This is a genomic window from Pedobacter sp. (assembly GCF_035317785.1).
Classification (GTDB): domain Bacteria; phylum Bacteroidota; class Bacteroidia; order Sphingobacteriales; family Sphingobacteriaceae; genus Pedobacter.
This window is the reverse complement of record NZ_DATHGC010000293.1, coordinates 1-57671: the sequence shown is the minus strand read 5'-3', so window position 1 is coordinate 57671 and position 57671 is coordinate 1. Positions and strand designations below refer to the sequence as shown.

Genomic DNA, 57671 nt, shown 5'->3' with positions numbered 1-57671 from the left:
GTGAGTTTAGCCAAAAAGGCGGTCCGTTTCAGATGGTACAGCTTTGGGTAAATTTGCCGGCGAAGTTCAAGATGAGTCCGCCGAAATATCAGGATGTGAAGAATCAGGAGATGGCAAAGTATGTGCTGCCTGATGAGAGCGGGGTGATTGAGGTGATCGCTGGTGAATACAATGGCTTAAAGGGTTCTGCGAGTACTTTTTCTCCGCTTCATGTGTTCAATGCGAAGCTGAACAAGGGTGGCAAGGCGGTGTTCGATTTTCCTTTTAGCTATAATACCGGGTTTTTGGTCGTTGAGGGGAATGTAAAGATCAATGGTGCTGAGGTTGCAGAGACTGATCAGTTTGTGCATTTTAACAATGACGGGGCTTTGATTGAACTGGAGGCGCTGGAGAATAGTGTGGTGCTGGTGCTGAGCGGCGAGCCGATTGATGAGCCGATTGCGCAGTACGGGCCGTTTTTAATGAATACTTCTGAGGAGATCCAGCAGGCGATCAGTGATTATAACCAGGGTAAGTTTGGGTATTTAGAAGAGTGAAAAATAACCATTCTCAGAGAAGACTCGAGTGCTCAGGCGCTGCGCGCAGAGCCCTAATGTCTTCTCTGAGAAGGTAATTTTTCTGGAAACCTGGGAGCAGAGTAGTTTATGCAAAGTTTCAGATATAACGTTGAAAGCAGGATGCATATGCACCCTGCCTTTTTTCTTTTATTTACTCCTTTTAAAGCGTATCGGGTATTTTTGATTCAAATGCATATGCGCCAAGGAAAAATCACCTTCTCAGAGAAGACATAGGATTTGTGCGCTTCTTCAGCGCGCAAGGTCCAGTCTTCGAAGAGAATGGTTATTTTTCCAAAAAGGACTTTTGAATCAAACAAACCGCATACGCCACTACTCCTTCTTCACGGCCAATGAAGCCCATTAGCTCATTGGTGGTAGCTTTGATGGAGATGTCTTCTGTGGAGATATTGATGGCTTCTGCGATGTTTTGCTGCATGGCGGGGATGTGCGGATTGATCTTTGGTGCTTCCAGGCATAACATGGCATCGATATTACCTATTTCATAGCCCTTGTCTTTGAGCAGTTTAACGGTTTCTTTGAGCAGCACGACACTGCTGATGCCCTTCCATTGAGGGTCTGTATTTTTGAAATGAAAACCGATATCCCTTAAGTTTGCAGCACCCAGCAGTGCATCACATATCGCATGGAGCAATACATCGGCATCGGAATGGCCAAAGGCTCCTTTATGGTGCTCGAGCGTGACACCACCTACTACAAATGGGTGGTTGTCTTTCAATTGGTGTACATCGAATCCGAAGCCGACTTTAATTTTCATAGGGTTTCCAGTTTGTGCTTGTTTTTATTTATTGCAATAGAGGGTCAGTTGTGAGATTTATTTGACCTGCCTGTTATTTTGCATCCCCAAAGTTAAACAACAGCGTAAATCTTAAGGTATTGGCAAGGGCACTTTTTTGTGCATTGGCCATGAGGTATGAAAAATCTATATTGAAAACATTGTATTTCAGCCCGGCACCAACAGTAAAGTACCTCCTGTCTCCTTTGGAAGGGCTTTCATAAAAATATCCTGCTCTGAATGCAAATTGCTGATTGTACCAGTATTCGATTCCGGCGGCGACATTTACTTCCTTTAATTCTTCACTGAAGCCTCTGGGTGCGTCATTAAATGAGCTAAAAATTCCAGAGGGGACGGAACGGTCCGGATCTTTTCCGGCGATGATCTTGCCAGCGCTGTCATAAACGGGCTGCGTAGGGACCAGCAATTTGTTGAGGTCCAGGGCGAAGGTGAACTGGCTGTAATCATCTATCAAAAAAGTGGATGCACCGCCTATTTTAAAGTTTGCAGGCAAAAAGTTTTTTCCGCCCCCGCCGCTGATATAGCTGATCTTTGTGCCGATATTCGAAATATTTATGCCCCCGGAAACAATGGCATCCGTACCAAATAACACAGTGGGTTTTTTATAATAAGCAGAAATGTCAACCGCCAGCGCGGAACCGGCACGTGTATCCTGTCCTGCTGTGAACTGCCCGGAAGAAAGATTGGAACGGATATAGCGCAAGGCAGTTCCCAGGGAAAAAGACTCCCCAAAACGCTTGGCATAAGTGAGGTCAAAGGCAAATTCATTGGGACTGTAAATACCCAGGTCCTGCTGGTTGACATCTACATACTGGATCTCACCGAGGGAAAAGAACCTCAAAGATCCGCCGATGACACTCCGGTCATCAACCTTATAAAAACCACTTAAATAAGCGAGATTGATATCGGGGACGAGGCTTTTTAACCAGGGACTATAGGACACGGAAAATCCGTACTGTCTGTCTAAAAAGGCAAGTTTCGAAGGATTTATACTCATGGAATTCGCATCCGGCTGTACCGCAACGCCTGCTTCGCCCATGCTTCCTGCCCGGGCATCGGGGCTGATCAAAAGAAAAGGAACTGCGGTAATGATGTTATTGGACTGGCTGCCATTGGTTTGCGTACCCGGCTGAACCACCTGAGCATTGAGCTCAGCAGAGACTGCTGTTAAGGAAAGGATGCCTAAAACAATCTTTGTCAAGTACCTTGTGCTCATTTGCTGCTTTTGTGTGGGTGAATAGCTGGGATGCAAGTTAGTATTGTGTGCAGTAATTTCAAAGAAATCTGAAATTTACGCACAAAGATCGGTAATATATGTTCATTATTTTTTTAACTCCAAAGTTTAGACACCATCCATAGCGGCCTGAGCTATGTGTAAAGTGATATTGCAATAAAAAACTTTTTTTGGATCATACACGTTTTTTTGCGTAGTTTTAACAGTTAGAGTAACTATTTGCATGAACTAATGAAAAAAACATACATATATTCACTTGCTTCCCTATTGGTTGTGGCATCCCTGATCTCCTGCAAAACCAAGTCGGCAAAGTCAGATAAGACCGGGCTGGCCTACAACAAGAAAGAATATGGAGGGTTTCAGGTAAATAATAAATTCAAACGCGGACCGGGTCCCGGTTTGGTAGAAATTGAGGGTGGTGTTTTTGTAATGAGCGGCAGTGCCATTAATGTACCGGGACAAGAACTTAGCGATTATAACCACAAGCGGGAAACTACCGTTTCCTCTTTCTACATGGATGAGACCGAGGTTTCTAATACCAACTGGCTGGAATACCTGAACTGGATCAGGACCAATTATCCGACAGATTATGAATATTATTACAACGAATTGCCGGACACACTGGTCTGGCGCCGGCCTCTTTCTTATAACGAGCCTTATGTAGACAATTATTTAAGGCACCCGGCTTATCAGGACTATCCTGTTGTAGGTGTGACCTGGGAGCAGGCCGACAGGTATTGCTCCTGGAGAACTGACCGGGTAAATGAGCTTTTGCTGAGAGACAAGGGTTATATGACCGCTTTTAAAGACATCAACGGCACCAATAAAACAGGTGCTGCTGCTGCTGCAACAACGGCCAGACCTACAGAGCCGTTTAATACTGACATTTATCTGAACGGTCAGTATGACGATAAGGGAAAAAAGGCAATGAAGGACCTGAACCCCGCCAATACGGCTAATGCCACTGCTGCTACGGGAAAGGCCGGAGCAACCAGAAATGTAAGGCTGGAGGATGGCATTTTGAAACAGCCGTATCGCCTGCCTACGGAAGCGGAGTGGGAATATGCGGCTCTGGGCCTGATCGGCAATACGGAATATGAAAATATTCATGAAAATAAAATATATCCCTGGAACGGACTGGGCCTGAGTTCTGCAAAGAAAAGGACCAGAGGCCTGATCCTTGCTAACTTTAAGCGATCAAAGGGTGACTATATGGGTGTTGGAGGGTCGCTGAACGATAAAGGCGGACTGACTGTTCCTGTAAGGTCGTATATGCCAAATGACTTTGGCCTGTACAACATGGCCGGAAATGTGAACGAGTGGGTTGCTGATGTATACCGTTCTAAAACTTTCGAAGCTGCTGATGCTTTTAATCCGTACAGGGGAAACTTTTATCAGGATAAAAAAATGGCGGATGCCGCAACAGGAAGAATAGAAAAGGACAAGCACAACATGCCTGTAATGACACCGGCGGTAACTGCGAGAAAACAAACATGGGCAGAAAAACAGACTGCTGCCGCTCCTGTTGTAACTGTAGATTCTTTGGGTAAAACGACCAATACTTATGCTGATCAGCGGGGTTATCGTGACCCGGCAAATGGGCTGTATGGCGAAACTACGCTCATCAACGATAAATCAAGGGTTTATAAGGGTGGTTCATGGGATGATCAGGCAATTTGGCTTAATCCTGCTACCCGCCGGTTTATGCAGCAGGATGAGTCGACCGCCGACTTAGGGTTCAGATGTGCGATGACCATGCTGGGGGCATCTGAGATCAGGTCTACGGGCAAACCACAGTTCAGACCTAAGCAGCAAAAAGCATTCAAGTCGAGATAAATAGATTTCGGTTGGCAAAAAGGCGCTTGTTCAGCGCCTTTTTAATTGAATTCAATCAACACGTCGTTCTTTTCCACCTTGTCTCCTTTGGTGATGCTGATCTTTTTGATGATCCCGTCTGCCGGAGATTTAATCATATTCTCCATTTTCATGGCTTCAAGTATCAGCAGGCCGTCCCCTTTTGTTACCGTTGCGCCTTCTTTTGCCATTATATTCAAGACCAGTCCAGGCATCGGAGCCTTAACAGATCTTATTTTACCAGTCTGGGCAGTGTCCATTCCCAGCTGCTTTAATAACTGGTCGTAGCTGTCTTCTATCTTGATTCCGTAAATATTCCCGTTTACTTTTACGGTACATGTTTTATTCTGCCTGTTTTCTTCAACGATCTCTATATTGTATGATCTGTGGTTGTAAATAACATGAGTGTGTTTTTCAGCTATCGGCCGGGAATCTACCTCAACCTCAGTACCGTTTACCAGAATCCTGTTTTTGTTCAGTTCCACATCAAAATTATATTGTTCATTAACTTTTACTTTCATTCTTATTGAGTTAACACGTATTGGATTAAATTAGCACCCATTTTAAGTGCGCTCTGACGTTTTTCGGGGCTGTCATCAGGATAGGTGCCGGCATCCTCCCATCCATTGCCCAGATCGCATTCATAGGTATAATAACATACCATCCTGCCCTGCCAGATTAGGGCAAGACCCTGAGGGCGCTTTCCATCATGCTCATGGATCTTCGGAAGTCCGTTTGGAAATTTAAATTTTTGATTGTAAAGGCTGTGGCTGGCGGGAAGTTCTGTAAAAGTAAGTTCAGGAAATACTTTCTTCATCTCTTTGCGGATGAACTTGTCGAGCCCGTAATTGTCATCGATGTGAAGAAAGCCTCCGCCTGTCAAATACTTACGCAGATTAGCTGCTTCCGCATCGCTCAATACCACATTTCCGTGGCCTGTAAGATAGGCAAAGGGGTAGTTGAACAGTTCCGGACTGCCGACTTCTACAATGGCTTCCTGGGCGTTAAAATTTGTCTTTAGTGTAGTGTTGCAAAAATTAATGAGATTTGGAAGGGCGGTTCTGTTGGCATACCAGTCTCCGCCTCCGTTGTACTTTAATTTTGCAAGCCTGTAAGTTGGCGGATAAAAACCAAAAAACAGCAGGGTCAGGCCGGTGAACAGGGTTAGCTTTAATTTCATCTGTTTAAATAATTGGCTTCAAAACAAGCGGCAAGAGCCGCAGTTTCTGTACGAAGTCTTGTATCACCTAAAGTTAACGGTTTGTAGCCCTTACTCAATGCCAATTCGATTTCCCGTGGACTAAAGTCGCCTTCCGGACCAATAAGTATGGTATATTTTTGCTTTGGCAGGGCAACCTGGCTGATGTATTGTTTTGGCTCATTTTCCAGGCAATGGGCAATCATCCTGACTGAATCATTTTCAAGCTGCAGAAAGTCTTCAAAACTGGTTTGCCGGTTTAATATGGGGTGGTAAGCTTGCAGTGACTGCTTGACTGCAGCTGTAATGATCTTATTCAGTCTGTCTTCTTTTACAATCTTTCGTTCTGACCTGTCACAAATGATCGGGGTGATCTCTTCTATCCCAATTTCGGTAGCCTTTTCAAGAAACCATTCCAGACGGTCTATGTTTTTGGTTGGTGCTACGGCAATGTGAAGGTAATGCTGACGCTGGTGATATCCTCTTGTGGTTTTGATGATTTTGAGATGTACATTTTTCCTGGTTTCAGCTACGATCTCAGCATCGTATAGTCCGCCCTTTCCGTCGATCAGGCTAACCTGGGCTCCGATGCCCAGTCTCAATACTTTTATGCAATGCCTGCTTTCTTCTTCATTTAAGACATAATCATCTGAACTGATGTCTGGTGTATAAAAAACATGCATTATTAAATTTGCTTAGTGATTATCAACCATATCCCTTTTATCGATAACAAGTTCAAGCTTTATGGTCTCAATATTTTGTTCAGTCTTCTTGAGAATGGTAAAAAGGTAGCCGTAGCATTCTTCACTATCCCCCACTTCAGGGATCTTGCCAAAAGCATGTGAAACCAGACCTCCAACGGTATCAAAGTCTTCGTCTTCGGGAAGGTCATGAGGTAAATGCTCATTTACATCGTAAACAGTCGCGTAGGCGTTGATGATGAATTCGGTGTCTGATATTTTTTCTACGGTTGGCTTCTCTTCGTCGTATTCATCCTGTATCTCTCCGACGATCTCTTCAACGATGTCTTCCAGGGTTACCATACCGGCGGTACCTCCAAACTCATCTATGACAATGGCGATCTGTATCCGTTTTTGCTGCAGCTCACTAAGCAGGTCGTTGATCTTTTTGGTTTCCGGCACAAAATAAGGCTTTCTGATGATATCGCTCAGTGCCCAGTCCTTATTACCTGCCAGTAATGGCAAAATATCCTTTGCATGCACAATGCCAATGATCTTATCAATAATGTCGTCATACACCGGCATCCGGGAATATCCTTCGGCAATGATAATATCAACAACTTCTTTTTTAGGGCTTGACAGCTCTATCCCTGAGATCTTGGTCCTCGGCACCATGATATTTTTAACGACACGTTCATTAAAATCAAATACATTTTTGATCAGTTCATGCTCATTGGTATCCAGTGCGCCGCTTTCCTTACCCTGATCCAACAAGTAGTACAACTCTTCGGTACTATGGACAGACTCGTGACCTCCGATACTTGATATTCCGAAGATCTTAAGAATGACATTGGCAAAACCGTTTAAGACCCAGATAAAGGGGCGAAAAACGAGGTAAAAGCCCTGCAGCGGAAATGCCACAAATAATGTAGTCGCCACAGGTCTCTGAATGGCAATGGATTTTGGGGCCAGCTCACCAAACACAATGTGCATCACTGTAATAAACAAAAAGGCAATAAAGGTGGAAATGGAGGTAATGTATACCTCGGAAAGGTTGAAGTTGATCAGCAGGTCATGAACGATGCTGTGCATTACGGATTCACCGACCCAACCCAAACCAAGTGATGCCAGTGTAATACCCAGTTGCGTGGCGGCCAGGTAGCCGTCCAGGTGCTGAGTAATGAATTTTGCGATATTCGCAACCCTGCTCCCTGATTTTGCTTTTATTTCAATTTGGGATGCCCTAACTTTTACAATTGCAAATTCCGCCGCAACGAAAAAGCCGTTCAGCGCTACCAGGAAAAATGTTAAAAATATCTTAAAGCCTTCCATTAAGAGTTATTGTTTCTAAATTTTTCATCATAAAGCTGAATACTTTCCTGTATTACTTTATGTGCGTAACGTACACCAAGCAGATGCTCTATAGTTACTTTCTTTTCTTCAAGGGCTTTATAATCCTGAAAAAACTTCACGATTTCTTTCATGGTATGCGGGGGCAGGTCTGCAAGGTCATTGATATAGTTTACTGACATGTCATTTTTTGCCACTGCTATGATCTTATCGTCCTGTTCGCCATTGTCCACCATATGCATCACCCCGATTACCTTCGCCTCGATCAGTGATAACGGATAAACATCCACAGAGCATAGTACTAATATGTCCAGAGGGTCATTATCATCACAGTAGGTTTGAGGAATAAAGCCATAATTAGCAGGATACATCACTGATGAAAAAAGCACCCTGTCGAGTTTAATCAGATTGGAATCCTTATCAATTTCGTATTTAGCCTTTGATCCCTTAGGAATTTCTATAATTGCGTTTACTGTTTCAGGTAGGTTATCACCAGGAGATACACTGTGCCAGGGGTGATTATCGTATTTACTCATTTTTATTGTTCAATGTTTGTTTTTTCTTCATCACTGCTTTTAACCACTCTGTTCTTTATAAATGTAAAGACTAAAGGAATGGTTGTAATTGCAATAAATCCTATAATTATATATAATAAATAGTCAGTAATTTCCTTTTCAAACCTTTTGCCAAGAAAATATCCCAGCAAAGTTAATGAAGCTATCCATAATAACGCACCCGCAATGTTATATAATGCAAATTTTTTAAAGTCCAGTTTGACCACCCCCGCAAAAATCGGTGCAAAAGTTCTGACAATGGGAACAAAGCGGCCCATTATGAGCGCAAACGCGCCTTGTTTATGATAGTATTCTTCTGCTGCTTTTAAGTACCGTTTTTTAAAAAAAAAGGAGTCCTTTCTATGGTACAGTACCGGGCCGGTTTTACGGCCAAACCAGTAGCCGGTGAAATTACCTAAAATGGCTGATATGGAAAGTCCTAAGATCATTAAGTAAATATTGACGTCAAGTTTGCCGGTGGCCACGAACATGCCTGCCAGGAACAGCAGATAATCTCCCGGCAGAAAGAATCCAAAGAAAAGACCGGTTTCTGCAAAAATCACGAACATTACAACGTAAAACCCACCTTCTCTGAGTAATTTTTCGGGGTCAATAAATTGCTGTAACGAGGTCCAGAAATCTTGCATAGTTCAATTACTCGTAAAACTACAAATAATTATCAACAGAAACCTTTATATTAAATTTAAAATTACCGCAGGATAAACCCCCAGGAAAAGTGTTATTGCCAGTGAGAGAACCAGTACAACCCTGTATTGAACAGGTGTTTCCAGTTCAAGTTCAGTTCCTTCCTTGAAATACATGGCGACAATCACCTTGAAGTAATAATAGAACCCGACAAGGGCATTTAATATCGCAAATGCCACCAGGTAAATCTGGTATTCATTCATCACATTTAAGAACATCAGGTATTTCCCAATGAAACCGGCCGTTAAAGGAATACCTGCCAGGGAAAGCATGGCAACTGTCAATGCCAGCGCGATCAATGGATTCCGTTTTGCCAGGCCATTGAAACTGTCAAAATGATCGTTACCTGTCTTTTGTTTCACAAGGATCAGCACTGCAAAAGCAATAATGCTGGCAAAGGTATAGGCTGCAGCATAAACGAGTGCATTATTGGACGAACTCGAAGTCAAAGTCACTAAAGAAAACAAGAGGTAACCTGCATGAGAAATGCTTGAATAAGCAAGCATCCTTTTGAAGTTCTTCTGGAATAATGCAGTCACGTTGCCAATGAACAATGTCAGGCATACAATAGCGAGAAGCGGCGGCAGCCAGAAATCGTGAAGCGGGGCAAAAGTACCTGCAAACAAGCGAATGAATGCCGCAAAACCTGCTGTTTTGACTATAGTAGACATGAATGTTGTGATCAATGTAGGGGAACCTTCGTAAACGTCCGGCACCCAGAAATGGAATGGCGCTGCACCAATCTTAAAACTCAGACCAATTATTAAAAGAATCACCCCGGGATAAAACATTGGTGAGATCGCCTTATAGTTGCTAACGAGATACTGATTAATGACGGTAAGGTCAAATGACCCTGTAGCACCATAGATCAGTGTGACACCAAACAGCAGAAACCCAGTGGAGAAAGCACCCATCAAAAAGTATTTTAGCGATGCCTCATTAGAAGCAAAGTTACTCTTCCTGATTCCTGCGAGAATGTATAAACTCACTGACATAATCTCTACGCCTATAAACAGCATAGACATGTTCTGATAAGAGAGCATAATGATGATCCCCGCCAGCGCAAAAAGGATCAGTGTAAAATATTCTGCAGTATTTTCACTGTCGGCAGCAAAGTAATTTTGAGTAAGCAGAAATATAAACAGTGTGCCAAGTATGGTAATACCGGAAAATGCCAGTGCAAAATTATCCATCTGCATCATGCCGTAATAAATTTGATCGGTATTCCAGGAAGTGGCAACAAAGGCCAGTGCGGTAAGCAAACCAATCAGCGTAATGGGTAATAGTGCCTTTTTGGCTTTAAACAAACCTGCATAAAGCACGACTAAAGCTGTAACAGTAATTGTTATAATGATGTTCATTTGCTTAATTTACCAATGTTAATTTTTGTGTTACTTGTTCTATTAAATGTTGCACTGATGCCTCCGACAATTGAAGGATCGGTTTAGGATATACCCCCAGTAAGATGACCAGTACACAAACTGTATATAAAACTACTTTCTCAGATCCTTTTATATCTGTAAAGTTTATGGTAAGGTCGTTCGTTTTGCCCAGCATGATATTTTGGTACATCCTCAACATATATACAGCACCAAAAATGATCGTAAGACCGGCAAATACAGCGATCCATGCATTGTATTGATATATACCTACTAATAAAAGAAATTCTCCGATAAATCCGCTTGTTCCTGGTAGTGCTACTGTTCCCAAAACTATAATAAGTGCCACTATAGCGAGCTGAGGGGCTTGTTTGGCAATTCCTCCTAATTCGCTGATCTTGTTTGTTTTTAAACGGCTGGCTATGATGTCCAGTACAAAGAACAAGCCTACTACATTGATCCCGTGACTTAACATCTGGACCATTGCTCCCTGCATCCCCTGCTGGTTTAATGCAAAGATGCCGGCACTGATCAGTCCAACGTGGGCTATTGAAGAGTAGGCCACTAATTTTTTTGCATTCTTTTGGGTGAAAGCGATCAGTGATGCATAAACAATACCAATAACAGAGAGTATAATAGCTGTATGTCCCCATTCTTGTACTCCCAATGGGACAACTGGAAGTAACCACCTGATCACTCCATAAATACCCATTTTTAACATGATGCCTGATAAGAGCATCGTACCCACCGCAGGAGCCTCGGTATAGGTATTTGGCTGCCAGGTATGAAAAGGGAATATGGGCATTTTTATTGCAAAGGCGACAAAAAAGGCCCAAAATATCCAGGCTTGTTGGGTAGAATCGAGATTGAGGTTATAAAAAGCCTGTAAGTCAAAATTCTTCGCCGGGTTTTGAAGGTATAAATAAATTATGCCCAACAGCATGAACAAGGAGCCAGCAATAGTATATACAAAAAATTTCATGTTTACCTTGATGCGGTCTTTGCCGCCCCAAACTGCACAAATGAAATAAATAGGTATCAATGCGGCTTCCCATCCTATGTAAAACAAAAATGCATCCAGTGCTGTAAATACGAGCAGCAAACCGCTCTGCATAAATAGAATAAGTGCGAAAAATGCGTTTGGACTTTTATAATTGTGCTGATAGCCCGCCAGAATGATCAGGGGTACCAGAACATTGGTTAGCAATACTGCAACTATGCTTATTCCATCAATTCCAATATGAAAATTTATCCCGAGCTCCTGTATCCAGGGTTGATTTACCACAAATTGTATACTGGCATCCGGCGTAAAGTTACATACTGTGATCAGTGTAAATACCAGGGAAACAATGGAGGATCCCAGGGCAACGTGTTTTGCAGCATTGCCGGAAAGGGCCGCAGCCAGAGCACCAACCAACGGTAAAAATATAAGAAGTAGTAAAAGTTGTTCCATTATCTTTTCTTGAACGATCTTTATAGAGATAAATAAGTATACAATAACAATGAGATGATTCCTACCACCATCATAAAGATATAAAACCCAACATTTCCTGACTGTACCAATCGCAGCCCCTTACTGGCTTCCGAAGTCCCCCAGCCCAGTCCATTCACGATGCCATCCACGATCTTATTGTCAAAAATCTTGTAGAAGAACCCCGAGAGAATGTCTAATGGCTTTCTGATCAGTGCGTCATAGATCTCATCAAAATAAAATTTGTTATAGGATAAATTTGCAAATAAGGACCGTTTCGCCTCATCAGGTCCGGGAATGTGATTTTTCCCTATATATCTGGAGTAAGCTACTCCGATTGAGATCAGAACACCTATTACCGAAACAGCCATTAATGCATATTCGGTGGCATGATCGGGTGATTCAGCAGTATGATGTATCACTGGTACAAGCCAGTGTGACAACCAGTGACTTCCGCCTAAAACCTCTGGTATACCAATTATCCCTCCTATCGCAGACAGTATCGCCAGTACGACAAGAGGAAGGGTCATTGAGGTCGGCGACTCGTGAATTTTCTCTTCCGCATGATGCGTGCCGCGATATTTTCCATAGAAAGTAAGGAACAGCATCCTGAACATATAAAATGCGGTTAAAAACGCTCCGAATACGGCGATTCCCCACATTAACTTGTCATGTGTATAAACATGCGCAAGGATTTCATCCTTAGAAAAGAAGCCGGAGAACGGAGGCAGTCCTGCTATGGCAATTGTTCCAATCAGCATGGTTATAAAAGTGACTGGTAATTTCTTCCGCAGCCCACCCATGTGCCTCATGTCCTGCTCGTGATGCAGGGCGTGGATAACTGATCCTGCACACAAAAATAGCAATGCTTTGAAAAAGGCGTGAGTGATCACATGGAAGAAAGCGCCGTTGTAGGCGCCAACTCCAAGACCTAAGAACATATACCCAAGCTGGGATACTGTAGAGTAAGCCAAAACCTTTTTAATATCGGTTTGTGTCAGGGCTATTACTGCAGCTACTATTGCTGTCGCCAGACCAACAATGGCAATGACGTGCTGGATCATTGGAGCGAGGTCAAATAAAAGATTTGATCTTGCAATCATGTAAATACCTGCTGTTACCATCGTTGCAGCGTGTATCAAGGCGGATACTGGTGTCGGCCCGGCCATTGCGTCTGGAAGCCAGGTGAACAATGGAAGCTGTGCTGATTTACCGCAGGCGCCTATAAATAATAACAGGGCGATGAGCGCGATAGTAGAATTACCTGGGAGCATGTTGGCCGCCTGGGGAAATATTTTTGAGAATTCTACACTTCCAAAAGTTGTGAAGATAAAAAAGACGCCCAGCAAAAATCCCAGGTCACCGATGCGGTTCATCACAAAAGCTTTTTTTGCTGCTGATGCGTAACTGCTGTTGGTATACCAAAATCCAATGAGCAGGTAAGAACATAAGCCCACGCCTTCCCAGCCAATAAACATCACGATGTAATTAGCCCCTAAGACCAGCAGCAGCATGAAAAAGATAAACAGGTTCAGATAACTGAAGAATTTACCAAATCCTTCATCGTCATGCATATATCCAATAGAATAAATATGGATCAGGAAGCCGACACCTGTAATGATCAGCAGCATTATTGAGCTTAGCGGATCTACCAGGAAGGAGAGTGGTATATGCAAACTGCCGGCACTTATCCAGTCGAAAAGAAATATTTCATGAGATTTAACAGGGTCAGATCCCAGTGCTAAAAAGATTCCGATACTTATCGCAAAGGAAATGAATATCGCTCCACTCCCAATAAAACCTATAAGCCCTTTTGAAAAGGTGTTTCTGCCCAGCCCATTAAGTATAAAACCAATAAGGGGAATTAAAGGAACCAGCCAAACTAAATCTATTATCATCTTATAATTTATACTTAATTACCACTTAAGGCGGTTTAATACATTAATATCTATGGATTGTGTATTTCGGTACACCATTACGATGATACTCAACCCGACTGCAACTTCGGCGGCGGCCAGAGCCATGATGAAAAACACAAATACTTGTCCGGAGGGATCATTGCTGTGTACAGAAAAAGCCGTAAGCAACAGGTTTACTGCATTGAGCATCAGCTCTACCGACATAAAGATCACGATTGCGTTTCTGCGTGTCAGTACGCCAATCACTCCGATGGTGAAAATAATTGCACTTAGCCATATGTAATGGTTAAGCGGCACTCCCTGTAACTGATGAGTCATGTTCTCCATTATACTTTCTCTTTTTTAGTTAACAATACTGCACCAACCATTGCTGAAAGCAGCAATATTGACGACAATTCAAATGGCAGCATAAACGGTCCGAATAGCTCCTTTCCTAAATTCTTTAACAATCCGAGCTCCGGATTTCGAAGAAGCACCGGATCTGAAACAGCGGTTGCTTTTAAAGAACCAATAAGTGTTACGACCAAACAGCAGCCGGCTATTACTCCGACGATCTTCACCATATTTGATTTCAATGGTTCATTGTCTTTATTGAGATTCAGGAGCATGAGTACAAAAAGAAAAAGTACCATGATAGCTCCCATATAGACAATGAAGTTCACTACTGCCAAAAACTGTGCGTTTAACAGCACGTAATGAACCGTAAAAGTGAAGAATGTGAGAATCAGATAAAGCACACTGTGCACCGGGTTCTTTGAAAAGATCACCAGCAGTGAAAAGATCACGCTTAATGTTGCTACAAAATAGAATACTGATGTACCCATTAATTTTCTTGTTTAGTTTATTTTTCACCACGTCATCGCGGGGCACGAAGCAATCTCATCTTTAAGTCAGTTGCTTTGGGATTGCTTCGTTCCTCGCAATGACGTTTTATCATTATAATTTATTACTCAATGGCTGCTCTACCAATTTATCCTTGCCATAGATAAAATCCTTGCGGAGATAATCAGCTGGCACTATCGGACCGTCGAGGTAAATTGCCTCTTTTGGGCAAGCTTCTTCACATAATCCACAAAAAATGCAGCGCAGCATGTTGATCTCATATACCGAAGCGTACTTCTCTTCCCGGTAAAGGTCTTTCTCTTCTGGCTTGCGCTCGGCGGCTATCATGGTTATGGCTTCCGCAGGACAAGACAATGCGCAAAGACCACATGCGGTACAGCGCTCCTTCCCGTTTTCATCTCTTTTCAAAGAATGCATTCCCCTGAAGTTGGTCGAGAATTCCCGCTCCTGTTCAGGATATCTTATTGTCGCTTCCTTTTTAAAAAGATGACTTATGGTAACAGACAAACCTTTTACTATTGCAGGTAAATACATGCGCTCTGCAAAGGACAATGGCTTTTGTTCTAATACTTTCTTTTTACTGGTTAATGGTTCCATTAAACCTCCTTTATTGTTATCCGCAAATGCGGGTTAAAACTTTTCAATTATCGCAATCACAATACCCGTAATGATGATGTTGGCGATAGCCAGGGGAATTAACCCCTTCCAGCCCAGGTGCATCAGCTGATCATACCGGAAGCGTGGAATTGTCCACCGTACCCACATGAAGAAAAATATAAATGTGAATATTTTAATAAAGAACACCACGGTTCCAATGAGCGGGCCAATTATAGGTCCGGCATGCAGCAATACCCAATCCATGCCCGGGTAATTGTACCCGCCAAAATATAATGTCGCCATTACTGCTGAGGATACAAACATATTGATGTATTCTGCAAATAGATAGAACCCAAGTTTCATCGAAGAATATTCTGTATGATAACCACCAATAAGCTCAGTTTCACATTCAGGTAAATCGAAAGGTGCCCTATTGGTCTCAGCAAAAGCACAGACCATAAAGATCAGGAAACCTAATGGCTGATACAATATATTCCAATGCCATCCATGTTGCTGCTCTACAATTTCCTTAAGACTCATCGTGCCGGTTACCAGGAGCAAAGCAATGATGGACAGCCCCATCGCAATTTCATAACTGATATTTTGAGAAGCAGCACGTATAGCACTCAATAACGAATATTTATTGTTTGAGGCCCAGCCTCCGATCATCACCCCATACACGCCTAATGAAACCACTCCAAAAATGTAAAGGATTCCAACATTTATATCTGTGACCTGCAACGGAACAACTCTGTCGCCAATGGTAATTGCACTGCCCCAGGGTATAACAGCTGTCCCAATACAGGCAGTAAGCATCGCCAAACCAGGACCAACCATAAATAACCATTTGCTGGCATTGGAAGGAATGATCTCCTCCTTCATAAACATCTTCACGCCGTCAGCAAGCGGCTGCAGAATTCCAAAGGGACCAGCCCTGTCAGGACCAAGCCTGTCCTGCAAGAAAGCGGCGACCTTACGCTCCGCATAGGTCGAATACATAGCGATTAGTAAGCTAATGGCAAATATGATGGTAACCAGTATAAATTTTTCTATTACAAAAGCTATATCCATTAGAATTTAGTGGTTTTTTCTAGTTCAACTTTATTAGCCAATTGCAATTTAGCATTGTCCTGAATCACTGGCAGCGGTTTTAAAGTTTCGTAATGATTGGAAGCTATAACCGAAGCGTCGCTAATGTGTGTTGGGTGTTCGATGGTCCAGTCCGCTGTTTTCTTTTTGTCAAATCTGCAGGTATTACAAATGAATTCCTCCACCTCTCCATACACATCTTTACGGGCGGTAACCCTTAGTACATCTTCACCTTTATACCATAAAGTTACCTTTCCGCTGCATGTCGGGCAATCTCTGTGTGCATCAATAGGTTTAGTAAACCAAACCCGGTTTTTAAACCTGAATGTTTTATCAGTGAGGGCTCCAACCGGACATACGTCGATGACGTTTCCGGAAAAGTCGTTGTCTACCGCAGTTTGAATATAGGTAGATATTTCGGAATGGTCTCCGCGGTTTAAAATACCATGGACCCGTTTATTGGTGATCTGGTCGGCAGTGAAGACACAGCGATAACACAATATACACCTGTTCATGTGCAGCTGGATCTTGTCTCCAATGTCTATACGCTCAAAAGTTCTGCGTTCGAATTCATACCTGGTTTTTTGCAAACCATGCTCATAGCCAAGATTCTGAAGGTCGCACTCACCTGCCTGATCGCAAACCGGACAGTCTAAGGGGTGATTGATCAGCAACATTTCAACAACCCCGCTGCGTGCCTCGATGACCTCTGGAGAAGTGATATTCTGAACTTCCATCCCATCCATCACTGTGGTACGGCATGATGCTACCAGTTTCGGCATTGGACGCGGATCTTTTTCAGATCCTTTACTGACTTTAACAATGCAGGTGCGGCACTTTCCTCCGCTCCCTTCTAACTTAGAATAATAACACATTGCCGGAGGCACAATATCACCACCTATTTGTCTTGCAGCATTTAGAATACTTGTACCGGGTGCAACTTCTACTGTTATCCCGTCTATGGTTACCTTAACTTTATCACTCATGATCGTTAATTTCCTGTCGTAACTTCTGCTTTCGCAATTGGCTCAGCATAATTTGCCAAACCATAATTAGTATCTAGACTTTTAACCGGCTCTTTCACATGCCATTCAAACTCATCTCTAAAATGTCTTATGGCGCTTGCAACCGGCCAGGCCGCCGCATCACCTAATGGACAGATCGTATTTCCTTCAATCTTTTTTGATACATCGACCAAAAGATCAATGTCGCTCATCTTACCATGTCCATATTCTAATCTGTGCAATACTTTTTCCATCCAGCCGGTACCTTCTCTGCAGGGAGAACATTGACCGCAACTCTCATGATGATAGAACCTCGAGAAATTCCATGTATTTCTAACGATACACTGGTCTTCATCAAAAGCAATAAAACCACCCGAGCCAAGCATAGTTCCTGTAGCAAAGCCCCCTTCAGAAAGCGACTCATAGCTCATCAGTCTCGGTTCTCCATTAGCAAGTTTTAAGGTTAAATTGGCCGGCAAAATAGGCACTGATGATCCTCCGGCTACTGTAGCTTTCAATCTTTTCCCATTTGCCATCCCACCACAATACTCATCAGAATAGATAAATTCCTCAACTGGCAAGCCAAGCTCTATTTCATACACGCCCGGTTTCACTAAATTGCCTGAAGCAGAGATCAGTTTAGTTCCTGTACTGCGGCCAATTCCGATCTTGGCATACTCATCACCGCCGTCGTTGACGATAGGAACTACTGCTGCAATAGACTCCACGTTGTTCACAACGGTTGGGCAGCCATATAATCCAGCAATTGCAGGAAAAGGAGGCTTGATCCTCGGATTGCCACGCTTACCTTCCAATGATTCCAGTAATGCCGTTTCTTCACCGCAGATATATGCGCCGCCACCTGGCTGTACATATAACTCGAGGTTATAACCTGTTCCTAAAATATTCTGCCCTAAAAATCCGGCACTTTTTGCTTCAGCTATTGCTTTTTCCAGAATGCGGATTTGAGGCATCATTTCGCCCCTCACATAGATATAAGACGTATTAGCACCTAATGCAAAACTGGAAACGATCATCCCCTCTATTAATGCATGGGGAATATATGTCATTAGATAACGGTCTTTAAAAGTCCCTGGTTCGGATTCATCAGCATTACACACCAGATAACGTGCGACACCCTCAGGTTTCGCCAGAAAGCTCCATTTCATTCCGGTTGGAAATCCAGCTCCTCCGCGACCGCGTAGTCCGGATTTTTTGACTTCCTCGACGATTTCATCAGGCGTTAAAGTTTTTAAAGCTTTTTCAACGGCACGGTAACCGCCTTTCTGGCGGTAAACATCAAGTGTATTGATGCCCGGTACGTTTATATGTTCTAATAATAGTTTACGAGCCATTATCTTTTGCGTAAGTCTTCTATCAATTCGTCAACCTTCTGTTCATTCAGGTTTTCGTAAAATGTATATTCGGGGCCAATCTGCAATACAGGAGCATAGCCGCATGCAGCCAGACATTCTACTCCCCTCCAGCTGAATAAGCCATCCTCAGTAACCTCACCTTCTTTAACTCCAAGGCTATGTTCAATATGGTTCATCAGCTTTTCAGCGCCGACTAAACAACAAGGGCCTGTCCTGCATACTTCAAGCATGTATTTCCCTTGTGGCTTTAAAAAGTACATGGAATAAAAGGAAGCAACCTCATAAACTTCAATTGGTAAGATGTTAAGATAGTCTGCCACCTTGTCCATAGCGTTATTGCTCAACCATCCCAACTCTGCCTGAACCTCATGAAGTATGGGAAGCAAAGCTGATTTGTGCTTTCCCTCTGGATATCTTTTAACGATTTCATCACACTTAGCGATTAAGGCTGATGAAAAATCTACAGGTTGTTGTTGTTCTACTTTAAGCATCTAATTCTCCTGCAATAATATTCATGCTACTCATGTTGATAATGGCATCTGAAAGCAGCATGCCTTTACTCATGGGAGCAAACATTTGATAATTAATAAAACTAGGTCTTCTGAAATGTAACCGGTAAGGTGTTCTCCCCCCGTCATTGATCAGGTAAAAACCAAGTTCCCCGTTTCCGCCTTCTACGGAATGATAAACTTCCGCTTTAGGGGCATCTATTTCTCCCATCACAATTTTGAAATGATAGATCAATGCCTCCATATTATTATAAACCTCTTCTTTGGCCGGCAGGTAAAATTCAGGCACGTCTGCATGAAATATTCCCGCAGGTTCATGTTTTATCTTTTCCAAAGCCTGCTCAATCAGTCTGATGCTTTGCCACATTTCCTCATTGCGCACCAGATAGCGATCGTATATGTCTCCGCTTGTCCCAACGGGAACTTCGAAATCGAAGTCCTCATAAGAAGAATAAGGATCACTCACACGCACATCATAATCCACACCTGCTGAACGCAATAAAGGCCCCGTCCAGCCATAATCCAGGGCCTTCTCCGCAGAGACTTCGGCCACCTTAGCGGTGCGGTCAATAAATATGCGGTTACGGTTGAGTAAACTTTCAAATTCCCGTAATGCTACCGGGAACTCTTTTAAGAATTTATTGATCTTTGCAAAAGCTATTTCATTGAAATCCCTTTCAAAACCACCGATACGTCCGATATTTGTTGTCAGCCTGGCACCACAAATCTCCTCATAGATCTCATATATATGTTCCCTGAACTGAAAAAGATAAAGGAATGTCGTTGTTGCCCCGGTATCCTGTGCAATAATTGTATTGCAGATGATATGGTCGGATATCCGTGCCAGTTCCATAATAATCACCCTTAAATAATCCACACGCTTAGGCATTTGAATATTCAATAGTTTTTCTACGGTCATGTGCCATCCCATATTGTTGATCGGCGATGAACAGTAATTTAAACGATCAGTCAATGGAGTGATCTGATAGAAAGGGCGATGTTCGGCAATCTTTTCAAATGCTCTGTGAATGTATCCTATAGTGGAAACTCCGCTAACAATACGTTCACCATCCAACTGAATAACATTCTGGAAAACACCATGTGTAGCCGGGTGAGTTGGCCCCAGGTTCAGGGTTACCAATTCATTTTGCGGATCATTGTCCGTCTCTACTGGCTGATTGTGATTCATATGTTATTATCTACCAAAGTATTCGTCTTTTTTATCTACCCTATTTGGATCTTCCAGGGGATACTGCTTAAGCATTGGATGAACACCAAGCTCATCCATGTTCAATATTCTTCTCAGGTCCGGATGACCTTCAAACTTAACTCCAAAAAGATCGTAAGTTTCTCTTTCCATCCAGTTTGCACTGTTCCACAAGGTAGTCGCCGTAGGAATCTCAGGATGGTGTTCATCAATAAATACCTTGACCCTCACCCTAATGCGTTTAACCATACTGTGCAAATGATAAACTACAGCGATTCCATGTTTTTTACCAGGGTAATGCACCGCGGTTATATCCGTGAGAAAATTAAAATTTGCCAGGCTGTTTTGCTTTAAAAACTCCAAAACAGTGATGATTACATCCTTGGTTGTCTCAAAAGTGAGGAACCCATACGGTTCATTAACCCCGGAGATTCTATCTCCAAATCTTTCAGTCAGTAAGACCGTTAATTCTTGGTTTGTAATGTCTGCCATTATTGTATCCCGTATGAAGCTAACATATCTCTATATTGATCAGAATTCCTTCTTCTCGAAGATTCATTTCTTACCAGTTCCTGTATCTTACCAAATCCATCCAGAATAGCTTCCGGTCTTGGAGGACAGCCTGGGACATATACATCTACCGGAATAATCTCATCAATACCCTGCAATACAGAATAAGTATCAAAAATACCTCCGCTTGAAGCGCAGGCTCCAACAGCCATTACCCATCGGGGCTCTGCCATTTGTAAGTAAACCTGCTTTAAAACAGGACTCATTTTTTTAGCTATGGTGCCCATGACCATTAAAAGATCTGCCTGGCGTGGCGAAAAACTTAACCTCTCCGAACCAAAACGTCCAAAATCGTAGTGTGAGCCCATAGTGGCCATAAACTCAATTCCACAGCAGGATGTTGCAAACGGTAAAGGCCATAATGAATGGGAACGGGCAAGACCGATCACCTTATCTAAAGAGGTAGCAAAAAATCCGGACCCCTCTATACCCGGCGGCGCTTCTACAATATTGATGTCACTCATGATATAAAACAAAAAAGGCTCATTCCGGTAAAGAATGAACCACAAATCTACAATTTTTTAAAAGCAAAAGAATTAAAGCGCCATCATTTAGAACCGATCTAAATAGATTAATTCCAATCCAGTGCCTTCTTCTTAATGACATAAATAAAGCCAAGCAGCAACGTTCCCATAAAGATGAACATCTCAATCATTCCCGACATTCCGAGGCTTCTAAAATTTACAGCCCAGGGATACATAAAAATAACCTCGACATCAAACAGTACAAATAAAATCGCTACCAAAAAATACTTTATAGAAAAGGGCTGTCGTGCATTTCCGACTACTTTAACACCAGCCTCAAATGTAGCTAGTTTATCGTCAGTCTTTCTTTTAGGACCCAGAAAATGGGTTGCAATTAAAGTTACAACAACAAATCCTAAAGCAACAATAACCTGAATTATTATAGGCAAAAAATCTACCGGCACACTTTGAGTTTCCATTTGAATGTTATTATGCTGCAAAAATAAAAGAAAAAGGCAGGATAACAACCCTGCCTTTTTCTTTTATTAGAAATTCACTACTTTTTCTTTTTAGGAACAGCTTTGGCAGCAGCCTTTGGTGCAGGTGCTGTTAATGATTTAATTCCTTCGGTAGCAGTAGCATTTGCCGGATCAATAGCTAATGCTTTGTCCCAGTACAATTTCGCTTTTTCTTTATCTTCCTTATAAGCTGCAAACCCTGCAATTTGGTTATAGGCCTCTACCATATTTCTTTTTACAACAACAGTTTGTTTATCCACCTTTGTTTCTACAGAATCCAGGTATTGCTGATAAAATGGGAGTTTAGCACCTGTTGGGGCAACAGAACTCGTATCAAGAAAGTCATTTATCCTTGCTCTGTATACTAATGCTTCTACAGTACTCGGGGCTGCTTTCAATAATTTAGAAAGTGCGCTATCTCCATCCAATAAAACCTGTCTGGATGGATTAGTTTTAGCGGTATAACCTTTTGCATAGTACACATACGACGCTACACCTTGATAGAACAAATTATAAAGTGAGCCTTTTCCATTAGGGTTATATTGATTAACGATTTTGTAAGTATTAATTGCTTTTAAATAATCTTTTGCATCGTAATATTTCTTAGCTACATCAGCTAATATTTCAGCTTTGGACGAATCTTTTGCAATGGCCTTGGTAACATTAATAATTCCCAGGCTATCTTCATTGTTTTGCAATTGTGCCTGGCCCAGGTATAAATAATCTTCAGGTATAATACGTGCAGTGTCTTTTACTTTTGCAAAGAAGTCGTTCATAAACTGCAGACTTTGAGGATAGTTCTGATTTTCATAAGCAGAATATCCACGTAATCTGAGAACAATCAGATTTTTGGTATCGTTAGGATTCATCGCTGCCAGTTCTGTGGTCTCTTGTTCTAACGTTTTATAGTCTTTAGCATAGAATAAGATCTGTGCGTACCTGATCCGTGACTCATATGACTTATCAGTCAGATCAAGATATTTTTTGTAATTGGTAATAGCGTCTGCGTTTTTCGTAGCAGCACTTGCCGGCTCAAAATCAGCCCACTGTCTGTACAATTCTGCAAGCTCACGATAAGCAGGTCCATAATTAGCATCAGCAGCAATTACATTCTTCAATTCAGTTTCACCCTCTGTGAAAGCTCTTGACTCTTTATACATCCTTCCGATTTGAACTGTAGATCTGTATAAAGCAGGATTGATGCTTAGCGCGCGCATATAGTTTTGCAGAGCTTCTGAGTTCTTTCGCTGAAGTGCATAAAAGTCTCCTAACGCAACAAATGTTTCAGGATCTTTGTCTTTATCATCTAGCTCATCTGCCTTTTGCAGATTAGGAAGCGCTGCTGCAAAATCAGGTTTGGCTGTTGCTATATATGCTTTACCCGTATACAAATAAGGTGTATAATCCTTTTTTGACGCAACTTCTATTGCCTTAGCAAAGTTGGTTTTCGCAGACGCTGCATTATTAGACATCAAATCAGCCTGACCTAAACCCACGTAATTTAACGGGTTTTTCGCTTCTGCAGTCACTCCTTGGGTAAACGCAGCCCTTGCAGAATCCAAATAGTCTCTTTTTAAATAAACATTACCTAAATAAAAGTAATTTTCGCCTTTACCGGCTTGTGATTTTACCAATGCTTTAAGCGTCGAAGTCGCTTTTTGGTATTGTTCGGCATCTATCGCCTTCTTCGCATCATCTATGCTCTGAGCAAAAGAGGCAGAACCTATCACTACTAAACCTAAACCTAAGGTTATTGCTTTCTTTGTCATTTTCATGGTTCGTATATTAGTATTTAAATTGTTATGAAGCTTGATTAGCAGACTTCATGGTTCGTTATATTTTAATTATTTATAGTAAAAATTTTATGAATCTTATTTATTTATCCAAACTCCGTGCCTCAAATATAAAATTTAGTTCTTATTCTTCAAGTTAAATTCCCGTGGAACGATCTTATGCGGGCCCAATCCAGATCTAAGCACAATTAACTGACCACGAGGACTCATCAGCCAATTTGCAAATCCGGTACCCAAACCATCCCTGCCTTCACAATCTATAATGTAAACGTTTCTTAAAAATGGATAAATACCATTGATCAGATTAATTTGTTTAGGTGTATAAAATGCATCATCTCCCTTTTTTCCCTTTACATTCTTCACACCCATCATTTTCACCTTCCCAATATAAGCAGACATATTGGCATTATTGGCTATTAACCAGTTAACACCAACTACACCAATAAAGTTTTTATGCTCCCCTACATACTTTATAACGTCATTATCATCCTCTAAAGTATATACACCGCTTTTTGGAAGTTCCTTTATTTGTGCCAATTCCTTAAAATAGCGTAATGTACTTGAATAAGCATTGTCAAATACCAGGTTTTTCCCTCCGGTATCAGCTCCTTTTAATATGCTGATCACTTGATCCACTGTAATATTACTGTCAATGTTATCCTTCCCTGTGATCAAAGCAATACCATCAATTGCAAATCGCGATGTCTTTGGGATAATTCCCCTGTTTCTGTATATTTTCTCTTCATCTGGTTTTAACCTTCTTGACAAGATAATAACTCCCATGCTATCATTCAAAAAGTTGGGAACAATTTTGTTTTCATTGCCTTCCGAAATGTTAAACTTCGCATCTTTATAATCGCTGTTGAACACTTCAACCTGGTCGGCAATAATTGAAGAAAACGATTCATCAACAAGTATTTTTACCGTACCGGAAGTCCTGGTTTGAACAACCGCATCTTTTTTTGAAGAATCTGAGCAAGCCACAATTGACAATACCAAAAACGCTAATATAAGATTCTTCATTCTAATCATTATCTCGTTTAATCACACGGGTAAACCTGATCACACCATATACGATTAATATGCAACCAAGCAGTATTCTATATTTTCTTTCTATATCTACCGGCATATCTGCCCAAAAAATCAATATGAAACCCAGCACCAGGTAAAAAGCGAACATGACTAGCCCTAAAATAAACAGAAATCGCTGTTGAGGCGATTTCTGTTTAAATGTTTTTAAACTAAACATTTTTTGCTATTGAGATAAAGTAAAACTGATTGGAATGTTATACTTAACACGAACTTTTTTACCATTCTGAACACCAGGGATCCATCTAGGACTAGCCTTCAGCACCCTCATTGCTTCCTCATCCGTACCACCACCAAGTTTTCTTTCGACCTTGATGTCAGTTAAGCTGCCATCTTTCTCCACAACAAAAGATAAAAATACTTTACCTTGAATGTTGTTTTCCTGAGCCTGAGCAGGGTATCTTACAGCTTTTTGAACATAAGCATAAAATTTATCCATGCCACCAGGGAAACTTGGCTGGGTCTCCAGACTTACGAAATCATAAACCTTGGTATCCTCTACCACTGCAGCCTGTTTAGGGCCATCTCCAGCAGCTGTCGCGATAACGATATCAGCATCAGGATCTCCGGCTACAGTTTTCTGACCGGGATCAGCCTTTTTTAAATCTTCAATCTCCACAGGTTCCTCATCACGAACCAATTCATCCGGCTTCACAATAGGAGGAGGGAACTTAATCTGATCCTGCTTTGGCGGAGGTGGTTGTGGCGGGGGTGGAGGTGGAGTCTCCGGATTTACCGGAGGAGGAGGCTGCACAACAACCTCTACCTGTTTAACAATCTCATCTTCCGGAGGCGGTGGTGTCACCAACTCCGCAATTTTAGGGGACAAGAACACCAGTATGAATAACGATGACGCTATCAACAGTGCTTTAGTTGTGTTTGCATCACTACGCTGACGAAGCTCGTAAGCACCGTAGCTTTTGTTTTTGTTAGCAAATACAACATCAAGCCAATCCCTTTTAAATAAATCTATTTTTGAACCAAACATAGCTTAATATTTTACTTTTGTTTATATCTATTTTAATATCCCGCCTTCTCTCATGAATGCCTTCTCGTTATCGAGAATATTTACATCATCGATAGCCGGGGCTGTTTTAATGGCGGCAATATTAAGCTCATCCATTATATCAACAAAATTCTTATACGTAGCTCCATCTGTTGGCTTAACAACGATAACGATTTGCCTGTTTGTGTTTTTCTTTACAGCTTCTTTGTTCTTTAGTAAGGATCTCCTCACTTCGGCGAAGCTTTCAATAACAGGATGCGCATCCTTTGCCTCACCCATATACCAAGCCACTTTATCTTTCTCTCCAAGAAGAATGGTCATGGTTTGTGACGCACGAAGTTCATTTCTTACTTCGTTATCCTCTTGATCCGGCTTTGCAATGTCCATTGCAATCGGCTTTGACAGGGAGGTGGTTAGCATAAAGAAAGTGATCAACAAGAATGCAAGGTCAACCATAGCGGTTAAATCCACTTTGGTATTCGCTTTCTTGGTTCTTACTTTACCGCCGCCTTTTTTCCCTCCCCCGCTGGAGGTATCTAATTCTGCCATAATATGTTTTTATTTTCCGCCTTCGGCTGAAGTAATTAAACTAAATTTGTTAATTTTTTGCTTTTGAAGGATATCTATTATTTTCTTAACAGTAGGATATTCTTCTTGGGCGTCTCCTTTTATACTTATTCTCAGGGGGGCATTATGCAATTCAGCAACTGAATGACGATTTTGCATAATCCATTGTGCCAGTTGGTTGTTGGTTGAATCTGATGGTATCCCCGCACTTTGCTTAGCAAATTTCTCCCTGTCCTCAGAGTCCATAGCTATAAATTGCTTCAAACTTTCTATTGGAACACCGAAAGATCCTAAAACCTTAAAGCGTTTTATCTCCTCAGGAGTGAACTGAATATTATATTGCTGCCCCATTTTAGCAAGAGTTGCCTCTTTGACGTCCTGGCCTACAATCTCATAGAAAACCTTTCCTTTTCCGCCGATCGATAAAATGCCTATATCATTATCAGGTACTTTGATCTTATAAGTCGAACTAGGGATAATTATATCCAAAGGATCAGGCTGGCGCGCAGTTGCTGTTAATATAAAGAAAGTCAGCAGCAGGAATGACACGTCGCACATGGCTGTCATATCAATTGCAGTGCTCTTTCTTTGGACCTTTGCTCTTGGCATATCTTTAAAAATTACTTACTTTTTTACTAATGATGTTAATTCATCCGGTTTTCCATAAAAGCCGGTAAAAAAAATAATACTTTCTATTTATGCGTGCTGGCGTAAGTCTGGATGATGCTAAAACCTGCTTCGTCAATTGCGTAAGTTAACTTATCAATCCTGGAAGTAAGGATGTTATACATGATAATTGCAAAAGTAGATGTACCGATACCTGTAGCTGTATTGATAAGGGCCTCAGAGATACCAGTTGCCAAAGCCGCCTGATCCGGAGCACCAGAGTTAGCCAAACCACCGAAGGCTTTGATCATACCTGTTACTGTACCCAATAGTCCTGTAAGTGTTCCTACTGAAACCAAAGTAGCGATTACTGTTAAATTTTGCTCCAGCATTGGCATTTCTAATGTAGTTGCTTCTTCAATATCTTTTTGGATAGCCAGACATTTTTGATCAGTATCCATATTTTGTTCTGATTCCATCTCACGATATTTTCTCAATCCGGATTTAATTACATTCGCAACAGAACCTTGTTGTTTATCACACTCAGCAAGAGCAGACTCGATATTGTTTGAATTCAGAAGACCCTGGATCTTTTTCACAAAAGAATCAAGACTGCTTTTACCAGTCGCTTTACTGATTACAATTGAACGCTCAATAGAGAATACAATTACCATCAGGAACATACCCAATAGAACAGGTACGATAACCCCTCCTTTATAAGCCATTCCCATATAGTTACCCGGTAATGGAAGAGTTTCATGCAAATCAGGATCAGCTCCGCCGATGAAATTTCCCCTGTCTCCAAAAATAAATTTGTAAACACAAATTCCGATAATGATACAAATTGGAATAGTTAACGTCGCGAATAAATTTGAAGCTGAAGATGAACCTTCTTTTTTAACTGTTGTTGGTTTTGGTGCGTTTGCCATTTTTTTTAGTTTTTTAGTTTTAGTACTTTGTTTTTTAAATTTAGATTATTATTCCGTAATACACACAACGACGATTACAAATAATTGTTGCAATAACAAATTTATAACTTTGATTTTAATTCCAAATTAAATAATCATTAGCTTGTTAATTCGTTACGTTGCGCCTATTCTCCCTACTCGCATTCCTGTATAATTAAAAAAGATCGTCTCGTTGCGGAGACAATCTTTCACAATTAAAACTAAAAAAAAACTGAAATGCAAATTTTTAGGTAAAAAAATACTTTTAAATTGTGTTTTCAACAACTTTAGGGAGTGCGGCTATCATTTCATCGTTCGCAAAGGCTTCAAATTGTCTAAAGTTATTTACGAAGGCAATCGATAGTTCACTAGCTCTGGCATCATATTTTTGCTTATCCGACCACATGTTTTTTGGGTTTAAAATTTCTGCAGGAACGCCAGGACAGCTCACAGGAATCTTCAATCCAAAGACCGGATCAGTTACAAACTCCACTGCTTCAAACAGCCCGTTTAAAGCTGCCGATATCATTGATCTTGTATAATCAAGTTTGATCCTTTTACCAACCCCATAAGCACCCCCACTCCATCCGGTATTAACCAGCCAGACATTCACATCACTCTCTCTCATTTTTCTTCCCAAAAGCTCTGCATATTTTGTCGGATGCAAAGGCAGGAATGCCTTACCAAAACATGCTGAAAAAGTAAGCTGAGGCTCCGTTATCCCTGCTTCGGTTCCAGCAACCTTAGCTGTATAACCAGAAATGAAATGAAACATAGCCTGCCCGGCATCTAATTTTGATATGGGAGGCAAAATCCCAAAAGCATCAGCTGTCAGAAAAAAAATATTTTTAGGCGCCTTTGCAATCGATGGTACAAATGCATCATTAATAAACGTTATAGGATATGCTACCCTTGTATTTTCAGTTTTTTTGATGTCCGAAAAATCTACCCTTCTCGTTCCCGGAAAATAATTGGTGTTTTCAAGTAATGCCCCAAACTTTATAGCATTAAATATCTGTGGTTCTTTCTCCTGGGTCAGGTCAATACATTTTGCGTAACAACCTCCCTCGAAATTAAAAACAGTTTCAGGTCCCCAGCCATGCTCGTCATCACCGATCAGTCCTCGTTCCGGATCCGCCGAAAGCGTAGTCTTTCCTGTGCCCGAGAGTCCAAAAAAGATTGCTGTATCTCCATTTTTTCCAACATTTGCCGAACAGTGCATAGGCAAGGTATCCTGTTCATATGGCAGCAGTAAATTTAATACGGAAAATATCCCTTTCTTAATCTCACCAGTATATCCTGTGCCACCAATTAAAATAATTTTCCTTTTAAAATTTAAGATGGAAAAGTTTGCCTGCCTTGTTCCATCCGTTACCGGATCAGCTAAAAAGGAAGGGGATGCGATAATTGTCCAGTCAGGCGTATCACCTAAACCGCTTTCTTCCGGCCTTAAAAATAAATTGTTGGCAAAAAGATTCTGATATGCCGTTTCCGTAATGACCCTGACACTTGTTTTATAACTACCCTCAGCGCAGGCATACGTGTCGCGTACGTAATATTTTCCTTTACTGAGATGCTTAGTCAGTTTTTCAAACAAAGAGTCAAAATTGCCTTCGTCAAATTTGATATTGACGTCGCCCCACCATACAATGTCTCTGGTTGTGTCGTCACAAACTATAAACCTGTCTTTGGGAGAACGGCCAGTAAATTTTCCTGTATCTACAGCCAGTGCGCCACTATCGGCAAGAGAACCTTCCCCGTTCATCAGGGCTTCCTCAACCAATTGTGCCACATTAAGCTGATATAAAGCGTGTTCTGAATTAAGATTCAAATAGCTTAGATCAGGCTTCAGCATAAATGCTTTGCTCATAAGAATAATAAGTTAGTGCAGCAAAGTTATGCAGATAAAAAGCTAAAAAACACTCTTTCCCAAGAAAATTTTTACTTATTGTAACGAATACACTATAAACTAATTCGTTTATAATCAACTGATTATATTCAAAATTAGCCCCCTGATTTTTTTACTTTATAACCCTCTTTTTGCAGGATGGCCAATACCTTATCCCTGAAATCTCCCTGTATCAAAATCTCTCCATCCTTAGCAGCCCCGCCTACTCCGCATTTTGTCTTGAGTATTTTAGCTAACTTATCCAGATCAGCGTCATTACCCAAAAAACCCGTTATTAATGTTACAGCCTTTCCGCCTCTGTTTTTTTTATCCAGCATTACTCTTAGATCCTGCTTGTTATTAGGAATCGCCTCCTCCCGGGTTTCTTCCTTCTCTTCATAGTTAAAACCCGGGTCTGTTGAATACATAATTCCACCCAAATCGCTTAAAGTTTTCTTTTTAGATTTCATATCAAAGGCGTAATGATCTTTAATGATAACGGAGCAATACTCGCGGCTATTTCTTTCCCCATAAAAAAGGGTTCTCCGTCAATATGGATGGCATCATCATTTTCTCTGGTGATCTTTATCTGTTTTCCCCGGATTATTTCAACTAAGTCAGATCTGTTAGTTATTCCTCTGACCATTTCGTAACCAAGAAGAGGAAGCTTATACATAGGAAATTCCTTAACTATACAAACATCCAGTAAACCATCAGTTATTGAAGCGGCAGGAGAGATATGGGCATTATTACCGTATTGGGATGAATTTGCCAGGCTAATTACAAAGGCTTTTTTAACATAATCAACACCATCAATATTGAGGTGATAGACCTGAGCTTTATAGTCTAATACTTCTTTCAATCCTAACCTTAAATATCCGGTCAGACCTCTTGATTTATTGCCGGCAAATACCGAGCTGATATGTGCATCAAAACCCATGCCTGCCATGTTAAAGAAATGCTTATCATTGAATTTCCCGGTATCAATTAACAGGGTATGCTGATGGTTTATTACCTCAATCGCTTTAACGGTATTCATCGGGATTTTTAAAAACCTTGCCAGCCCATTTCCTGAACCAAAAGGAATAATTCCAAGTATTTTATGCTGCTGCATCACTTTAGTAGCAATTTCGTTGATCGTCCCGTCGCCTCCCACAGCAACAATGATGTCAAAATTTTTGCCCGAGGCTTCTTCCGCTATTTCTGACGCATGGCCGATATATTCCGTAAAGCTAAAATTCGGATTAAATTTTGAGCGGTCCAGGGTAGCATCAATCAATCCGGGGATCTTCATTTTGTCTTTCCCTCCCGAAATGGGATTGATGATAAATAATATATTAGACTTCGACAAGTGCTTTTGATTTATAACGACACAAAATAATTGATATTTTTTGACTATTTGAATATATATACTAATTTTGCACCGTTAAAAAGTGGACTGATTTGCGATGCTATCTAAAAATAGCGGGATTGCAACCACGTAAAAAAAAGTGCTAACCTATCTACACTTCCTTTTACAGCCTGTTTCACAGGATTGGCTCCTTCTAATTAACAATTTTAAACTTAAAATTTAATTATTTAGAATGTCATATTTATTTACATCCGAATCAGTTTCTGAAGGCCATCCAGACAAAATAGCTGATCAAATCTCCGATGCACTTATTGATAACTTTTTAGCATTCGATCCCGAGTCGAAGGTTGCATGCGAAACTTTAGTGACCACCGGCCAGGTCATATTGGCTGGTGAGGTAAAATCCCAAACCTATCTGGATGTTCAGCAGATTGCCCGTGATGTTATTAAAAAAATCGGATACACCAAAAGTGAGTACATGTTTGAGGCAAACTCATGCGGAATTCTTTCGGCCATTCATGAGCAGTCACAGGACATTAATCAGGGCGTAGACAGAAGCAGTAAAGAAGAGCAGGGCGCAGGTGACCAGGGAATGATGTTTGGTTACGCTACCAATGAGACTGAAGACTACATGCCTTTGGCTCTGGATCTGGCACACAAACTATTACAGGAACTGGCAGTGCTAAGAAGGGAAAATAAAGAAATCGTCTATTTGCGTCCTGATGCCAAATCACAGGTGACTTTAGAATATGATGACAACAACAAACCTGTCAGGATCGATGCCATAGTGATTTCTACTCAGCACGATGACTTTGATGAAGAGTCTACAATGCTTGCCAAGATTAAAAAAGATCTGGTTGATATCCTAATTCCAAGAATTATAGCAAAATATCCCCAATACGCGCACTTATTCAACGATAAAATAGAATACCACATCAATCCCACAGGAAAATTCGTGATCGGTGGTCCACATGGCGATACAGGACTTACAGGACGTAAGATTATTGTGGATACTTATGGAGGCAAGGGCGCCCATGGCGGCGGCGCTTTTTCCGGAAAGGATCCAAGTAAAGTTGACAGAAGCGCTGCTTATGCAACGCGTCACATTGCCAAAAACCTTGTCGCAGCCGGAGTAGCTGATGAAATATTGGTGCAGGTCAGTTATGCTATTGGCGTTGCCAAACCAATGGGTATCTATATCAATACTTATGGAACAGGAAAAGTAAGCAAAACAGACGGCGAGATTGCAAAAATTGTAGAAAGCATTTTTGATATGCGTCCTTACTTTATAGAACAACGTTTAAAGCTCAGGAACCCAATATATAGCGAAACAGCAGCTTATGGCCATATGGGCCGCAAATCCGAAACAGTTACCAAAACTTTCAAAAGCCCGGGAGGCGAAGAGAAAACCGTAACTGTTGAGCTGTTTACATGGGAAAAACTAGACTTCGTTGATAAAGTAAAAGCTGCTTTTTCTTTATAAGGCAGACCTTAGTTTGAAACTACAAAAAAGGCTTCTAATCTTAATTAGAAGCCTTTTTTGTAGCCATTGGAAAACCTTTCTTCGTCCTGGTTGTTGTATCAAAAAACAAATCTATTATGGAACGTCCAGTTGAAATGAATACCCTTAGTCAAATTTTGGAAAAGTTAAGACTTAAAGGTTTAGACAATGAAATAAAGATGACTGATCATGGCAAAATGCAGGGAGCAGGCGTCAACAAAATATACAATCCCGAAGATCTTACCATTATAAAAACATATCGTTTTGAGGGGGATTCCGATCCTGCCGACAACTCAGTACTGTATATCCTGGAAGATAAAGATGGTCAAATCGGATATATCCTGGATGCATATGGCATGTATAGTTCCCAGGAAGGGGCAGGATTTGATGATTTCTTAAAGAAAATACCTACAGCCGACAGGGATTTGCAAGAATTATTAAGTTAGTTTATTCCATCCTAGCAAATAAACATCTGATTAGCACAAAATACAAGAGGCTATATAAAAGAATAGCCTCTTGTTAAGAAGAAACCTGTATAAACATTATTGTCTTGCGTAGGCTTCAAAATTAGCTAAACAAGGATAAGGAGAGCCTATCATTAACGTAATCTTCAAATATCTGATTGGAGTTGCCGGGGCCACCTTAAAATTTTGTTCTGAAGTAATGCGTGGATTAAACGTTTTTTCTCCTTCAGCAATATCCGTAAACCCAATGCCATCAATACTTCCTTCAATCTTAAATTGAGAAAAGCCTTGATTTCCATCGGTATGGGCATTCAATCCTATCTTCGTTATCCTCGCTTCTTTCTTCATATCAATTATTAGCCAGTGTGGATAAGGATATACCGGGTCCAAATAATAATCAGATTGCCAGAAGGATGGAACAGCAGGTGAAGTTATACTTCTGGTGGTCACATTATCGACGAGGTTTTCTGCACCGTTTAGTTCTTCATCAGGAAGATTAATCTCGCTGGACGCAGCGGCTGTCCAACCCACCTTATTCAATTTCACCTCGGGTTTCAACACGGGTTGAATACCTACTAACCTTGTCGCAGCGGCCTTTCCACCAGTATTGCTCACCACTATCGTAAAATTTGTCAGCCCAAAAATAGGTACAGATGCCGCACCTTCGGCATCTGTATTATTATCAACAATTACCTCCTTATTTATTCCGTCAGCTGTATATTTGAATTTAATAGTAATGGCTTTTTTTGATGCATTTTGCCATACAAATTTAGCAGCCTCAAGTTCCGGAGCAATTTCGATGGTATTTGCAACTGTCTTGTAATTTATGTCTTCAACTATCACCGGTTTCTCCGGTTCAGGGGTAACATCAGGCTTTGATGAGCTTTTCTTACAGGATGTTGTTGCTATAGCAATAAATATCAGGACTAAATAGAAACCTTTTCTTTTCATTATTTTTAATTTTGCGTTAACCTATTTAATATATTCTATTTCAAAGTTTGATATCCAGGGGACACCATCTAAACTCCAATCACTTTTAACCGGAACTTTTAACCAATAGAACGTAAGAGCTGTCACATCAGGTCCTGTAGCAACAATTGACAGCGTTCCATCAGTTAAGGCTTGAGGTGTTCTGCTTGCCGGAATGTCATTTCCCAGTGCGTCCCAAATCCCGGAGCCTCTCATAAGAAAATTAGGGCCCGCCGGCACAGAGTTTATTAAAACACCGCCCCCGCCTTCATCTATAGACCAATAACCGATTAAATTTGAATAATTTGGATGCTTGGTGATATCTTTTAATGCAATATTGTTCTTTATCGATTCCGAAGTTAATGCCGCGTTGAAGTATAACATATCAGCAGCATAGAAGTCAAGATTACTGCTGCCGTCAACATTTTTGTGTCCTAACGTTAAAGGTTCGGTTGTACTCAGACTTTTTGTCGCTGTGATATTAAGTGTACCAACCTGGTTCCCATCAGTGTATAATGTAGCTGTTCTTATCAATCCCGAAAGTTTAACGGTCATTGTTATGGTATGCCATTTGCCATCCGTAATAGTACTTCCTAAAACCTGGGTTTTGCCTGATCCGCCATTATTTGTACCTCCAAAGATGACCCCGTAGGTAATCCCCTCCTGAAACATTGTCCATCCGGTCGTGGAAGATCCAATTACTCCATTGCTTTTAGAGAAAAAACCAGGATAGGAATTGCTTAAATTCATTTTAATTTGAAGCTGTACTGTAAAGTCTTTATCTGCTCCTGAGTCATACAGCGCATTATCATTTTTAATGTAAGCATTGGTAGACGTCCCTTTAAAATGCATGGTGTTAAATCCTTCTTTTGAAATCCCTTGTTCTTTTAGACTGGGATTAGAGCAAATGATAAATCCTGGTTTTGAGTTGTTGTCATCACCGCCTCTATTGGTTGTAACTATGATCAACCAGTCCTCTGATGCATAATCTTTACGGGCTTTTAACGCAGTCATCATTTCACCAATGTACCTGTCTATTGTTTCTATAGCCGTCTTATATTCGGGTATGTCAGGCGAAAACCCATACATGCTCCCCGCGGCCTTAACAGATCTAAAATCTACCATTATTACCTTTGCAATACTACCCTTTAGCGCATTAACGGCCGAGTCTTTAACTGAGGCATCGCTTTCGGCCAAAATACTGCGATCAGCATGAATTAAATATTTATCTAAAGCCGCATCAGAAGTGATAGTTACCGTCTTAAATTCCGGCCTTACATCCAGCATCCGTGAAAACATCGATGGATAATTGATAATCTGATCATGACCATCATTCGAATCATTAATTGGAATGTAAGTATTATCAACTATTTTATGCTTCGATGATGACACACCGGTTAGCATGCTTGCCAATGATCCTGCATCTGAAGGTATTCCGTCCTTGATTTCATTAAAACTGAATTTTCCAGTTTTAACCAAAGCAGCGATATTGGTTGGACTGATCGATTTAATGTCTGCACCAACTGCTCCGTTTACATTAATCACCAGCACTTTTCTAACCGCATTTCCATCCTTACCATCTCCGTATTCTTCAAAGACCTGCGCAGGGTTTTCATATTTTTTACAGGCATTAAACGCCGTCACTAGCATCACTGCGAAGAAGCAAAATATCCTGGTCTTATTTCTATAATTCATCGTCATCTAATTTTTAAAAATTAATTACTTAATAACATTCAATTCAGATAAGGCTGCCCACTCCTGGCCCGTCCAGCTATCTTTCAGGATGACTTTGTAATATTGAGCAGTTAAGGTTGCTGGAAAATTATAGTTGTACCTTGCAAATGCATTCGTTATTACTGTTGAACCTACCAGATTCCAGGTTACCTGATCATTACTTGTATATATTTCAGCATTTTTAGGCCTTTGCGCAGTGGAGTTCCTGGTTACAAAATACAAGCCCTTAGCCATCACCGGAGCTCCGGTATTAAGAATGATGGTAAATGGATAATTATCGCCTGACCATTTGGTATGCCAAAATGTATTATCAAGACCATCTAACATCGCAGCCGCAGGGCCGCTTGGTGCAGGTTCCCCCGATTCTTGTTCAGAACTTGCTGAAATGGTCGTCTTATAAAGAATAGGATCATTACCTCCCGATTTAGTCATTGGATTATATGCCCATATCTTTTTTGTCAATCCTGGAAATTTAGCGGAGATTTTAGACCTTGACTGAGAAGAAATGGCTATCCCCCAAGCTTCAAAAAACAATTTCAGATCAGTATTTGCATACTCAGAAAATCGCTCGTAAACAAAGTCATGCTTATCAATATCACTGATTGAATAACGTGCTGCGTGTCTTGCCTCAGTATACAGATAAGGCATAGCCTCATAACCATATATGCCAAATATCTGAAGAAACGGAATCATTCTTTTAAACGGATCATCCATTTTTTTATCCGTATCAAATGCACTTAAGGAAGTGTTGGCTGCAACGAAATCCAAAGCAGGCTGAACCCATTCATCGCCATGCTGAATTGCAAAACTAGCTCCATTCCTATGGGCTACTTTATAATTAAAAAGATTATTGGTCGTTTCACCGAGCGTACTCCAGCTCCATATAGACCCCTGCTGACAGTTATGTCCAAACTCATGATAAGTACCCCAATTTGCTCCATGAAGTAATTGCTCTAAACTAACCACACTATTGAACCATTCATCATCCATGGTTGCTACCGTCGGAAAACCATTATGCCCATATCCAACTGAAGGTTGAATATCTAACACCTCTCTCCATGGGCCTTGAGGACTTCGGTCTCTATTGTCTATCGAAAAGTCTGAAAGCCCCATCCAGCCGTTAAAATCCTCTTCAAACACCGTATTCCATGCGGTCATTAAAGCCGTGGGGTTTGTCAATGGCTTTGAAGAATCAAAATTCCTGATTAAGAAATCCCTTGGGATCAGGAATATTACCCTCATGCTGCGCAATTCCAGCCATGGAACTGTAGATGCTCTGACCTCTTTTATCCATTCAGAGTCAATACTCTTTCCCAATACAAAATCCGGTGATTTAACTGCGCCCGTGATTGTAAACTCTACAGGTTCCTTGATGCCAAAGGCCGCATTTATATAGATTGTCCCTCCATAAGGATTACGGATATAATTTGTTCCGGGATACAATTGTTTAACCGTATAAATCAGAGGATCCCGTTTTAAGTTCAACTGCCCCGTGAGGTCATCTGTATGACCACCCACCTGGATATTCAGACCGTCAGCTCCCTGAGGAACAATAATCTTAATTAACTCTCCTGCAGGTGCATAAAACCCTGTGCTAAACTGCGGACGAGGAGCTACTGATATTCGTAAAAGATAAGAGTTTGATGCTGAAAAATCTAGATCCAAAGTAAATTTAGCATCTTTTACCCTAGGCTCCGAAGCTTCAACCATTCCTGGAAAAATACGGGCTCTTGTATATAAAGATCTATCAATAACATTCATTGATGTATCGAGAGTCTGTTCACTCTCCGGCGTCCCGGGTTTATTATAACCATCTTCAAATTCATAACCATATTTTTTACATGAGGCTAAACTCAGTAAAAAGATACCTATCAATATATTAATTGAGAAAAAAGTGCTTTTCATATCAGATTAAGGTTTAATATCAGAATAAATAGGATTCCATGATTTTCCGTCAAGATTCCATGATTTTGGCACAGAAACTCCCAGCCATTGATAAATCTCAAATGGAATATCAACAGAGTTTGGCACGATTTTATAAAAGTCAGATGAGATAACCGGATCTAAGTGAGGAGTATACTCATTAAACTGCTGCCATTGAGAAGTCCCCTGCATCCTAAAATCATGCGCATAGCCAGATTTGTCTTTAATAATGTCATCTTTACCCTCATTTGCCGGCCAGTACCCGATTAGATTACTGAAATAAGGATGTGAAGAATCCACATAAGTTTTACGCGATTGTGTTTTAATTACAGCATCCGGAATAGCAATATTATAAAACTGTATATCAGTCAGTAAGATATCAATTCCACCTCCTGAACCTGTAATATAACCCAATGTTAATGGAGTTTCGGAGTCAAGATTACCGTAATTTGTGACATCAATGGTAGCCTTTAGCACTCCATCGGTATATACGGAGGCTTTACGCGTTGCGCCATCTTTATAGAATTTAGCAGTAAGACTATGCCAAAGCCCGTCCCGGATGGCTCCGCCATTTGCCTGTCTGTTACCTAAGCTTTTCTGGCCAACATTTAGTTGCCAGGCATCGCCCTCAAGAAAAAATACCCAGCCCACAGTTCCACCCGTAAAGGTTGCTCTTTTACCAAGAATGGGAGGATAATTGGTAGCACCGTTATTTACTTTTACCTTAACTTCAAAAGTAAAATCATTGAGCCCCATATTAAAAGCGTTTATATCAGAGATAACCGCACGACTGACTTTAGAATCACTTCCCGTAAAATTTGGGCCAATACCTGTGAAAGGAACCTCATCACTCGCTGGCTTAGGTACAAAAAGTGTACTAAAACGAGGGTTATAGAAAGCAATGAAGCTATTTCTGGCGGCGTCTCCATAGGCAGTGTTATCAACGCTGTTTCCATCAGGCGCGATTTCTCCTCCCTTGCTTGAAGCAATGACAACCAGCCAGTTTTCATCAGCAAAAGTTTTCCTGCTTCTCAACGAAGCCATGATGTCCCCGATGTAACTATCGATTTTAAGGATAGCATTTGTATAAGCCATTGTACCCGCTTCAAAGTCATTGGCTTTACCTGCAAGTTCAGCACTATGAAACTGAGCCAGGATAAACGTTGCGTCGTCTCTTTTTAACTCTTCATTAACTGCATTCTTAACAGCTTGATCATCATTCTCAAATTCCTGATGCAAAGTAGCATCACTTGCCAGATTTGAATTCAATGCGCCGGATGAGGCTATCGATACCGTTCTTAGCTGAGGATTGAACTGCTTAAGGCGCGAAACAATACCAGGGAAAGCAGTCAGCGTGTTACCTGAAAAATCATCTGAAATCACATTATGTTTAGCTCTGGTTACACCGGTTAACATATTTGTCCATGCCGTGGCATCGGTGATTCCGCTTTCGTCAAAGTCCGACAGCGCATCAAATGCATAAACAGAGTTACTGGTAATTTTGGCAATATTTGGAGGATTTATGGCCTTAAGTGCTTTTCCCCTTGCCCCGTCAATGATGATGTATAATACCTTCCGGGATTTGGCACTGATACCTGCGGTATCATTTTGCGATGACTCTTTTAACCTGTTGGGGAAGTCCTTATTACAGGCTGACAATATCATAACAAACAGTGCTACAGCTATTGCAACAACTAATTTATGAGTATCTGTATTTATTTTATTCATGTCTGATTCTGTTTATAAGATTTTACTATGGTTTAATCTCAACGCGTACAATATTTCCAACCTTCCTATTGTCGAATTTAGTGAAGTCACCTACCAGTAAAACTGCAGGATACCCTAGTGCTGATGTTGTTTGTACCATTTTTACTATCCTGCCCTGAAAAGCTCCGGTATTGTTGTAGCCCTGTGCCAGCGAGCCATTCTGATCTAAAATCATAAAACCCTGCCTGATGATACCAGCATAAGTGTTGAAATCTCCGGATACCAATACTTTACCATTATTCAATTGAGCTGCATAATTTGGAACTCCGCCGACCAGCTGTCCGAATTTGAAAACATCATCGACGCTTCCATCTTTATTCAGCATTGCAACCCCGCTGCAGCTCCGTCCATTAAATGTTTTAAAGTTTCCGGCAACAAGCACCCTTCCGGTAGTAGAATTATAATTAACTGAAGTTATGGGGCCATCAGCTCCGGAGCCAGTTGCATATGTCTTATCCACAGTACCATCGTCGTTTAGGCGAACAATATTATTCGCCTGAAGGCCATGGAATGTTGAGAAAGCACCAACGGCTACAACTTTTCCATCTTCCTGCATAAAAGCATCATTGATTGGCCCATTTCCTCCCGCATATCCGCCTTTGGTTGAAGGATCAAAGTTATATGTTGAATCGAGCTCTCCATTTTCTTTTAACCTGGCTAGCTGAGCCATTCTGGTGACATCAACAATTTTATTTTCCCTGGTGGAACGTGGATAGTAATAGCTTAAGTAAAAAAGAAAGTTCCCCAGGATGATTGTCTTATTGTCTTTAACAAAGCTCTTTACTATAGAGAATGGGGGGCGTCCCACAACACCGCCATTAAACGCAGCAACAGTATCAAAACCAAAATTTGGACGTTCAGGATCTGAGTTAATCACTTCTACCTGCGTTGAATCCAACGATCCGTCAACATTTAACCGGGTAATGCAATTTATGCCTGAAATCCTATTGTAACTGCCAAAACTGCCCGATACCATATACTTACCAGATGACAACTTATTTATGGATTGAATACTACCATCCGCTCCAAGTCTGCTGCTCAAACTGGTTTGGAACACACCATCATTTGATATGGATACGATACGGTTAACCGGTATAGCAGGGGCCTGGCTTTCAAAATTGGTAAATGCCCCAACCAATATATATCCTGAGGAAGTAGAAGTAATATCGGATATAGCTCCATTTGTTCCATTTACAGCCTTAAATGAAGGATCAATTGAAACTTTTCCCTGTATCGTAAATTTAGGCCCAAAAAAGGATTGGCCATTTAGCAAAAGTGTCGTTCCACCGGTACTCGCATTTTGGGGTACTTTTACGGTAATCGTAGAATCGGTGAAAGATAAAATATCCGTTTTTGTTTCATTGATCAAAAACTCAAATTTATTATCATAATTCTCCAGTCCTGAGATCTTAAATGTTACTTCATCACCGGGAGAACCTGCATTTGGAGTCGGCTCATCTCCCGTGAATTTAACCCCTAGTGGCTGCATACCTCCCTTATAAGGATCATCCTGAATAATCGGTTCTTTAGAACAGGATAAGCTGATCATAATAAACAAGAGTAGTCCTGATATGATCAGATTTATCCTTGTATCCTTTATATTGATTGAAATCATAATTTATATGTATAATACTTCTCTTAAACTATTTGGATAACTTATTCCGTCGCCTTTCCAATTCCGGCCGATATGGCTGAGGAGATAAACCGCCTGCTTTCAAAATCAAAAGAATGGGTGTTAAACCTCAGCGCGTGAATCACTCCGTTCGTAGGCTGAATATCTGAGGTGGCTACCGGAGCGTTGATTAAGCCAACCTGCGGATTTGAAAAATCCGGAATAAAAGACAATACTACCTGTCTGTACCCAACATATTTAATACCACCCGCATCATTATAAAAAACCCCCATATTCATCGATCTTCCGCCATAAGAGGCGTATCCCTGCCCGGGAAACGCTTTAAGAGATAAAGTGTCAATCTGAGGGATATCTTTTAGCAAATAAGATCCTTTAAAGATGTAAAGGGACAATGCTTCTTTCCAGACTTCAGGTTTAATTTGAGTTAATTTAGAAACTGTATCTTTACCATTTGTCCTTAAATCCTCATTTAACCACTTAATCGCTTTATAAATGTTGGAGTTGCCCGGAGCGAAAAAAGTAATATTTTCCTTTTCAAACACATCGTTCATGCCCGCAGCTTCGATCGCCATCACCAAACTGTCAAACAGGATCGGTTTTGATTTCAGGTATTGCAAAATCGTTCCATCGTATTTTGCCTGATGAACTCCGGTATCATAGAAGTAATCATTTTTTGAACAAGACATTAATATGCAGCCTAATACAGCTAATGTTATTGTTGTCGTTTTAAATATCCTTAACATAATTTTCTTATTATTTGTCTTAAAAATTATCTCCAATAACCGTTCAAATTCATATACGGATTGTTAACAAGCGCACCTTTATCGATCGGCCATGCCCAGGCACCTGCTTTAAAATTCTCTACTGAGATCGGGTGAAAACAGTATTCCCTATCCAAAACTTTCTTAGTCCGTACCAGATCAAAGTAATAGTGACCTTCCCCCATTAATTCCCTGCAGCGCTCGTACCAAATGGCATCTTTTAATTCTTTGCCACTTAATGCAGAAAAAGGATCTGCTTCAGCTCTTTTTCTAACGACATTTGCAGAGGCCATAGCTCCGGCATCATCGCCAAGCTCCGCCTGAGCTTCCGCACGTAATAATATGGCATCTGGCAAACGAAACACAATTAAATCATCGTCAGGCAGCACATCTTCTCCTTCCTCGGCAAAAATATTGACGAATTTTAGCAACTCCCAGCTTCCGTCAGTAGCGTAAATGGTTTTAGGGTCAAACCAGTATTCTCCTCTTTTATCCGTTTCACCCGTCGGATACAACTTATTGATGAACTTACTATCATAATAGATGTAGCTTTTCGTAATGGATTTTACAGGCTTGTGCGGATAATGTAATACCATATCAGTAAAGGTGTTATAGAGGTAATTCCCATTAGAATACTCCCCATAGTTCAAGCTTCTCAAAACTTCAAACAGACTCTCTTTGGTACGGCCTTTAAATATTTCCTTGGTTCTTGTTATTGGCAGCAACTCATACTTATTCGCAGTCATGATCTCATTCCCCAACTCGTCTACAGCCCTGTAGTATTTCGTTTTATCTCCTGCCTCAAATCCAGCCGCCCACATATTCATATGCATTAGCAAAGCAATTGCACTTCCTTTCATCGCACGGATGCCTACTATCGAAGGATCCTCATAAGTCCAGGGCAAATCATCTTTAACTGCAAGCATGTCCGCTATACAATTATTCAACACCTTCGCCATATCCATTCTTGGCAATGGGTCCTGATTATAAGCTTTGGTGTAATAAGGGATATCACCAAATTGACGGACCATAAAAAAGTAAGCCAGATTGCGCAAAAACACCGCTTCAGCCCGGTATTGCTTTCTTTGGTTTGGGGTCAGTGCTTCAACTTTATCCGCTTGAACGTATAAAATATTAGCTGACTGTACCATCTTGTACCAGTTGTCCCATTTCGTCATTCCAACATAGTTGAATATCTCCGAAAAGTAATCGTCAGTCTGAACCAAAACATTAAGCTGATTGTAAACTATAAGGGTGATATAATTACGTCCAAGACCTGAAGTTGCTATTGCCGGACTGCAGCGTAAATCTCCAGCCGTAGGAAAATAGGCTGACGACAATGTATTTTCTCTAAACTGATTATAGATACCAGTAGTAAAGGCCTCTACATCTTTTTGGTTCTGCCAGTAGTTATTCCCCGAAAGATTGTCAACAGGAACAACATTTAAGAATTTTTTGCAGCCGGACAGGAACGTTGATCCGGTAGTTAAGACTAGAAATGCAAATATAAAACGTTTCATAAAATCTATTTTAGTATTAGAATTGAACATTAAGACCAAGAATATACCTACGGGCACTAGGATAACCGCCAGAATCATCTCTTCCCAGATCAGTTACACTTTCCGGATTCGGGCCTGAATAATTGGAGAAGGTGTATATATTATATGCCGTTCCATAAACCCGCATTGAACTGATACCAAACCTTTTTATGAACTCCTTATTGAGGTTATATGATACGGTTGCCTGCTGCAATTTAAAATAAGACCCATCTTCCTGAAAAAGTGTCTGGTCATAGCGAAAGGGATTGGTGAAGCTAAACCTGGTATAATCATATGGGTTAGGGTATTTCGCGTTATCACCCAGGCTTTGCCAATATTTAAACTCCTCTAAAGGAACCAGTCCCTGCAGCCCCTTGTTGTTGGCGGCCTGATCTAAAGGATCAGAAAAGTTCTGGAACCTTGCAGATGTTGAGTTATTTAAAATATCCCTTATTAAAGTAAATGAACCGACCACATTTAAGGAGAATCCCTTGTATTGCATATAGGAGTTAATTCCCCCGGTAATCAATGGCTGCGAGTTTCCTGCCGCCACATAGTCGTTTACATCTAAAATATAATCTCCGTTTACATCGGTCCATCTTGGATCTCCCGCTCTGAAATAGCTTAAGCCATTTGCACTTGTGGCACTCCCCGCCCTATATCTTAACCCTGTTAAAGGGTCTACTGGTATTTCTGAATTTGTACCGTATACTCCCTTAGTATTTAAAAGCACGTTAGTAAGGCTATTCTTTCCTAAACGATAAAGAATATTTTGTCCTGTATTGGCGTCCACGACCATCAACTGACTAACCCCATCAGGAAGATGCGCCATGACGTCTTTATTTAGGGCCCCATTGACACCCAATGTCCATGAGAAACCATCGCTAGTTGGAGGAAGCATGCGCGCACTTATGTTTAATTCGTACCCATAGTTAACCACGCTCATTTCATTTGTCTTTACCTTCCCAAATGCATTAATATTAGAAATATTCTTTTCTCTAAGCATATTGTCTACCTGCTTATAATAAGTTTCAAATGTCACGTTGAACCTGTTTAAGAACCCAGCTTCAAAAGCCGCGTTATATTGTGTAGTTGTGGTAGGCGTCAGACCTGTGTTTGGAACAACGCCCAGATCCAAACCTACGGTTGGAAGTTGATTATAGTTCCCTCCGGCAACATATTTACCATAGACATCATACACCGAACCAGTTGGTACAATATTTTTACCATAGCTCAAACGAATACCGCCGTTATCCAACCAATTGCTTAGAGATTTAAGAAAATCTTCCTTACCAAAATTCCACCTCACAGCAACAGAGGGGCTTTTCGAGTAGCCGGCATCCGGACCATTAGTTGAGGAACCATCCCAGCGATAGGTTAGATCCAGCACATATTTTTGCATATAATTATAGGAGAAAGCCGTTGCGAGGGAGACCGATCTTAGATCAGTCAGATTATTTAAAGTACCACCCAAAGATTTAGCCCAGTCGTTTCCAAGCGGACCTGTGATATGGTCATTAGGCGTGCTATTTTGCCTCATCGCATCCGCCCTGAAATTTGTTGCGTTTAGCTCAGTAAATACCGAAGCGCTAAAATTGTGTTTCTCAGCTAATACTTTCACGTAAGAAACCCGGGTTCTGTTGTATAAGGTGTTTTTACGGTCAAAATAGTTATACACCTCATTAAAACCATCGCTTAACGATCCGGGAGTAAATTTATCAGTACCCTGCGTCATGTAATTATAACTCATTGTATTTGAAGCACGAAGCCCTGCCAATAGTTCATATTCCACATCAATATTTGCAGTGATGTTAATTACCTTATTGTCATTCCTGACATTCAATGAATTCAGCAAACCATTTGAAGCCGTATACAATGATGGGGAAGGCAACAATGACGACGAACTTGCTCCATCTGCCAAACCTTTTTGTGATAGGCTGTTTCCGCCACCCGCACTGCTGTTCGTTAAGGCATTACTCAATGAACCGATCAGTTTAAATTTCTCATTGGGCATATACTGGGCATTCATTCCCAAATTATACCGCGTAAAATCCGTATTCTCCACAATGCCTTTTTCATTATAATAACCCGTATTTACCTTATAATTGAAGGTTTGGTCTCCACCTGAAATGTTCACATTATGAGTCTGGTTTAAGGTAGTTCTGTAATAATATTTTTGCCAATTGGTAGAATTGTTGTAATAGGCATTTAAGCTATCAGCAAGAAATGGGCTTTTATTTATATTTTCCAACCCACCATAAAAACTGGTATCATAATTCAGGATCTGGTCAATACGCATCTGACGTTCTCCTTTGCCCCCAATTACCTGTCTCAACGACGGAGGGGTAGCGATAGAGAAGCTATTGGTATAGCTAATAATCGGCACCTTAGAATTTCCACGTTTTGTAGTGATCAAAATAACACCGTAAGCACCCCTTGCACCATATAAAGAGGTTGCCTGAGCATCCTTTAAAACCTCAATTTGCTGTATATCTTCCACAGGAATTAAAGATATCGGACTAATGCCCGGACCTGCAGATTCAAAGCCGTAAGAATAATCTGCATTGTCATCCACAGGAACCCCATCAACTACAAACAATGGAGAAGTAGGCGTTAAAAATGCTTTACCTCCGGAGCCTTGAACGTTTACGTTTGAAATACCACGTATATTCATTGATCCACGCATACCAGGTGTTCCATTATTATTCTGAATATTCAGACCTGCCACCTTTCCCTGAAGCAGCTCCATAACGTTAGCTACCGGTACATCCTGAATCTCTTTAGCTGTAATAATCACGCTGGATCCGGTTGAAACTTCTTTTGTTTTTTTCCCATAGCCAATGATGACCTGCTCTTTCAATGAATTTACTTCTTCTTCAAGAACAACATTTATTACCGGGTTGTCTGCCAATTTTCTGGTGATGGATTTGTACCCGATGTACCTGAATGTTAATTCCGCGCCGGCATTTAAACTGATGCTAAACTTTCCGTTTCCATCAGTCTGCCCTACTGCAACCAGTGGCTTGCCAGACATAATGACAACACCGGGGATTGGAGTTTTTGCTACCCTATCCGTAACAGTTCCTTTAACTACTATCTTGCTCTGTTGGGCACTGGTTTGCATATTGAAACCCAGCAACAAACACAAAGACAATATTATAACCGCATATCTCATATTAGATCTTATATAAATTAGAAATCCCATGTTATTAATCATTACTAAATTTGGGGCGCTCACCCGTAAACCAGACCGTTATTTCCCAGTTACCAGGTTCATAAATTGCAAAATCAAGATTTAAAAAGGCCTCCTCTCTTATATTGCCAAATCCCTGCCTTTCATACCGGAACTTAACACTGGCCTGGTCACCGAATACATTTGTATAATCCGTTCTGTAAGCAATTAAAGGAATGGGATAAGCCACATCATACTTTACATATTCAGTTGTTTTTACCATATTGAAACCATGCACCAGTTTATCCCATTTAGTGAGGTTAAATTTGGCCGGATCGACAGGCTTAAACAGCGAATCCACAAATTTGAATGTAAGTGAATTCCCTTCTCCCTCATTTTTTTTAAATAATGCCCTTACATCCAGGAAGAACATGTAATCACCTGTCCGGTCACCCCTGATATTCATCATACTGCTTGGCAGTATGCCCACATATTGTGAAAGGCCGGTAATCGGGTTAATTTCAGAAGGTTCATACGCGCGCTCTTTTAAAGGCATGAGCCTGAAATCTCTAAAATATCTCCGCCCGCCTGAATTGGACATTTCTACATCAAACACATATCCTGAATCCGGTTGTGTCTTTATGTTTTTCGAATTTGCCGCAGACCACATTAGAAACTGGCCTGAGTGCTCCCTTATTTCAAATAGCGGCCGGTTTTCGATTTTCCTCTTTGCTTCAATCTCAGCAATAGATTTTTCATCTCCGAGGTACGGTTTAGTCCAGACCTGGACAGGTGTAGTCCTGGTAAGTTCCGGAGCCGGCGAGCCATCTCTTGTCCTCATGTTGATGATTTTGAAAGTCAACGGCTGAGACGATGTACCCAGAAAAAAATTGTTAGAGAACAATGTACTTCTTCCTAATACCGGGCTATAAACAGTTTGAGTAAAGCGGGTATCTACCCCAATCGATTCCCGGTCTTCAGGCAGATATTTTTTGCAACTTGTAGATATAGTACTTATTAATAACACCAATCCAATAAAGAAAATACAATGTGATGCTAATGGAAATTTATTATTCATTTTTTTAGCCTTAGTTATTAGTTCTTGTTACAAAATCAGCGAATCCAAAGTCGTGTCCCGGAGAAAGCACATTTATGATTGCATTTTTAGTTTTTATATTCACAGAATTGGTAGGTGCACTTTGCCAGTACCTTACGAAGATTGAATTTTTAGGGTCCGTGAAAATTATTATTCCTGGTCCGCCTTCAATAAAACCTGAAGCATCAGCCTTATTATAATTGATATGCATACTATAATCGTGGTTTATGCTTTTTACGATCAAACCATCAACATATCTCTGAAAATCTGCTGTAACGATTTCTCCGCGGAGAATATATTTACTTGTCATTGTATCCAATTGTTCAATGTCTACATCTGCCAGGTACAAGGGCGCTTTATTCAATTTTTTACGAACTGCATTTAAACTCTCCACTGCGATCTGAAAACTTTTATTTGTCGCAGCAAACAGTGTAACCTTCTGATTTCTTAATGAGTCCTGTAAGTTTGGCAGCCTGTTAAGAACAAGGAGTAAAGAGTCGTAGATTCCTTTCTGGGATTCCAGATACTCCAAAGCATTACCATCAAATTGCTTTAAATTATTTTCATAGTTGTAATAATCTGAATCGCTCTTTTTACAAGAAACCACGGTGGCGCAGAGCACCACTACCAGGATTGCAAGGAAAAACCCGCGTTTGTTTTTATTTCTCATCGGCATATTTTTTATCGGCCCAGTGATTGATACTAATTTCTTATCCATTATTTCCAATAGCTATTTTGCACCAGTTTACTATTTGAATTCAATACCTCTTTTGAAATAGGCCAATAAATACCCTTTTGATGAATCAGGTCTAAAAAGGCTGCATTGTTGTTTTGAATTTTATTATAGCGGATCTGATCATACCAGCGCCATCCCTCACCCATTAACTCTCTCCTGCGTTCAGCAAATATCTCTTTGATCAGATCAGTTCCCGGTCCATCAGTAAGCCCACTGCCACCTCTGCTTTTCTTTATGATATTCAATAAATTGAATGCATTGATACGCTGGCCAAGAACAGCCAATGCTTCCGCTCTAAGCAGAGCAAGCTCTTCTAAGCGGGTAAAAATTATACTCGAACTATATACCGCAAAATTGCCGTTAGTAGATCCGCCCCTCAGCACCTTGATCTTGCTGAAGATTGGAATGGCGCTGCTATAATTTACAAAATAATTGGTTCGTGGTAACCCCGATATGGTATCCAGACCAAATCGCTGATCACTTAAATCTTTAAATGCACTGCTTATAGAATCTTTAGAGACATACAGGTCCGGAGTTTGTCTGGAAATCAAAGGAGCAGCCAATACCAGTTCCTCAATGTGTCCATTTGCAGTAGATTCTCCATACAGATCATTGAAACCGAAAGCAATAATCTGCTTATAGGACTGCGCATTAAAAATACCATCAGCAGAGGTTAATTCCAATGTGGTGGAATATCCTGCATTTGCCTTTGAGTAATTATCCATCACAAATTCAGTATACACCGAAGCGTCAATATAATGCGATTGCCATGCAGCAATATGCGCCAGCACCGCATAGGCCGATATTTTAGTAAACAGGGCACCTTGCCAGCGATCAATACCATACCCATAATATAACCCTGGAAGAATATCATCTCCTTCGGCACCATATATATATGGTAAATCTTTTGCGGCTGCAATCAATTCCGACTCAGCAAATGCCAATACCTTGGATTGCTCGGTCCTCGCTTTCATTTCAAAACTACCGTCATGAGATGCCGTTATTAACGGAACATCACCCCAGATCCTGACCATATAAAAATACGCGAATGCCCTTAAGGCCCTGGCCTGGGCAACATCAACTTTATAATTCGGCTCAGTATAACGGATGTCTGCTTTCAAAACCTCGGGTGCACGTTCAATAAGTAAACTTGCATTGTTAATTACGGCGTAGAAAGCTCTCCAGGAAGTGATTTTTTGAAGCAAAGGAAATGACGCATTTAAGTTGCCATTAACGATCACTTTAAGATCTGACCTGCTACTTGCGGTAAAATCCCCATTTCTTAAGTCTCCCCACAACCAATGTGCGTTGTTATCAGCGAGCGCAGCTCGCATTAATGCGTAAGTAGACATTAGCCCGGACCTGGTATCTTGTAAAGACTTCCAATGTCCTTCTTCCCCGGAAAGCCTGGCGGAATCTATCTCAAGTACTTTTTTACACGATACATTCAGTCCCAGTATAGCAACCAGTATCACGACCAGCACCTGGTTAAACCGAATATTTTTATTTACGAACGATATCATACATTTAATAATTTTATATATGTTAAAACTTAAAAATCAACCTTTATCCCTAAAGTATAGGTCCTTGGTATGGCCAGGCCATACCCACTATAGATACCATTGTATTCAATTAACTCAGGATCACTGCCGGAGAAAGAAGCTACTGTTAGCAGGTTGTTACCAGTTATATAGACATAAGCCTTTTTAATACCTGATGTAGCCTTAAAAAGGGAGATTTTGGTTAAATCAAAGCCTAGCGAAACAGATCTCAACTTCGCGTAAGAGGCATTTTCCAGAAACATATCCTGCTCTAAGCGGTAAGGAACAACGCTGCTCCATGGGTTATATACCGCATATTTTGATAAATCGCTGCTAACCTGCCATGAAAAAATTTCCCTAACCGAATTGATGTCATTGGCAGCTTCCCTATTGATAAAATCATACTGAAGAGATGCAGATTGGTTTAAAGCTTTTTGTCCTATTGCATACATGATATTAAAGCTTAGATCAAAATTGCCATAACGGAATTGATTTGACCAACCACCGGTGAATTTAGGCATTGAGTTCCCTTTAAGGATTTTATCATCAGCGTTAATTACAAAATCTCCGTTGCTGTCTTTCCATCTGGGATCACCAGCCTTTAAGGTCGTACCTTCAAAGGTCAAAGCCATATTTGTAGCAGGATTAACCGAAACTTCACTGTCAGAATTATAAATCCCCTGATTCTCGTAAATCCAAAAACGATCAATAGGTTCCCCTACTTTAAGTTTCCTGTCCCCAACAATAAGTTCTTTCAGTCCGTTAGGAAGAGCCGTTAATTTGTTTTTATTAAAATTGAAGTTTAATCCAGACTGCCAGTCAAAGTGACTACCCTTGATGATCTGGCCCTGAACTCCCAGGTCCATTCCTATATTTCTAACACCTAAACCACTGCTATATTCGCTAGAGAAGCCGGTTTCAGCAGGGACAGGTGTATTAATCAGCATTCTCTTATCATCCTTCTTATAAAACGTTGCTGATGCATTTAATCTATTTCTAAGAAGAGCCCCATTAAACCCAATATTTAACTGATCTGTATAGGGCCATTTAAGATCGTAACCAACCCATCCTGAATTATATGGTCTTGAAATAGTTGCAATTCCATTATATCCTGGAATAGTCGGTTCCAAAGCCCATCCAGAATTCACCCGATATTGCGGGCCGGCTGCAAATCTATCATCAGCGAAAGTTTTTCCAATTCTTGACCAGGAAACATCCATTACCAATTTATTGATCAAAGTATTGCTTTTTAGAAGCTGGCTCTTTAAATTCCAGCTTGCATTTACTGCCGGAGAAATAAACCAGCGACTTCCAGGCTGTGAATTTGAAGATCCATCATCCCTTACCAATGCAGAAAAAGTTAGCAGGTCTTTATAAGAATATCTTGCCGAAGCATAAAATGAGAATAAGCGGGTATGAATCTGATCAGTATAACGATAAACCAGGTAACCAACGGGCTTAAGATATTCTGCCTTATCAGGATTGCCTTCAACCACGTTTACTTTGATGAAATCATTTGGCCCGTTGTATGCATGGGCATAATTATATCTGTTGCGATCATCCTGAATAGATTGGCCCCCTTCAAAATAAAGGCTATGGTCCTCATTAATATCCCTGCTATAGTTTAAGACATTATTAATCGAAAATCTCTGATTATAACCAATATAACTGGAAGAAAAGTTATTGCCCTCCATCAACGTAGTCGGAAAAAATGCGTCCCTCACACCTTCGCTATAATCAAAGTTCAGAGTCGACACAAACTTAAAAGGCTTAAGGTCCAATTTTACGGCAAAATAGCCTTGCGCCTGGGTTGTCCTGTTGTCATCAATAGTCTTATCATATTCATTAAGGAATGACTGATAGGTACTTTTGTTTGGAGAAAGCGGGTTGTACAGATCAGGAATATATCTGGTTTCCGCAAAGCGATCACGAAGATTTCTATTTCTATCACGATCCATGCGGCCTACATTTACCATACTTGAAATTGTTGCCCAGGTTAAGGGCGCCATATTGATTTGGAATGAGGATGTATATCTATTAAGGCCGGTATCGTCTGAATTACCTGCATTTCGGGTCGCCGAGCCAAAAAAGCGGAAGTTAGCCCGTTCAGAACCCCCGGTCAACCCTAAATCCACAGAATAAATCGGAGTATTCTTAAAATACAAATCACTCCATTGTGCGGGGCCGTAATAGTCTAAACTGGTTGAATCCCGTAAATAGCCTACATAATTCAGATAATCATCCTGTTTGCCATATTTCTGATAAAAAGGCTTACGAAACTGGTTTTCATACTGAGCATTAACAGGTGAGATATTACTTGCCTGAACCATTCCAAAATAGCTATTCACATTTAACTCCCTCCGCCCAGATTTTGCGGCTTTTGTGGTAATCCAAATCGCACCATTGGCCGCATTGGGCCCCAGTCTAGCTAGTGCCGCCGGATCCTTAATGACTTCAATTGAGTTTATATTACTAATATCGATCCCGGCAAGCAGGTTCGTTGCCGGCCCAATCCGGTTAAAGCCATATTTCTGAATATTAAAAACAAAGGGGTTATCCTTAATCATTGGAACCCCATTTACATACACAATTGGTTGTTGACTGTAGATGTCGTTTTTATTGAAAACAGGAGCTGACAACCCTCTGATAATGATACTTTGTTCAGATCCTGGCTCCCCGCTGCTTTCCTGGACATAAAGGCCGGAAATGTTACCTTTTAATATCTGCTGGACAGAAAGATTTGGGTTAAGAGCTGATCTTTTTACATACAATGAATCAGCTATACCTTTTACCATGCTTCGTCTGTCAGCTATAAACATCGTATCCAATTTCTTATTGGAAGTGTCTTCAGTATCCTGTCTAAAAAGCATACTGTAATTCAAAGCAGCATAATATGTACCCGCCTGCACCTTTGTTGAACTAAAAGTAGACAGCAAGACGACATAAATAATAACTACAATAATTCGGATCATTTTCATTAGCATTAAATAATTATTGGTTTGTTGGATCTCTGTTAAAATTATTTGTGGCTGCATATGGGTACAAAAAGCACCCATGGCACCTGGCACATTAAAAATCACTCTGAAAACTAGTGGCGTAAAACCATTGGAATGAATAGGTCAATCAATTACAAAAGCACTTATTTAGCTGATATAGCTGAATTCATTCCGGAACATTAAGAATATCAGATCTTAATCATTCAAATGGAATTATCGATTTAAAAGAAAGTAGAAGTTTTGTTCATAAAGTCTGGTTTGTTGGTTTAGTATTCGTTTAGCTTATGCTAAAAATTTATTTAGAAATAATTGTGTTAGTTGTTCATTTTCAATATCTCAATCAGTGGCGTCGATATTAAGAACCAAATTAGACCATTATTCCAACGTTTGCGTCAATTACATCAACGCAAACGGTTGATATTCATTATTTAAGACTTATTGTTAATTTTATTAGAATATATGATCATTCTTCTCTAATTGATAGAATAAAGCATTTAATTCAATTGATATAACAAAAAACGGTCTGGCTCGATTATGTGAATTAAATAAATTTGTTTCCAGAATAGAAATGGACTACCGAGAAGTGCGAAAAAATGATAAACTCCACGCAACCGTTTGCATGAGGTTGAAATAAGGTTTTAGCATCTCCCTAATCGGCATTTATATACCCCCTTATTCCACTCCATTATTGGTTTATATCCGTAAGTAACGTTATAAACTCACCGAATGACTCACCTTTGAAATGAGATTAATGAATATTTCAGGGATTTTTTGAAAACAAAAAAGCCTGCTATCGTGTGATTTGCAGGCTTTCGTTAGGCTTTAAGACCTTTTGAGCGGACCGGACGGGACTCGAACCCGCGACCTCCGCCGTGACAGGGCGGCATTCTAACCAGCTGAACTACCGGTCCGTTTTCCCGTCTCTTTCGTTTCGGGATTGCAAATATAGTGCGTTTATTTAACTTTGCAATATATATTTTAAAATAATCATAAACCCTTAAATTACAGAGCCTTCTTTTAGCTTCTCCGCATTTTCAGCAAATTGCAATGCATCTATCAGCTCCTGAACACCGCCATCCATAACTCCGTTCAGGTTATAAAGCGTCAGCCCAATGCGATGGTCCGTCACTCTGCCCTGAGGATAATTATAAGTACGGATCTTAGCAGAGCGGTCCCCGGTTGAAACCATTGTCTTACGTCTTGCCGCAATATCTCCATTTTTTTTCTGCAATTCTATATCATACAGCTTGCTTCTCAGCATCTCCATGGCAATGACCCTGTTGCCAAGCTGCGACCGCTCCTGCTGGCAAACCACCACAATTCCAGACGGTCTGTGTGTCAGCTGCACTTTGGTCTCTACCTTATTTACATTCTGTCCACCGGCACCGCCAGAACGGGAAGTTTGCAGATCAATATCAGCAGGATTAACATACAAATCTATCTCCTCTGCTTCAGGCAGAACGGCCACGGATGCCGCCGAAGTATGAACACGTCCCTGGGTTTCAGTATCCGGCACACGCTGCACACGGTGAACCCCCGATTCATATTTCAGCTGCCCATAAACGTCCTCCCCGCTCACTTTCAAAATCACCTCTTTATAACCACCGGCGGTTCCTTCCGTTACATCCACAGTCTCCACCTTCCACCCTTTCTGCTCAAAATACCTGCTGTACATCCGGTACAAATCCCCCGCAAACAAAGCCGCTTCGTCACCACCCGTACCACCTCTGATCTCAAAAACGGCATTCTTAGCGTCCTCCGGATCAACCGGGATTAACATCAGCCTTACTTTTTCCTCCAGTTCCTGCTGCTGAACCAGCAGCAGGTCCAGTTCTTCCTTGGCCATCTCGCGCATTTCAGTATCCTTCTCTGTACTCAGGATTTCTTTGTTCGCTTCGATATTGCTCATTACATTTTTGTAGACCTTATACTCTTCCACGATCTTGCCCAGATCTTTGTATTCCTTATTTAAAGCCGCAAAACGCTTCATATCCTGCATCGTATCAGGATTACTCAATTGCTCCTCCACATCTTCCCAACGCAGTTTAATTGCTTCTAATTTCTCTAACATATCTTTTTTTTCAGAAAACATTCTTTGCCTCAACGGCAGATTTTTTATTCGGGCAACAAAATTACGGCTTTTTCAGTTAAGGTTCCTAAAAATTTACAGCGATCATGCACAGGCAAAAATCCTATTGCCCTTTTTCAAAATACTCTAATCTCAGATCAGTCCCGTCAAACACCGCATAAGAATTATATTTGAGCCACTCCCCTGTATTGACGTATCTGCTTCCCTTTCCGAGGTCTATTTCCAGCGGCAAGTGCCTGTGGCCAAAAATAAAATAATCGTAATGTACAGAACTCAGCTGCTCTTTTGCATAAACAGCCAGCCATTCTTTCTCAACTGACTCAAAAACACCTTCAGTTTTGGAGCCAGCCTTGCTGCTATGAGACCACCTGTTTGCTATACCCATACCAATCACAGGCGGAACCATTGAAAATAACCACTGACACAGCGGATTTCTAAAGATCTTTCTGAGTATCTTATATTTTCCATCGCCCGGACCCAGTCCGTCACCATGATGTAAAAAGAACTTCTTCCCATTCCGTTCAATGACCAGTTCATCGCTGACGATCTCCATGCCCATCTCCCTGCTGAAATAATCCTTTACCCACATGTCGTGATTGCCTTTAAAAAACCAGATCTTAATCCCGGAATCAGCCATCGCTGCAAGCTTTCCCTGGAACCGAATAAATCCCTTTGGGATCACTGTACGGTATTCAAACCAAAAATCAAACACGTCGCCCATCAAAAATAACTCAGCGCAGTCGGGTTCAATAGTGCTTAACCAACGTACGATACGGTCTTCGCGTTTGCGGCTTTCCGCAAAACCTGGCGAACCCAAATGAAAATCAGAGGCAAAATATATGTTCTTATTCATCAATAAAAACAAAGATAAACAAAATATCAGCTCAGTTTCCTTTCATAAGTTCTACGGGTTATGTAGAATATTTATAAATAGCTCCATTATTAAAACAAAAGTTCGTAAATTCGCACAAATTTTAAACGACATGATTTCTACTGATATAGCCATCATTGGCGCAGGCCCCGTAGGTTTATTTGCAATTTTTGAAGCAGGTTTATTAAAAATGCGTTGCCACCTGATTGACTACTTGCCACAAGTAGGCGGGCAATTATCTGAGATATACCCTAAAAAACCGATATACGACATCCCTGGCTATCCAACAGTTTTGGCTCAGGAACTTATTGATAACCTGATGGAACAGGGCAAACCTTTTCATCCTGGCTTCACTTTAGGCGAGCGTATCGAAGGGCTGGAGAAACGTGGCGAAGGTGATTTTGTATTGACTACCAACATGGGTACCATTATCGAGTCCAAAGTTGTAGTGATCGCCGGTGGTTTGGGTTGCTTTGAGCCGCGCAAACCAGCAGTAGCCGGACTTGAACAATTCGAAAACGGAAGAGGCGTCAATTATATGATCCTTGATCCTGAACAATACCGCGGGCAGAAAATGGTGATCGCAGGCGGCGGTGACTCTGCGCTCGACTGGACCATTTTCCTTGCAGACATTGTTGAGGAATTAACACTTGTACACCGCAGTGAAAGCTTCCGTGGTGCACCTGACTCGGTTAACAAAGTGATGGCCCTGGCAGAAAGCGGAAAGATCAATCTGATCTTAAACAGCAACCTGAACTCTGTTTCAGGGCACGGTAAACTTGAAAACGTAGAGATCATCCACAATAAAACTTTGGAGCCTACCAACGTAGCCGCAGATCACCTGATCCCTCTGTTTGGTCTAAGCCCTAAATTAGGCCCGATTGAACAATGGAACCTGAACATCAGCAAAAGTGCTATAGAAGTAAATACAGACGACTACTCTACCAACATCCCGGGAATTTATGCCATCGGTGACATCAACACCTATACCAACAAGCTGAAGCTGATTCTTTGTGGTTTCCATGAAGCAGCGCTGATGAGCCACAGCGCTTATCAATACATGAACCCCGGAATAAAATATACCATGAAATACACCACAGTTAACGGAGTATCCGAATTCTAAGCATGGAAGAAAACAACATTACAATACATGTTCAAAACTCAGACGGCAGCCGTACTGAGCTCGAAGCGCCGGTAGATATGGGCCTCAGCCTAATGGAATACCTGAAAGCATGTGAATATGACATTCTTGCCACCTGCGGTGGAATGGCTTTGTGCGCCACCTGCTGCGTCGACGTACTTGAAGGTGAAGAAAAACTCAACGAAATGACGGATGACGAATACGCCATGCTCGATACACTGCCCGACCTGCTGCCAAATTCAAGACTGGCTTGTCAATTACAGCTTAACCCGGCAATGAACGGCCTGGTTGTAAAACTGCACCACGCAGAATAAACCCGGATAACTTTAGTTATTATCCGCAGCCGCAGTCATGGTTTTTACCGGACTGCCTATGGTCTTGTATTCGCCTTCACCTTTCAGAATCGCCAACATTTTACTGGAATTGCTCAGCAACGATTTGGCTGCCGCCAATTCCTTATCGTACTGAAAAGCTTGTACTACCTTGCCGCGTTCATAATAATATCTGCTTACGATCTGTGTTTCCAGTATCTTTTTTATCTCTGCTTTATGAGTGATCAGGTCTGTTTTTTTAGCACCAAGCATCTTTTCCTTCAGATCA

General features: G+C 41.0%; 51 protein-coding genes, 1 tRNA gene and 1 pseudogene (1 of these 53 running past the window's edge). 6 read left to right on the top strand and 47 right to left on the bottom strand.

Annotated elements, in window-relative coordinates:
- Window positions 1–536: the 3' portion of a pirin family protein gene (locus tag VK541_RS18465; RefSeq protein WP_324371860.1), read on the top strand. The gene continues 340 nt to the left of window position 1, outside the view; the window shows 536 of its 876 coding nt (coding positions 341–876); the start codon falls outside the window, past its left edge; it ends in the stop codon at window positions 534–536.
- Window positions 537–840: 304 nt separating this feature from the next.
- Here the strand turns inward: VK541_RS18465 and ispF are convergent, their stop codons facing one another.
- Together ispF and porV are read right to left on the bottom strand one after the other, a co-directional pair.
- Complete coding sequence (gene ispF, locus VK541_RS18460) at window positions 841–1332, bottom strand: 2-C-methyl-D-erythritol 2,4-cyclodiphosphate synthase (RefSeq protein ID WP_324371859.1); 492 nt, start codon at window positions 1330–1332, stop codon at window positions 841–843.
- A 73-nt stretch (window positions 1333–1405) separates the two neighbouring features.
- Complete coding sequence (porV, locus tag VK541_RS18455; protein WP_324371858.1) at window positions 1406–2587, bottom strand: type IX secretion system outer membrane channel protein PorV; 1182 nt, start codon at window positions 2585–2587, stop codon at window positions 1406–1408.
- A gap of 249 nt (window positions 2588–2836) precedes the next feature.
- Between porV and VK541_RS18450 the strand changes: the two genes are divergently transcribed.
- On the top strand, window positions 2837–4441 hold the full coding sequence (locus VK541_RS18450; RefSeq protein WP_324371857.1) for an SUMF1/EgtB/PvdO family nonheme iron enzyme: 1605 nt from the start codon (window positions 2837–2839) through the stop codon (window positions 4439–4441).
- A gap of 41 nt (window positions 4442–4482) precedes the next feature.
- On the opposite strand, the gene VK541_RS18445 is transcribed toward VK541_RS18450, so the two are convergent.
- From VK541_RS18445 to VK541_RS18305, 29 genes are all read right to left on the bottom strand, one after another.
- Window positions 4483–4980: an acetyl-CoA carboxylase biotin carboxyl carrier protein subunit gene (locus VK541_RS18445; protein ID WP_324371856.1), complete on the bottom strand. Its 498-nt coding sequence runs from the start codon at window positions 4978–4980 to the stop codon at window positions 4483–4485.
- A gap of 2 nt (window positions 4981–4982) precedes the next feature.
- Window positions 4983–5639, bottom strand: coding sequence for a DUF4159 domain-containing protein (locus tag VK541_RS18440; RefSeq protein WP_324371854.1), 657 nt, complete (start codon window positions 5637–5639; stop codon window positions 4983–4985).
- Window positions 5636–6340: a 16S rRNA (uracil(1498)-N(3))-methyltransferase gene (locus tag VK541_RS18435; protein WP_324371853.1), complete on the bottom strand. Its 705-nt coding sequence runs from the start codon at window positions 6338–6340 to the stop codon at window positions 5636–5638. The genes VK541_RS18440 and VK541_RS18435 overlap by 4 nt, the downstream gene beginning before the upstream one ends.
- Window positions 6341–6352: 12 nt before the next feature.
- Complete coding sequence (locus tag VK541_RS18430; RefSeq protein WP_324371852.1) at window positions 6353–7669, bottom strand: hemolysin family protein; 1317 nt, start codon at window positions 7667–7669, stop codon at window positions 6353–6355.
- A complete protein-coding gene (locus tag VK541_RS18425) occupies window positions 7669–8223 on the bottom strand; it encodes an inorganic diphosphatase (protein ID WP_285060388.1) in 555 nt (184 codons plus the stop codon). The genes VK541_RS18430 and VK541_RS18425 overlap by 1 nt, the downstream gene beginning before the upstream one ends.
- A gap of 2 nt (window positions 8224–8225) precedes the next feature.
- Window positions 8226–8888, bottom strand: a complete 663-nt coding sequence (locus tag VK541_RS18420) for a DedA family protein (RefSeq protein WP_324371851.1) — start codon at window positions 8886–8888, stop codon at window positions 8226–8228.
- Between the two features lie 45 nt (window positions 8889–8933).
- A complete protein-coding gene (locus VK541_RS18415) occupies window positions 8934–10307 on the bottom strand; it encodes an NADH-quinone oxidoreductase subunit N (RefSeq protein ID WP_324371850.1) in 1374 nt (457 codons plus the stop codon).
- A gap of 4 nt (window positions 10308–10311) precedes the next feature.
- The gene (locus VK541_RS18410) at window positions 10312–11778 is read right to left on the bottom strand and encodes an NADH-quinone oxidoreductase subunit M (RefSeq protein ID WP_324371849.1); all 1467 of its coding nucleotides are present in this window, start codon (window positions 11776–11778) and stop codon (window positions 10312–10314) included.
- 20 nt (window positions 11779–11798) lie between these two features.
- Window positions 11799–13691, bottom strand: a complete 1893-nt coding sequence (gene nuoL, locus VK541_RS18405; protein WP_324371875.1) for an NADH-quinone oxidoreductase subunit L — start codon at window positions 13689–13691, stop codon at window positions 11799–11801.
- Between the two features lie 21 nt (window positions 13692–13712).
- On the bottom strand, window positions 13713–14042 hold the full coding sequence (gene nuoK / locus VK541_RS18400; RefSeq protein WP_324371848.1) for an NADH-quinone oxidoreductase subunit NuoK: 330 nt from the start codon (window positions 14040–14042) through the stop codon (window positions 13713–13715).
- The gene (locus tag VK541_RS18395) at window positions 14042–14539 is read right to left on the bottom strand and encodes an NADH-quinone oxidoreductase subunit J (protein WP_324371846.1); all 498 of its coding nucleotides are present in this window, start codon (window positions 14537–14539) and stop codon (window positions 14042–14044) included. Before VK541_RS18395 ends, nuoK begins: the two co-directional genes overlap by 1 nt.
- Window positions 14540–14651: 112 nt before the next feature.
- Complete coding sequence (locus tag VK541_RS18390) at window positions 14652–15155, bottom strand: NADH-quinone oxidoreductase subunit I (protein ID WP_324371844.1); 504 nt, start codon at window positions 15153–15155, stop codon at window positions 14652–14654.
- A 33-nt stretch (window positions 15156–15188) separates the two neighbouring features.
- Window positions 15189–16226 (bottom strand): NADH-quinone oxidoreductase subunit NuoH, encoded by a 1038-nt coding sequence (gene nuoH, locus VK541_RS18385; RefSeq protein ID WP_324371843.1) that lies wholly within the window; start codon window positions 16224–16226, stop codon window positions 15189–15191.
- Entirely contained in the window at window positions 16226–17230 is a 1005-nt protein-coding gene (locus tag VK541_RS18380; protein WP_324371842.1) for a 2Fe-2S iron-sulfur cluster-binding protein, read from the bottom strand. The genes nuoH and VK541_RS18380 overlap by 1 nt, the downstream gene beginning before the upstream one ends.
- 5 nt (window positions 17231–17235) lie before the next feature.
- On the bottom strand, window positions 17236–18603 hold the full coding sequence (nuoF, locus tag VK541_RS18375) for an NADH-quinone oxidoreductase subunit NuoF (RefSeq protein WP_324371841.1): 1368 nt from the start codon (window positions 18601–18603) through the stop codon (window positions 17236–17238).
- Entirely contained in the window at window positions 18603–19115 is a 513-nt protein-coding gene (locus VK541_RS18370) for an NAD(P)H-dependent oxidoreductase subunit E (RefSeq protein ID WP_324371840.1), read from the bottom strand. The genes nuoF and VK541_RS18370 overlap by 1 nt, the downstream gene beginning before the upstream one ends.
- On the bottom strand, window positions 19108–20322 hold the full coding sequence (locus VK541_RS18365) for an NADH-quinone oxidoreductase subunit D (protein ID WP_324371838.1): 1215 nt from the start codon (window positions 20320–20322) through the stop codon (window positions 19108–19110). Before VK541_RS18365 ends, VK541_RS18370 begins: the two co-directional genes overlap by 8 nt.
- A gap of 6 nt (window positions 20323–20328) precedes the next feature.
- Window positions 20329–20832, bottom strand: a complete 504-nt coding sequence (locus tag VK541_RS18360) for an NADH-quinone oxidoreductase subunit C (RefSeq protein ID WP_324371837.1) — start codon at window positions 20830–20832, stop codon at window positions 20329–20331.
- Complete coding sequence (locus VK541_RS18355) at window positions 20832–21374, bottom strand: NADH-quinone oxidoreductase subunit B (RefSeq protein WP_324371874.1); 543 nt, start codon at window positions 21372–21374, stop codon at window positions 20832–20834. The genes VK541_RS18360 and VK541_RS18355 overlap by 1 nt, the downstream gene beginning before the upstream one ends.
- 107 nt (window positions 21375–21481) lie before the next feature.
- Window positions 21482–21853, bottom strand: a complete 372-nt coding sequence (locus VK541_RS18350) for an NADH-quinone oxidoreductase subunit A (RefSeq protein WP_324371836.1) — start codon at window positions 21851–21853, stop codon at window positions 21482–21484.
- 77 nt (window positions 21854–21930) lie between these two features.
- Entirely contained in the window at window positions 21931–23667 is a 1737-nt protein-coding gene (locus VK541_RS18345; protein WP_324371835.1) for a hypothetical protein, read from the bottom strand.
- Between the two features lie 135 nt (window positions 23668–23802).
- Window positions 23803–24708: a substrate-binding domain-containing protein gene (locus VK541_RS18340; protein WP_324371834.1), complete on the bottom strand. Its 906-nt coding sequence runs from the start codon at window positions 24706–24708 to the stop codon at window positions 23803–23805.
- A gap of 232 nt (window positions 24709–24940) precedes the next feature.
- Entirely contained in the window at window positions 24941–25762 is an 822-nt protein-coding gene (locus VK541_RS18335; RefSeq protein ID WP_324371832.1) for a TonB family protein, read from the bottom strand.
- A 27-nt stretch (window positions 25763–25789) separates the two neighbouring features.
- Window positions 25790–26329, bottom strand: a complete 540-nt coding sequence (locus VK541_RS18330) for a biopolymer transporter ExbD (RefSeq protein ID WP_324371831.1) — start codon at window positions 26327–26329, stop codon at window positions 25790–25792.
- A 9-nt stretch (window positions 26330–26338) separates the two neighbouring features.
- On the bottom strand, window positions 26339–26956 hold the full coding sequence (locus tag VK541_RS18325; RefSeq protein WP_324371829.1) for a biopolymer transporter ExbD: 618 nt from the start codon (window positions 26954–26956) through the stop codon (window positions 26339–26341).
- An 83-nt stretch (window positions 26957–27039) separates the two neighbouring features.
- Window positions 27040–27882 (bottom strand): MotA/TolQ/ExbB proton channel family protein, encoded by an 843-nt coding sequence (locus VK541_RS18320; RefSeq protein ID WP_285060410.1) that lies wholly within the window; start codon window positions 27880–27882, stop codon window positions 27040–27042.
- Between the two features lie 283 nt (window positions 27883–28165).
- Window positions 28166–29770, bottom strand: a complete 1605-nt coding sequence (gene pckA, locus VK541_RS18315) for a phosphoenolpyruvate carboxykinase (ATP) (RefSeq protein WP_324371827.1) — start codon at window positions 29768–29770, stop codon at window positions 28166–28168.
- 134 nt (window positions 29771–29904) lie between these two features.
- A complete protein-coding gene (locus VK541_RS18310; protein WP_324371825.1) occupies window positions 29905–30258 on the bottom strand; it encodes a translation initiation factor in 354 nt (117 codons plus the stop codon).
- Window positions 30255–31139 (bottom strand): diacylglycerol kinase family protein, encoded by an 885-nt coding sequence (locus VK541_RS18305; RefSeq protein WP_324371824.1) that lies wholly within the window; start codon window positions 31137–31139, stop codon window positions 30255–30257. Before VK541_RS18305 ends, VK541_RS18310 begins: the two co-directional genes overlap by 4 nt.
- 232 nt (window positions 31140–31371) lie before the next feature.
- Between VK541_RS18305 and metK the strand changes: the two genes are divergently transcribed.
- Window positions 31372–32622 (top strand): methionine adenosyltransferase, encoded by a 1251-nt coding sequence (gene metK / locus VK541_RS18300; protein ID WP_324371823.1) that lies wholly within the window; start codon window positions 31372–31374, stop codon window positions 32620–32622.
- 116 nt (window positions 32623–32738) lie between these two features.
- On the top strand, window positions 32739–33086 hold the full coding sequence (locus VK541_RS18295; protein ID WP_324371822.1) for a hypothetical protein: 348 nt from the start codon (window positions 32739–32741) through the stop codon (window positions 33084–33086).
- Window positions 33087–33182: 96 nt separating this feature from the next.
- On the opposite strand, the gene VK541_RS18290 is transcribed toward VK541_RS18295, so the two are convergent.
- The 15 genes from VK541_RS18290 to VK541_RS18220 all read right to left on the bottom strand — a co-directional run bounded on the left by VK541_RS18290 (window position 33183) and on the right by VK541_RS18220 (window position 55912).
- The gene (locus VK541_RS18290; protein WP_324371821.1) at window positions 33183–34055 is read right to left on the bottom strand and encodes a discoidin domain-containing protein; all 873 of its coding nucleotides are present in this window, start codon (window positions 34053–34055) and stop codon (window positions 33183–33185) included.
- 21 nt (window positions 34056–34076) lie between these two features.
- Window positions 34077–35768, bottom strand: coding sequence for a LamG-like jellyroll fold domain-containing protein (locus VK541_RS18285; RefSeq protein ID WP_324371820.1), 1692 nt, complete (start codon window positions 35766–35768; stop codon window positions 34077–34079).
- 24 nt (window positions 35769–35792) lie between these two features.
- Window positions 35793–37712 carry a M60 family metallopeptidase gene (locus tag VK541_RS18280; protein WP_324371819.1) on the bottom strand — a complete coding sequence of 640 codons (1920 nt, stop codon included), beginning with the start codon at window positions 37710–37712 and terminating at the stop codon, window positions 35793–35795.
- A 6-nt stretch (window positions 37713–37718) separates the two neighbouring features.
- Window positions 37719–39458 (bottom strand): DUF4983 domain-containing protein, encoded by a 1740-nt coding sequence (locus VK541_RS18275; protein WP_324371818.1) that lies wholly within the window; start codon window positions 39456–39458, stop codon window positions 37719–37721.
- Window positions 39459–39483: 25 nt separating this feature from the next.
- Window positions 39484–41112 (bottom strand): DUF5008 domain-containing protein, encoded by a 1629-nt coding sequence (locus tag VK541_RS18270; protein WP_324371817.1) that lies wholly within the window; start codon window positions 41110–41112, stop codon window positions 39484–39486.
- Between the two features lie 41 nt (window positions 41113–41153).
- Entirely contained in the window at window positions 41154–41816 is a 663-nt protein-coding gene (locus tag VK541_RS18265; RefSeq protein WP_324371816.1) for a fasciclin domain-containing protein, read from the bottom strand.
- Window positions 41817–41899: 83 nt separating this feature from the next.
- Entirely contained in the window at window positions 41900–43411 is a 1512-nt protein-coding gene (locus tag VK541_RS18260) for a RagB/SusD family nutrient uptake outer membrane protein (RefSeq protein ID WP_324371815.1), read from the bottom strand.
- 16 nt (window positions 43412–43427) lie between these two features.
- Entirely contained in the window at window positions 43428–46604 is a 3177-nt protein-coding gene (locus tag VK541_RS18255; RefSeq protein ID WP_324371814.1) for a SusC/RagA family TonB-linked outer membrane protein, read from the bottom strand.
- 34 nt (window positions 46605–46638) lie between these two features.
- Window positions 46639–47679, bottom strand: a complete 1041-nt coding sequence (locus VK541_RS18250; protein ID WP_324371813.1) for a DUF5007 domain-containing protein — start codon at window positions 47677–47679, stop codon at window positions 46639–46641.
- 10 nt (window positions 47680–47689) lie between these two features.
- On the bottom strand, window positions 47690–48367 hold the full coding sequence (locus tag VK541_RS18245; protein ID WP_324371812.1) for a hypothetical protein: 678 nt from the start codon (window positions 48365–48367) through the stop codon (window positions 47690–47692).
- Between the two features lie 47 nt (window positions 48368–48414).
- Entirely contained in the window at window positions 48415–49956 is a 1542-nt protein-coding gene (locus VK541_RS18240; protein WP_324371810.1) for a RagB/SusD family nutrient uptake outer membrane protein, read from the bottom strand.
- A gap of 29 nt (window positions 49957–49985) precedes the next feature.
- Window positions 49986–52946 (bottom strand): SusC/RagA family TonB-linked outer membrane protein, encoded by a 2961-nt coding sequence (locus VK541_RS18235; protein ID WP_324371808.1) that lies wholly within the window; start codon window positions 52944–52946, stop codon window positions 49986–49988.
- An 861-nt stretch (window positions 52947–53807) separates the two neighbouring features.
- Window positions 53808–53881: transfer RNA gene (locus VK541_RS18230), tRNA-Asp, on the bottom strand.
- Window positions 53882–53967: 86 nt separating this feature from the next.
- Window positions 53968–55041 (bottom strand): peptide chain release factor 1, encoded by a 1074-nt coding sequence (gene prfA, locus VK541_RS18225; RefSeq protein WP_324371806.1) that lies wholly within the window; start codon window positions 55039–55041, stop codon window positions 53968–53970.
- Window positions 55042–55162: 121 nt separating this feature from the next.
- Entirely contained in the window at window positions 55163–55912 is a 750-nt protein-coding gene (locus VK541_RS18220; protein ID WP_324371805.1) for a UDP-2,3-diacylglucosamine diphosphatase, read from the bottom strand.
- Window positions 55913–56042: 130 nt separating this feature from the next.
- On the opposite strand from VK541_RS18220, the gene VK541_RS18215 reads away from it, so the two are divergent.
- Together VK541_RS18215 and VK541_RS18210 are read left to right on the top strand one after the other, a co-directional pair.
- Window positions 56043–57053 (top strand): NAD(P)/FAD-dependent oxidoreductase, encoded by a 1011-nt coding sequence (locus VK541_RS18215; protein ID WP_324371804.1) that lies wholly within the window; start codon window positions 56043–56045, stop codon window positions 57051–57053.
- A 2-nt stretch (window positions 57054–57055) separates the two neighbouring features.
- Window positions 57056–57385: a 2Fe-2S iron-sulfur cluster-binding protein gene (locus tag VK541_RS18210; RefSeq protein WP_324371803.1), complete on the top strand. Its 330-nt coding sequence runs from the start codon at window positions 57056–57058 to the stop codon at window positions 57383–57385.
- A 12-nt stretch (window positions 57386–57397) separates the two neighbouring features.
- On the opposite strand, the pseudogene VK541_RS18205 reads toward VK541_RS18210, so the two are convergent.
- Window positions 57398–57671 (bottom strand): annotated as a pseudogene (locus VK541_RS18205) (peptidase S41); the annotation flags it as partial.

What these genes read in the sequence shown, in the direction of transcription:
- VK541_RS18360 (WP_324371837.1), bottom strand. Translation starts at nt 20,832, where the DNA reads ATGGCAGACATTACAAACCAAGAATTAACGGTCTTACTGACTGAAAGA.
- VK541_RS18325 (WP_324371829.1), bottom strand. Translation starts at nt 26,956, where the DNA reads ATGCCAAGAGCAAAGGTCCAAAGAAAGAGCACTGCAATTGATATGACA.
- porV (WP_324371858.1), bottom strand. Translation starts at nt 2,587, where the DNA reads ATGAGCACAAGGTACTTGACAAAGATTGTTTTAGGCATCCTTTCCTTA.
- VK541_RS18435 (WP_324371853.1), bottom strand. Translation starts at nt 6,340, where the DNA reads ATGCATGTTTTTTATACACCAGACATCAGTTCAGATGATTATGTCTTA.
- VK541_RS18335 (WP_324371832.1), bottom strand. Translation starts at nt 25,762, where the DNA reads ATGTTTGGTTCAAAAATAGATTTATTTAAAAGGGATTGGCTTGATGTT.
- VK541_RS18445 (WP_324371856.1), bottom strand. Translation starts at nt 4,980, where the DNA reads ATGAAAGTAAAAGTTAATGAACAATATAATTTTGATGTGGAACTGAAC.
- VK541_RS18440 (WP_324371854.1), bottom strand. Translation starts at nt 5,639, where the DNA reads ATGAAATTAAAGCTAACCCTGTTCACCGGCCTGACCCTGCTGTTTTTT.
- ispF (WP_324371859.1), bottom strand. Translation starts at nt 1,332, where the DNA reads ATGAAAATTAAAGTCGGCTTCGGATTCGATGTACACCAATTGAAAGAC.
- VK541_RS18340 (WP_324371834.1), bottom strand. Translation starts at nt 24,708, where the DNA reads ATGAAGAATCTTATATTAGCGTTTTTGGTATTGTCAATTGTGGCTTGC.
- VK541_RS18235 (WP_324371808.1), bottom strand. Translation starts at nt 52,946, where the DNA reads ATGATCCGAATTATTGTAGTTATTATTTATGTCGTCTTGCTGTCTACT.
- VK541_RS18255 (WP_324371814.1), bottom strand. Translation starts at nt 46,604, where the DNA reads ATGAGATATGCGGTTATAATATTGTCTTTGTGTTTGTTGCTGGGTTTC.
- VK541_RS18425 (WP_285060388.1), bottom strand. Translation starts at nt 8,223, where the DNA reads ATGAGTAAATACGATAATCACCCCTGGCACAGTGTATCTCCTGGTGAT.
- VK541_RS18450 (WP_324371857.1), top strand. Translation starts at nt 2,837, where the DNA reads ATGAAAAAAACATACATATATTCACTTGCTTCCCTATTGGTTGTGGCA.
- VK541_RS18275 (WP_324371818.1), bottom strand. Translation starts at nt 39,458, where the DNA reads ATGAATAAAATAAATACAGATACTCATAAATTAGTTGTTGCAATAGCT.
- VK541_RS18285 (WP_324371820.1), bottom strand. Translation starts at nt 35,768, where the DNA reads ATGAATTATAGAAATAAGACCAGGATATTTTGCTTCTTCGCAGTGATG.
- VK541_RS18320 (WP_285060410.1), bottom strand. Translation starts at nt 27,882, where the DNA reads ATGGCAAACGCACCAAAACCAACAACAGTTAAAAAAGAAGGTTCATCT.
- VK541_RS18330 (WP_324371831.1), bottom strand. Translation starts at nt 26,329, where the DNA reads ATGGCAGAATTAGATACCTCCAGCGGGGGAGGGAAAAAAGGCGGCGGT.
- VK541_RS18280 (WP_324371819.1), bottom strand. Translation starts at nt 37,712, where the DNA reads ATGAAAAGCACTTTTTTCTCAATTAATATATTGATAGGTATCTTTTTA.
- pckA (WP_324371827.1), bottom strand. Translation starts at nt 29,770, where the DNA reads ATGAGCAAAGCATTTATGCTGAAGCCTGATCTAAGCTATTTGAATCTT.
- VK541_RS18370 (WP_324371840.1), bottom strand. Translation starts at nt 19,115, where the DNA reads ATGCTTAAAGTAGAACAACAACAACCTGTAGATTTTTCATCAGCCTTA.
- VK541_RS18215 (WP_324371804.1), top strand. Translation starts at nt 56,043, where the DNA reads ATGATTTCTACTGATATAGCCATCATTGGCGCAGGCCCCGTAGGTTTA.
- VK541_RS18390 (WP_324371844.1), bottom strand. Translation starts at nt 15,155, where the DNA reads ATGGAACCATTAACCAGTAAAAAGAAAGTATTAGAACAAAAGCCATTG.
- prfA (WP_324371806.1), bottom strand. Translation starts at nt 55,041, where the DNA reads ATGTTAGAGAAATTAGAAGCAATTAAACTGCGTTGGGAAGATGTGGAG.
- VK541_RS18420 (WP_324371851.1), bottom strand. Translation starts at nt 8,888, where the DNA reads ATGCAAGATTTCTGGACCTCGTTACAGCAATTTATTGACCCCGAAAAA.
- VK541_RS18365 (WP_324371838.1), bottom strand. Translation starts at nt 20,322, where the DNA reads ATGAATCACAATCAGCCAGTAGAGACGGACAATGATCCGCAAAATGAA.
- VK541_RS18250 (WP_324371813.1), bottom strand. Translation starts at nt 47,679, where the DNA reads ATGAATAATAAATTTCCATTAGCATCACATTGTATTTTCTTTATTGGA.
- VK541_RS18265 (WP_324371816.1), bottom strand. Translation starts at nt 41,816, where the DNA reads ATGTCTTGTTCAAAAAATGATTACTTCTATGATACCGGAGTTCATCAG.
- VK541_RS18355 (WP_324371874.1), bottom strand. Translation starts at nt 21,374, where the DNA reads ATGAGTGACATCAATATTGTAGAAGCGCCGCCGGGTATAGAGGGGTCC.
- VK541_RS18220 (WP_324371805.1), bottom strand. Translation starts at nt 55,912, where the DNA reads ATGAATAAGAACATATATTTTGCCTCTGATTTTCATTTGGGTTCGCCA.
- nuoF (WP_324371841.1), bottom strand. Translation starts at nt 18,603, where the DNA reads ATGGCTCGTAAACTATTATTAGAACATATAAACGTACCGGGCATCAAT.
- VK541_RS18260 (WP_324371815.1), bottom strand. Translation starts at nt 43,411, where the DNA reads ATGAAACGTTTTATATTTGCATTTCTAGTCTTAACTACCGGATCAACG.
- VK541_RS18270 (WP_324371817.1), bottom strand. Translation starts at nt 41,112, where the DNA reads ATGATTTCAATCAATATAAAGGATACAAGGATAAATCTGATCATATCA.
- VK541_RS18295 (WP_324371822.1), top strand. Translation starts at nt 32,739, where the DNA reads ATGGAACGTCCAGTTGAAATGAATACCCTTAGTCAAATTTTGGAAAAG.
- VK541_RS18430 (WP_324371852.1), bottom strand. Translation starts at nt 7,669, where the DNA reads ATGGAAGGCTTTAAGATATTTTTAACATTTTTCCTGGTAGCGCTGAAC.
- VK541_RS18290 (WP_324371821.1), bottom strand. Translation starts at nt 34,055, where the DNA reads ATGAAAAGAAAAGGTTTCTATTTAGTCCTGATATTTATTGCTATAGCA.
- nuoK (WP_324371848.1), bottom strand. Translation starts at nt 14,042, where the DNA reads ATGGAGAACATGACTCATCAGTTACAGGGAGTGCCGCTTAACCATTAC.
- VK541_RS18410 (WP_324371849.1), bottom strand. Translation starts at nt 11,778, where the DNA reads ATGGAACAACTTTTACTACTTCTTATATTTTTACCGTTGGTTGGTGCT.
- VK541_RS18310 (WP_324371825.1), bottom strand. Translation starts at nt 30,258, where the DNA reads ATGAAATCTAAAAAGAAAACTTTAAGCGATTTGGGTGGAATTATGTAT.
- VK541_RS18345 (WP_324371835.1), bottom strand. Translation starts at nt 23,667, where the DNA reads ATGAAAATGACAAAGAAAGCAATAACCTTAGGTTTAGGTTTAGTAGTG.
- VK541_RS18380 (WP_324371842.1), bottom strand. Translation starts at nt 17,230, where the DNA reads ATGAGTGATAAAGTTAAGGTAACCATAGACGGGATAACAGTAGAAGTT.
- VK541_RS18210 (WP_324371803.1), top strand. Translation starts at nt 57,056, where the DNA reads ATGGAAGAAAACAACATTACAATACATGTTCAAAACTCAGACGGCAGC.
- VK541_RS18350 (WP_324371836.1), bottom strand. Translation starts at nt 21,853, where the DNA reads ATGGAAACTCAAAGTGTGCCGGTAGATTTTTTGCCTATAATAATTCAG.
- VK541_RS18395 (WP_324371846.1), bottom strand. Translation starts at nt 14,539, where the DNA reads ATGGGTACATCAGTATTCTATTTTGTAGCAACATTAAGCGTGATCTTT.
- metK (WP_324371823.1), top strand. Translation starts at nt 31,372, where the DNA reads ATGTCATATTTATTTACATCCGAATCAGTTTCTGAAGGCCATCCAGAC.
- VK541_RS18415 (WP_324371850.1), bottom strand. Translation starts at nt 10,307, where the DNA reads ATGAACATCATTATAACAATTACTGTTACAGCTTTAGTCGTGCTTTAT.
- nuoH (WP_324371843.1), bottom strand. Translation starts at nt 16,226, where the DNA reads ATGGATATAGCTTTTGTAATAGAAAAATTTATACTGGTTACCATCATA.
- VK541_RS18245 (WP_324371812.1), bottom strand. Translation starts at nt 48,367, where the DNA reads ATGAGAAATAAAAACAAACGCGGGTTTTTCCTTGCAATCCTGGTAGTG.
- VK541_RS18240 (WP_324371810.1), bottom strand. Translation starts at nt 49,956, where the DNA reads ATGATATCGTTCGTAAATAAAAATATTCGGTTTAACCAGGTGCTGGTC.